At 44.1% G+C, this 57,671-nt stretch carries 54 protein-coding genes, 2 pseudogenes and 1 riboswitch (2 of these 57 only partly in view); of the genes and pseudogenes, 47 read left to right on the top strand and 9 right to left on the bottom strand.

What is annotated here, in order from left to right; genetic code table 11:
- Positions 1-141, bottom strand: partial view of a DEAD/DEAH box helicase gene (locus tag RH061_RS16025; RefSeq protein WP_311071637.1) — the 5' portion only. It extends 1,548 nt beyond the left edge of the window; only the first 141 of its 1,689 coding nucleotides appear in the window; it begins with the start codon at positions 139-141; the stop codon falls past the left edge of the window.
- 174 nt (positions 142-315) lie between these two features.
- Positions 316-404: riboswitch (glycine riboswitch) on the top strand.
- Between the two features lie 201 nt (positions 405-605).
- Here RH061_RS16025 and gcvT point away from each other — a divergent pair.
- Genes gcvT through gcvPB form a run of 3 tightly spaced genes read left to right on the top strand, consistent with a single transcriptional unit; the run spans position 606 to position 4,537 of the window.
- Positions 606-1,712, top strand: coding sequence for a glycine cleavage system aminomethyltransferase GcvT (gcvT, locus tag RH061_RS16020; RefSeq protein ID WP_311071635.1), 1,107 nt, complete (start codon positions 606-608; stop codon positions 1,710-1,712).
- Between the two features lie 22 nt (positions 1,713-1,734).
- Positions 1,735-3,081, top strand: a complete 1,347-nt coding sequence (gcvPA, locus tag RH061_RS16015) for an aminomethyl-transferring glycine dehydrogenase subunit GcvPA (protein WP_311071633.1) — start codon at positions 1,735-1,737, stop codon at positions 3,079-3,081.
- A complete protein-coding gene (gene gcvPB / locus RH061_RS16010; protein ID WP_311071632.1) occupies positions 3,074-4,537 on the top strand; it encodes an aminomethyl-transferring glycine dehydrogenase subunit GcvPB in 1,464 nt (487 codons plus the stop codon). Before gcvPA ends, gcvPB begins: the two co-directional genes overlap by 8 nt.
- 1,044 nt (positions 4,538-5,581) lie before the next feature.
- Here gcvPB and RH061_RS16005 read toward each other — a convergent pair.
- Positions 5,582-5,902 (bottom strand): rhodanese-like domain-containing protein, encoded by a 321-nt coding sequence (locus RH061_RS16005; RefSeq protein ID WP_311076427.1) that lies wholly within the window; start codon positions 5,900-5,902, stop codon positions 5,582-5,584.
- A gap of 234 nt (positions 5,903-6,136) precedes the next feature.
- Between RH061_RS16005 and RH061_RS16000 the strand changes: the two genes are divergently transcribed.
- The 7 genes and pseudogenes from RH061_RS16000 to RH061_RS15970 all read left to right on the top strand — a co-directional run bounded on the left by RH061_RS16000 (position 6,137) and on the right by RH061_RS15970 (position 14,361).
- Complete coding sequence (locus RH061_RS16000) at positions 6,137-6,973, top strand: lipoate--protein ligase family protein (RefSeq protein ID WP_311071629.1); 837 nt, start codon at positions 6,137-6,139, stop codon at positions 6,971-6,973.
- A gap of 352 nt (positions 6,974-7,325) precedes the next feature.
- A pseudogene (locus RH061_RS15995) lies at positions 7,326-8,765 on the top strand (vitamin B12-dependent ribonucleotide reductase); the annotation flags it as partial.
- 191 nt (positions 8,766-8,956) lie between these two features.
- A complete protein-coding gene (locus RH061_RS15990; RefSeq protein ID WP_311071628.1) occupies positions 8,957-9,892 on the top strand; it encodes a PDDEXK family nuclease in 936 nt (311 codons plus the stop codon).
- 59 nt (positions 9,893-9,951) lie between these two features.
- A pseudogene (locus RH061_RS15985) lies at positions 9,952-11,070 on the top strand (vitamin B12-dependent ribonucleotide reductase); the annotation flags it as partial.
- 162 nt (positions 11,071-11,232) lie between these two features.
- Complete coding sequence (locus RH061_RS15980; protein ID WP_311071627.1) at positions 11,233-12,243, top strand: DUF1646 family protein; 1,011 nt, start codon at positions 11,233-11,235, stop codon at positions 12,241-12,243.
- 116 nt (positions 12,244-12,359) lie between these two features.
- Positions 12,360-13,385, top strand: a complete 1,026-nt coding sequence (splB, locus tag RH061_RS15975; protein WP_311071626.1) for a spore photoproduct lyase — start codon at positions 12,360-12,362, stop codon at positions 13,383-13,385.
- Positions 13,386-13,476: 91 nt separating this feature from the next.
- Positions 13,477-14,361, top strand: a complete 885-nt coding sequence (locus tag RH061_RS15970) for a patatin-like phospholipase family protein (protein ID WP_311071624.1) — start codon at positions 13,477-13,479, stop codon at positions 14,359-14,361.
- A gap of 132 nt (positions 14,362-14,493) precedes the next feature.
- Here the strand turns inward: RH061_RS15970 and RH061_RS15965 are convergent, their stop codons facing one another.
- Complete coding sequence (locus RH061_RS15965) at positions 14,494-14,865, bottom strand: SA1362 family protein (protein ID WP_311071622.1); 372 nt, start codon at positions 14,863-14,865, stop codon at positions 14,494-14,496.
- Positions 14,866-15,161: 296 nt separating this feature from the next.
- Here RH061_RS15965 and RH061_RS15960 point away from each other — a divergent pair, with 296 nt between their 5' ends.
- The 4 genes from RH061_RS15960 (at position 15,162) to efp (ending at position 17,847) form a co-directional block, all read left to right on the top strand.
- The gene (locus RH061_RS15960) at positions 15,162-15,677 is read left to right on the top strand and encodes a YqhR family membrane protein (RefSeq protein WP_311071621.1); all 516 of its coding nucleotides are present in this window, start codon (positions 15,162-15,164) and stop codon (positions 15,675-15,677) included.
- Between the two features lie 78 nt (positions 15,678-15,755).
- Entirely contained in the window at positions 15,756-16,202 is a 447-nt protein-coding gene (aroQ, locus tag RH061_RS15955) for a type II 3-dehydroquinate dehydratase (RefSeq protein WP_311071619.1), read from the top strand.
- Positions 16,203-16,206: 4 nt separating this feature from the next.
- Positions 16,207-17,268, top strand: a complete 1,062-nt coding sequence (locus RH061_RS15950; protein ID WP_311071618.1) for a M24 family metallopeptidase — start codon at positions 16,207-16,209, stop codon at positions 17,266-17,268.
- Between the two features lie 21 nt (positions 17,269-17,289).
- Positions 17,290-17,847, top strand: coding sequence for an elongation factor P (gene efp, locus RH061_RS15945; RefSeq protein WP_311071616.1), 558 nt, complete (start codon positions 17,290-17,292; stop codon positions 17,845-17,847).
- 172 nt (positions 17,848-18,019) lie between these two features.
- On the opposite strand, the gene RH061_RS15940 is transcribed toward efp, so the two are convergent.
- The 3 genes from RH061_RS15940 to RH061_RS15930 form a co-directional block, all read right to left on the bottom strand.
- Positions 18,020-18,382, bottom strand: coding sequence for a rhodanese-like domain-containing protein (locus RH061_RS15940; RefSeq protein WP_311071614.1), 363 nt, complete (start codon positions 18,380-18,382; stop codon positions 18,020-18,022).
- 147 nt (positions 18,383-18,529) lie between these two features.
- Positions 18,530-19,198, bottom strand: coding sequence for an SIMPL domain-containing protein (locus RH061_RS15935; protein ID WP_311071613.1), 669 nt, complete (start codon positions 19,196-19,198; stop codon positions 18,530-18,532).
- Positions 19,199-19,307: 109 nt separating this feature from the next.
- Positions 19,308-19,460: a hypothetical protein gene (locus RH061_RS15930; protein WP_167831517.1), complete on the bottom strand. Its 153-nt coding sequence runs from the start codon at positions 19,458-19,460 to the stop codon at positions 19,308-19,310.
- Positions 19,461-19,658: 198 nt separating this feature from the next.
- Here RH061_RS15930 and spoIIIAA point away from each other — a divergent pair, with 198 nt between their 5' ends.
- The 8 genes from spoIIIAA to RH061_RS15890 are packed head-to-tail and all read left to right on the top strand — an operon-like array spanning position 19,659 to position 24,800.
- Positions 19,659-20,582 (top strand): stage III sporulation protein AA, encoded by a 924-nt coding sequence (spoIIIAA, locus tag RH061_RS15925; RefSeq protein ID WP_311076426.1) that lies wholly within the window; start codon positions 19,659-19,661, stop codon positions 20,580-20,582.
- A complete protein-coding gene (gene spoIIIAB, locus RH061_RS15920; RefSeq protein WP_167831516.1) occupies positions 20,583-21,098 on the top strand; it encodes a stage III sporulation protein SpoIIIAB in 516 nt (171 codons plus the stop codon).
- Between the two features lie 19 nt (positions 21,099-21,117).
- Positions 21,118-21,324, top strand: a complete 207-nt coding sequence (spoIIIAC, locus tag RH061_RS15915) for a stage III sporulation protein AC (RefSeq protein ID WP_009794945.1) — start codon at positions 21,118-21,120, stop codon at positions 21,322-21,324.
- A gap of 14 nt (positions 21,325-21,338) precedes the next feature.
- Complete coding sequence (gene spoIIIAD, locus RH061_RS15910; RefSeq protein ID WP_173401223.1) at positions 21,339-21,728, top strand: stage III sporulation protein AD; 390 nt, start codon at positions 21,339-21,341, stop codon at positions 21,726-21,728.
- Positions 21,729-21,759: 31 nt separating this feature from the next.
- The gene (gene spoIIIAE / locus RH061_RS15905) at positions 21,760-22,959 is read left to right on the top strand and encodes a stage III sporulation protein AE (protein ID WP_311071593.1); all 1,200 of its coding nucleotides are present in this window, start codon (positions 21,760-21,762) and stop codon (positions 22,957-22,959) included.
- A gap of 13 nt (positions 22,960-22,972) precedes the next feature.
- Entirely contained in the window at positions 22,973-23,602 is a 630-nt protein-coding gene (spoIIIAF, locus tag RH061_RS15900; RefSeq protein WP_311071591.1) for a stage III sporulation protein AF, read from the top strand.
- Positions 23,592-24,251 (top strand): stage III sporulation protein AG, encoded by a 660-nt coding sequence (spoIIIAG, locus tag RH061_RS15895; protein ID WP_311071589.1) that lies wholly within the window; start codon positions 23,592-23,594, stop codon positions 24,249-24,251. Before spoIIIAF ends, spoIIIAG begins: the two co-directional genes overlap by 11 nt.
- Positions 24,252-24,254: 3 nt before the next feature.
- Positions 24,255-24,800 carry a SpoIIIAH-like family protein gene (locus RH061_RS15890; RefSeq protein WP_167831512.1) on the top strand — a complete coding sequence of 182 codons (546 nt, stop codon included), beginning with the start codon at positions 24,255-24,257 and terminating at the stop codon, positions 24,798-24,800.
- Between the two features lie 36 nt (positions 24,801-24,836).
- Here the strand turns inward: RH061_RS15890 and RH061_RS15885 are convergent, their stop codons facing one another.
- Entirely contained in the window at positions 24,837-26,318 is a 1,482-nt protein-coding gene (locus tag RH061_RS15885) for a methyl-accepting chemotaxis protein (protein WP_311071586.1), read from the bottom strand.
- 207 nt (positions 26,319-26,525) lie between these two features.
- Here RH061_RS15885 and accB point away from each other — a divergent pair, with 207 nt between their 5' ends.
- The 14 genes from accB to spo0A all read left to right on the top strand — a co-directional run bounded on the left by accB (position 26,526) and on the right by spo0A (position 42,029).
- Entirely contained in the window at positions 26,526-27,038 is a 513-nt protein-coding gene (gene accB, locus RH061_RS15880) for an acetyl-CoA carboxylase biotin carboxyl carrier protein (RefSeq protein WP_311071584.1), read from the top strand.
- Between the two features lie 12 nt (positions 27,039-27,050).
- Positions 27,051-28,406 (top strand): acetyl-CoA carboxylase biotin carboxylase subunit, encoded by a 1,356-nt coding sequence (gene accC / locus RH061_RS15875; protein WP_311071582.1) that lies wholly within the window; start codon positions 27,051-27,053, stop codon positions 28,404-28,406.
- Between the two features lie 15 nt (positions 28,407-28,421).
- Positions 28,422-28,832: an Asp23/Gls24 family envelope stress response protein gene (locus RH061_RS15870; RefSeq protein ID WP_311071580.1), complete on the top strand. Its 411-nt coding sequence runs from the start codon at positions 28,422-28,424 to the stop codon at positions 28,830-28,832.
- A gap of 985 nt (positions 28,833-29,817) precedes the next feature.
- Complete coding sequence (gene nusB / locus RH061_RS15865) at positions 29,818-30,210, top strand: transcription antitermination factor NusB (RefSeq protein WP_311071578.1); 393 nt, start codon at positions 29,818-29,820, stop codon at positions 30,208-30,210.
- A 52-nt stretch (positions 30,211-30,262) separates the two neighbouring features.
- A complete protein-coding gene (gene folD, locus RH061_RS15860) occupies positions 30,263-31,135 on the top strand; it encodes a bifunctional methylenetetrahydrofolate dehydrogenase/methenyltetrahydrofolate cyclohydrolase FolD (RefSeq protein ID WP_311071576.1) in 873 nt (290 codons plus the stop codon).
- Positions 31,136-31,608: 473 nt separating this feature from the next.
- Complete coding sequence (xseA, locus tag RH061_RS15855; RefSeq protein ID WP_311071574.1) at positions 31,609-32,967, top strand: exodeoxyribonuclease VII large subunit; 1,359 nt, start codon at positions 31,609-31,611, stop codon at positions 32,965-32,967.
- On the top strand, positions 32,957-33,190 hold the full coding sequence (locus tag RH061_RS15850; protein WP_167831504.1) for an exodeoxyribonuclease VII small subunit: 234 nt from the start codon (positions 32,957-32,959) through the stop codon (positions 33,188-33,190). The genes xseA and RH061_RS15850 overlap by 11 nt, the downstream gene beginning before the upstream one ends.
- Positions 33,191-33,192: 2 nt before the next feature.
- Positions 33,193-34,086 carry a polyprenyl synthetase family protein gene (locus tag RH061_RS15845; protein WP_311071573.1) on the top strand — a complete coding sequence of 298 codons (894 nt, stop codon included), beginning with the start codon at positions 33,193-33,195 and terminating at the stop codon, positions 34,084-34,086.
- Between the two features lie 312 nt (positions 34,087-34,398).
- Entirely contained in the window at positions 34,399-36,291 is a 1,893-nt protein-coding gene (gene dxs, locus RH061_RS15840; protein WP_311071571.1) for a 1-deoxy-D-xylulose-5-phosphate synthase, read from the top strand.
- A 3-nt stretch (positions 36,292-36,294) separates the two neighbouring features.
- Positions 36,295-37,143 carry a TlyA family RNA methyltransferase gene (locus RH061_RS15835; protein WP_311071569.1) on the top strand — a complete coding sequence of 283 codons (849 nt, stop codon included), beginning with the start codon at positions 36,295-36,297 and terminating at the stop codon, positions 37,141-37,143.
- Positions 37,144-37,336: 193 nt separating this feature from the next.
- Positions 37,337-37,786, top strand: coding sequence for a transcriptional regulator AhrC/ArgR (ahrC, locus tag RH061_RS15830; protein WP_041967930.1), 450 nt, complete (start codon positions 37,337-37,339; stop codon positions 37,784-37,786).
- 16 nt (positions 37,787-37,802) lie between these two features.
- Positions 37,803-39,494: a DNA repair protein RecN gene (gene recN, locus RH061_RS15825; protein WP_311071565.1), complete on the top strand. Its 1,692-nt coding sequence runs from the start codon at positions 37,803-37,805 to the stop codon at positions 39,492-39,494.
- A 124-nt stretch (positions 39,495-39,618) separates the two neighbouring features.
- Positions 39,619-40,905, top strand: a complete 1,287-nt coding sequence (spoIVB, locus tag RH061_RS15820) for a SpoIVB peptidase (protein ID WP_311071564.1) — start codon at positions 39,619-39,621, stop codon at positions 40,903-40,905.
- Positions 40,906-41,231: 326 nt separating this feature from the next.
- Positions 41,232-42,029, top strand: coding sequence for a sporulation transcription factor Spo0A (gene spo0A / locus RH061_RS15815; protein WP_311071563.1), 798 nt, complete (start codon positions 41,232-41,234; stop codon positions 42,027-42,029).
- A 189-nt stretch (positions 42,030-42,218) separates the two neighbouring features.
- On the opposite strand, the gene RH061_RS15810 is transcribed toward spo0A, so the two are convergent.
- Positions 42,219-42,359: a YycC family protein gene (locus RH061_RS15810; RefSeq protein ID WP_311071561.1), complete on the bottom strand. Its 141-nt coding sequence runs from the start codon at positions 42,357-42,359 to the stop codon at positions 42,219-42,221.
- Between the two features lie 42 nt (positions 42,360-42,401).
- On the opposite strand from RH061_RS15810, the gene RH061_RS15805 reads away from it, so the two are divergent.
- Positions 42,402-43,136, top strand: coding sequence for a glycerophosphodiester phosphodiesterase (locus tag RH061_RS15805; RefSeq protein WP_311071560.1), 735 nt, complete (start codon positions 42,402-42,404; stop codon positions 43,134-43,136).
- Between the two features lie 67 nt (positions 43,137-43,203).
- Here RH061_RS15805 and RH061_RS15800 read toward each other — a convergent pair whose 3' ends face one another.
- Positions 43,204-43,467, bottom strand: coding sequence for a DUF2627 domain-containing protein (locus tag RH061_RS15800; protein ID WP_167831495.1), 264 nt, complete (start codon positions 43,465-43,467; stop codon positions 43,204-43,206).
- A gap of 214 nt (positions 43,468-43,681) precedes the next feature.
- On the opposite strand from RH061_RS15800, the gene RH061_RS15795 reads away from it, so the two are divergent.
- From RH061_RS15795 to scpA, 10 genes are all read left to right on the top strand, one after another.
- Complete coding sequence (locus tag RH061_RS15795; protein ID WP_311071559.1) at positions 43,682-45,742, top strand: sigma 54-interacting transcriptional regulator; 2,061 nt, start codon at positions 43,682-43,684, stop codon at positions 45,740-45,742.
- Positions 45,743-45,877: 135 nt separating this feature from the next.
- Positions 45,878-46,783: a phosphate butyryltransferase gene (gene yqiS, locus RH061_RS15790; protein WP_311071557.1), complete on the top strand. Its 906-nt coding sequence runs from the start codon at positions 45,878-45,880 to the stop codon at positions 46,781-46,783.
- 28 nt (positions 46,784-46,811) lie between these two features.
- Entirely contained in the window at positions 46,812-47,906 is a 1,095-nt protein-coding gene (gene bcd / locus RH061_RS15785; protein WP_311071554.1) for a branched-chain amino acid dehydrogenase, read from the top strand.
- 208 nt (positions 47,907-48,114) lie between these two features.
- Positions 48,115-49,200 (top strand): butyrate kinase, encoded by a 1,086-nt coding sequence (gene buk / locus RH061_RS15780; protein ID WP_311071553.1) that lies wholly within the window; start codon positions 48,115-48,117, stop codon positions 49,198-49,200.
- A 58-nt stretch (positions 49,201-49,258) separates the two neighbouring features.
- Positions 49,259-50,680 (top strand): dihydrolipoyl dehydrogenase, encoded by a 1,422-nt coding sequence (gene lpdA, locus RH061_RS15775; RefSeq protein ID WP_311071552.1) that lies wholly within the window; start codon positions 49,259-49,261, stop codon positions 50,678-50,680.
- Positions 50,681-50,750: 70 nt separating this feature from the next.
- Positions 50,751-51,746 carry a thiamine pyrophosphate-dependent dehydrogenase E1 component subunit alpha gene (locus tag RH061_RS15770; RefSeq protein ID WP_311071550.1) on the top strand — a complete coding sequence of 332 codons (996 nt, stop codon included), beginning with the start codon at positions 50,751-50,753 and terminating at the stop codon, positions 51,744-51,746.
- A gap of 12 nt (positions 51,747-51,758) precedes the next feature.
- Positions 51,759-52,742, top strand: a complete 984-nt coding sequence (locus tag RH061_RS15765; RefSeq protein WP_144476445.1) for an alpha-ketoacid dehydrogenase subunit beta — start codon at positions 51,759-51,761, stop codon at positions 52,740-52,742.
- Positions 52,743-52,788: 46 nt separating this feature from the next.
- Positions 52,789-54,108, top strand: a complete 1,320-nt coding sequence (locus RH061_RS15760; protein ID WP_311071548.1) for a dihydrolipoamide acetyltransferase family protein — start codon at positions 52,789-52,791, stop codon at positions 54,106-54,108.
- Between the two features lie 177 nt (positions 54,109-54,285).
- Positions 54,286-56,226, top strand: coding sequence for a methylmalonyl-CoA mutase family protein (locus RH061_RS15755; RefSeq protein WP_311071546.1), 1,941 nt, complete (start codon positions 54,286-54,288; stop codon positions 56,224-56,226).
- A protein-coding gene (gene scpA / locus RH061_RS15750) for a methylmalonyl-CoA mutase (protein ID WP_311071545.1) crosses the window boundary here: on the top strand, positions 56,177-57,671 show its 5' portion. It continues 737 nt past the right edge of the window; 1,495 of the gene's 2,232 nt are visible here — the first part of the coding sequence; its start codon is at positions 56,177-56,179; its stop codon lies off the right edge, out of view. Before RH061_RS15755 ends, scpA begins: the two co-directional genes overlap by 50 nt.

Below are 57,671 nucleotides of genomic sequence, written 5' to 3'. Positions count from 1 at the left end.
TTCAAATTCTGGTATGATGGTATGTTTTTCTATCTCCACGGCAAGCTTGTATAGCTCCCAATTTCCCCAGGGCCCGTCATTATCAATTCTTTCAGCCATTTCGTCCTGCCAGGAAGAATCAAAGTTGATTTGCACGGTCATTTTATCCACCTCTTTTAATGTATAAATATATTGCCGAAATTAGCTTTCTAATGGTAGGATGAAGTTAGCTTTTGAATGTTTTGAAATTTGTCATTTTATAGTCTTAAATAGTCAGTTTGCAGACATGTGTAATAACGTCTAGCATGCCCAATTGTGAAAATAATATAAATGCGGATGACAACAAGGGGAGAGACTACTTTAGTAGCGCCGAAGGAGCAAGCAGACTTTGTGAATCTCTCAGGCAAAAGAACTCTTGTTTGACGCATCTCTGGAGAGCGCTTTTTTAGTGGGAGCCACCAAAGGGGAAAGCCTTTACAGGTAAACTTTCAGGTGAAAGGACAGAGACCTTCTCAGATTCAGAGGGGGTGCTCTGTCCTTTTTTATGGTCCATTGACAGAGTATTTTGACTCACTAAAACGTTGTCGCAAACTGATTTTTAGCTATAGGACGAAGGGGGATACATAATGACTGAATTAAAACGGACACCGTTATTCGAAGTGTATAAGGAAAATGGTGGAAAAACGGTTGATTTCGGAGGCTGGGAACTTCCTGTCCAGTTTTCGAGCATCAAGGAAGAGCATGAAGCAGTTAGGACAAAAGCTGGTCTGTTCGATGTTTCTCACATGGGAGAAATTGAGGTGAAAGGCCCCGATAGTCTGGACTATTTACAAAAGATGATGACGAATGATGTTTCAAAGCTTAAAAATGGCGGTGCCCAATACACAGCGATGTGTTATGAGACAGGCGGCACTGTGGATGATTTATTGATTTATAAACTCGAGGATGAGCATTACCTCCTTGTTGTGAATGCCTCCAATATCGAAAAAGATTTCGATTGGATGAATGATCACCTTGATGGGGATGTGCAGATCGAGAATTTATCCGAAGGCATGGCGCAGCTTGCGTTACAGGGCCCGCTTGCTGAGGGAGTCCTGCAAAAGCTTGCAAAGGACCATGACCTAAGCACAATCGGTTTCTTCAAGTTCAGTGAAGAAGTGGACCTGAATGGCAAGAAAGCGCTCGTATCGCGAACAGGATATACAGGCGAAGATGGATTTGAGGTCTATTGCGATGCCGGGGATGCTGTAAGCCTCTGGAAGGAAATCCTTGAAGCAGGCAAAGAAGAGGGAGTCATCCCATGCGGACTTGGTGCAAGGGATACATTACGCTTTGAAGCCAATCTGGCATTATACGGCCAGGAGCTTTCATCAGAAATCAGCCCGCTTGAAGCTGGAATTGGCTTCGCAGTAAAGCTGAATAAAGAAGCAGATTTTATCGGAAAAGAAGCGCTTAAGCAGCAAAAAGAAAATGGCCTTCCTAGAAAGCTTGTCGGCATTGAAATGATCGACCGTGGGATTCCTCGCCATGGATACCCAGTTTACAAAGGGGACACTCAGATTGGCGAAGTCACTACAGGCACGCAATCACCGACGCTCAAGAAGAACATCGGGCTTGCACTGATTGATACAAAAGAAACTGAGTTAGGCAATGAAGTGGAAGTTGAAATCCGCGGCAAGCGTTTAAAAGCTGCTGTTTCTGCTACACCTTTTTATAAAAGAGATAAAAAGTAAAAGCCGGAGAGGGGAAAAAGTTATGAAGCATCGCTATTTACCGCTGACTGAAAGTGATAAAAACGCAATGTTGGAAAGCATTGGCGTCGCATCAATCGATGAATTGTTCAGCGATATTCCTGAAAAAGTCCGTTTTGCCGGAGAATACAACATCAAACCAGCCAAGTCTGAAACAGCACTGATGAAAGAGCTTGCACAGATGGCTGCAAAAAATGCCGATTTGAAAATGAATTCTTCATTTATCGGCGCAGGTGTCTACGACCATTACATCCCGGTGATCGTTGACCATGTCCTTTCACGCTCAGAGTTTTACACTGCCTATACACCATATCAGCCGGAAATCTCTCAGGGAGAGCTTCAGGCAATCTTTGAATTCCAGACGATGATCTGTGAATTGACTGGCATGGAAGTAGCGAACTCCTCTATGTATGACGGCGGCACAGCACTGGCTGAAGCTGCGATGCTTAGTGCGGGACATACGAGAAGAAAGAAAGTATTGATTTCAAGTGCTGTCCATCCTGAATACAAGGATGTAGTCAGGAGTTATGCAAAGGGCCAGTACATCGATGTTGTCGAAGTACCGCATAATGATGGCGTTACTGACCTTGAAGCACTGAAGAATATGGCAAGTGAAGAAGTTGCTGCTGTTATTGTCCAGTATCCAAACTTCTTTGGCGGCATCGAGTCGATGAAAGAAATCGAAGAAATCGCACATGAAAATAAATCATTGTTCGTCGTATCCAGCAACCCGCTTGCATTAGGTGCATTGACGCCTCCTGGTAAGTTCGGTGCAGATATCGTTACGGGAGACGCACAGCCATTCGGAATTCCGACAGCATTTGGCGGACCGCACTGCGGATACTTCGCTGTTTCAGGAAAGCTAATGAGAAAGGTACCGGGCAGACTTGTCGGACAGACGAAGGATGACCAGGGCCGCCGCGGATTCGTATTGACTCTTCAGGCGAGGGAACAGCATATCCGCCGCGATAAAGCGACATCCAATATTTGTTCCAACCAGGCCTTGAATGCGCTTGCTGCCTCTGTGGCAATGACAGCCCTCGGTAAAAAAGGCGTTCGTGAAATGGCTGTTGCCAATATCCAAAAAGCAAATTATGCGAAAAAGGCATTTAAAGAGAATGGCTTTGAAATCGCATTCGAAGGGCCAATCTTTAACGAATTCGTCGTGAAACTGAATAAGCCTGTAAAAGAAGTGAACCAACAGCTGCTTAAGAAGGGCATCATCGGTGGTTATGATCTAGGCCGGGATGATTCCAATCTTGAACACCATATGCTTATTGCGGTAACAGAGTTAAGAACAAAAGAAGAAATCGATACGTTTGTAAAGGAAATGGGGGATATCAATGCATAAGGAAGATCAGCCACTCATTTTTGAATTAAGTACACCAGGCCGTGTCGGCTACAGCCTTCCGGAAATGGATGTTCCAGAAGCTGATTTATCAGAGCTTTTACCAAAAGGATTCCTCCGTGAAGAGGAGCCGGAACTTCCTGAGGCTTCCGAGCTTGATATCATGCGCCATTACACGGCATTATCGAAGCGCAACCACGGTGTAGACTCAGGGTTCTATCCGCTTGGCTCTTGCACAATGAAATACAATCCTAAGATGAATGAAAATGTGGCGCGCTTCAACGGCTTTGCCCATTTACACCCATTGCAGGATGAAAGCTCTGTACAGGGAGCTCTTGAATTGATGTACGACCTGCAGGAACACCTGATTGAAATCACTGGTATGGATGAAGTGACCCTCCAGCCTGCAGCCGGTGCACATGGTGAGTGGACGGGCTTGATGATGATCCGTGCATATCATGAAGCAAACGGCGATCACAACCGTACGAAAGTAATCGTTCCTGACTCTGCTCACGGAACGAACCCAGCTTCAGCAACAGTAGCTGGATTTGAAACAATCACTGTAAAATCAGATGAAAACGGTCTGGTTGACTTAGAAGACCTTAAGAAGGTGGTCGGCGAAGATACAGCAGCATTGATGCTGACTAACCCGAACACACTTGGCTTATTTGAAGAAAACATTCTTGAGATGGCTGAGATTGTCCACGGTGCAGGCGGAAAGCTTTACTATGATGGAGCGAACCTGAATGCTGTTATGTCCAAGGCACGCCCTGGCGACATGGGCTTTGATGTGGTTCACTTGAACCTGCACAAGACATTCACAGGCCCTCACGGCGGCGGCGGACCAGGTTCAGGCCCTGTCGGTGTAAAAGCAGATTTGATTCCATTTTTGCCTAAGCCAATCGTGACGAAGCAGGATGGCGTTTATAAGTTCGATTACGACCGTCCACAGTCAATCGGAAGGGTTAAGCCTTTCTACGGCAACTTCGGCATCAATGTCCGCGCATACACGTATATCCGCACAATGGGTCCAGATGGCTTGAAAGCCGTTACTGAGTATGCAGTGCTGAACGCGAACTATATGATGAGAAGACTTGCAGAGTACTATGATCTGCCATTCAACAGACACTGCAAGCACGAATTCGTCCTCAGCGGCAAACGCCAGAAGAAGCTTGGCGTCCGTACATTGGACATTGCAAAACGCTTGCTAGATTTCGGCTACCATCCGCCAACCATCTACTTCCCATTGAATGTAGAAGAAGCGATCATGATCGAGCCAACAGAAACAGAATCCAAGGAAACTCTCGATGCGTTCATCGACGCGATGATCCAGATCGCAAAAGAAGCAGAAGAGAATCCAGAAATCGTCCAGGAAGCGCCACACTCTACAGTAATAGGCCGTCTGGATGAAACAACAGCTGCAAGGAAACCGGTTTTACGCTACCAGAAAGCTGAATAGTATGATAAGAGTCCTGCCAGTTTAGTTATTGGCAGGACTTTTTTTGTATTTGAAAACAAGGTATGGCCTCTGAAGAGGAGAAGCTGTGTGTTGGTCTGAACCTGGTGTGACTTCGGACAAAATTAGGAGGAGAAGCTGGGGTTTTGTCTGAACTTGGTGTGACTTCGTACAGAATTAGGAGGAGAAGCTGGGATATTGTCCGAACCTAGTGTTACTTCGGACAAAATTAGGAGGAGAAGCCTGGGTTTTGTCCGAACCTGTTGTGACTTCGGACAAAATGAAGAGGAGAAGCCGAGATATTGTCCGAACCTGGTGTGACTTCAGACAAAATGAAGAGGGGAAGCTGAGGTTTTGTTCCAACTTGGTATGACTTCGGACAAAATGAAGAGGGGAATCCGAGATATTGTCCGAACCTAGTGTTACTTCGGACAAAATTAGGAGGAGAAGCCTGGGTTTTGTCCGAACCTGTTGTGACTTCGGACAAAATGAAGAGGAGAAGCCGAGATATTGTCCGAACTTGGTGTGACTTCAGACAAAATGAAGAGGGGAAGCTGAGGTTTTGTTCCAACTTGGTGTGACTTCGGACAAAATGAAGAGGGGAATTCGGGATTTTGTCCGAACCTGGTGTGACTTCGGACAAAATGAAGAGGAGCAGTCGAGATATTGTCCGAACCTAGTGTTACTTCGTACAAAATTAGGTGGAAAAGCCTGGGTTTTGTCTGAACCTGGTGTGACTTCGTCCAGAATTAGGAGGTGAAATATTGGGTTTTGTCCGATCCTATTGTGACTTCGGACAAAATGAAGAGGGGAATTCGGGATAATGTCAGAACCTGGTGTGACTTCGGACAAAATGAAAAGGGGAAGCTGAGTTTTTGTCTGAACTTGGTGTGACTTCAGACAAAATTAAAATGGGAATCCGATATTTTATTCGAATCCAGGAGGAATTTGCGTGATCCGGCAAGAATTTAGTTTGATTATCTCCTAAAGTAAAAAAGCTAACCCCCCAGCATTCCTGCTGAGGGGTAATTTTTATGGGAAGATTGCTTATTTAGCTTTGACTTTGCCGCCCCATTTTTTGAAGCCGCCTTGTAGATGATTCAGGTCCTTATAGCCTTTTTTGTAAAGCAGCTGTGCAGCACGTCCGCTGCGGGAACCGCTCTGGCAGTAAAGGTAGACCGGCTTGTCCGGCCTGATTTCCTTCAGGCGAGCTTTAAGTTGGGTAAGCGGGATATTTCTTGCACCAAGGATGTGTCCACCTGCAAATTCATTCGGTTCACGGACATCAATCAATTGCGCCTTACGATAACCGGCTTTGAATTCTTCCTCTGTCAGGGTATTGAGAATTTTTTTCTGGCGGAAATACATAAACACAGAGTATAGAATTACCGCAACTGTCAGGACGATTAAAAAGATAAGTGTATCCAAAACATATTTCTCCTTTCAAGCTTAGCTGAGCCAATTATAATTATATAAGCCTTCATGGCAGAGAGCAAAGGAAATTCGTAAATTTCTTTAAATCATCTTGCTTTGCTTTTGAAATTTATTTTGTTAGACTAAAAAAATCTTAGCATAAACTATTTTTAAATGGGGTTACTTTGTATGGATAAAGAGGTATGGGGATTCATTGATTCAGGTGACTGTTCACCTTCTTTTAACATGGCGCTTGATGAGGCCTTGCTTGAATGGCATGGTGCCGGAAAAATTCCTCCAGTGGTCCGTTTTTACGGATGGAACCCGGCGACACTTTCAGTTGGCTATTTCCAGAGGATTGAAAGAGAAATTGATATGGAAGCTGTGAAGCAGCACGGTCTTGGTTTTGTAAGGCGACCTACTGGCGGACGGGGCGTGCTTCATGAACATGAACTTACATACAGCGTAATCGTAACCGAAGAACATCCAGAAATGCCAAAGACAGTTACAGAAGCATACAGGGTGATTTCAGAAGGGATTTTACAAGGGTTCCAGAAGTTAGGTTTGGAAGCTTATTTCGCTGTGCCAAAAACACCTGCTGATAAAGAAGCGTTGAAAAACCCGCGGTCCGCAGTTTGTTTTGATGCTCCAAGCTGGTATGAACTTGTTGTAGAGGGGCGTAAAGTGGCAGGCAGCGCCCAGACCCGGCAAAAAGGGGTTATCCTTCAGCATGGATCCATTTTGCTTGATTTGGATGAGGATAAGCTTTTCAGCCTGTTCAAGTATCCGAATGACAGGGTGAAGGAAAGAATGCAGCGAGCCTTCAAGACTAAAGCCGTTGCAATCAATGAAATCAGCAGCCGCAAAATCGGCCTTGAAGAAGCGAAAAAAGCATTCAAAGAAGGTTTTGAGGATGGCTTGGGCATTATTTTAGAGCCATATACTTTAAGTGACGAAGAATTGGATTATGTAAATGCGCTGGCCAAAAATAAGTACGAATCCGATGAGTGGAATTTTAAAAGATAAAAATATTTAAAAGCGGATATCCCGCTTTTTTTGTTTTTATCCAGTATTTTCTAGGCCCTTAGGATTTATAAAAAGTGCAACCCTCGAAATTTGTTGTTTTTTATCATTAACTGGAGATATTCTATCTTTCTCTCTTAATATCTCGATTTTTTAATAGTTTTCATGTTTGACAAAATCATTATCTTTTGACCTGAACACCATATATAGTGTTGTCGAAAATAAAAAATACACTATATATTGATTTTTGATGTTTCGATATGATAACGTAAGGGTAATTCAACAATGCAGCTAGAATTACATACTTCTAGTAAGACATTAGAGAAAAGATATAACCTTAGAAGGAGTTGTAGAAATGTCTGTAACTATTGGACAAAAAATGAGCCTGGATGTAGAAAGCCTGAACAAGGATATTAAGCTGTTCCCGCAGGTTCACCCGATTACCTCTGACATGAAACTTACCCACAAAGGCGTTTCCAGATTAGTTATGCTGGACCGCTATACTTTTAAAGACACTGAAAAAATTACTCTATCAAATGGTGATTTCGTCGTTCTCACGATCAAAGAGGATCCTAAATTCCCGGCCCGTGGACTTGGATTCATACAAGATATTGATTGGGAGAATAAAACTGCTAAAGTGCTTGTGGACGAAGAATTCCGCGGGGTGCTAGATGATCCTGAAGAAGCTTCGACCGGGGTTATCAAACGTTCACTGGACGTTATTGAAAAGCCGCTGGAAGTATTCTATGAGCAAATTGCGAAACGAAATGCGACAGGGCTTGCGGCTGTTGAAAAAACAGAGGAAAAGCGCCAGGAGTGGTTCGAGAAGTTCTACCAGGAACTAGTATCCATGAACTTCATCCCGGCAGGCCGTGTTCTTTACGGAGCAGGCGCTGAAACAGATGTTACTTACTTCAACTGTTATGTCATGCCATTCGTAAAAGATTCACGCGAAGGGATTTCCGAACACCGGAAACAGGTCATGGAAATCATGAGCCGCGGCGGCGGAGTAGGAACGAACGGTTCGACGCTAAGACCGCGCAACACACTTGCCAAGGGCGTAAACGGGAAATCATCCGGTTCGGTCTCATGGCTTGATGACATTGCTAAGCTGACTCATTTAGTTGAGCAGGGCGGGTCAAGACGTGGTGCACAGATGATCATGCTTAGTGACTGGCATCCTGACATTGTAGAATTCATCATTTCAAAAATGCAAAACCCAAGGATCCTTCGCTTCCTGATTGAAAACACAAATGATGACTCAATCAAAAAAATGGCGAAGGAAAAGTTGAAATTCACTCCTCTAACATTGCAGGAAGAAGCAATGTACCAGGGAATCGTTAACTATAAGAGCATCCCGGGTTACGGTGGATTCAGCGCAGATATTATCAAAGCGGCTGAAGAAAAGCTTGCAACAGGCGGAACATATACCGTCCACAACTCAGAATTCCTTACAGGTGCGAATATTTCAGTCACCCTGACAAAGGATTTCATGGACGCAGTTGAAAATGATGCTGATTATGACCTTCGCTTCCCTGATGTGGAAAGCTATGATGCAGAGACAATGAAGGTTTATAACGAAGAATGGCATAAGATCGGTGACGTCCGCGAGTGGGAAAAGCTCGGATATAAAGTGCGCACCTATAGAAAAATTAAAGCAAAAGAACTATGGAACCTGATCAATATCTGTGCGACATACTCAGCTGAACCAGGCATCTTCTTCATCGACAATGCCAATGACATGACAAACGCACAAGCGTATGGACAGAAGGTTGTAGCGACAAACCCGTGTGGTAGAGCAGCTTAGTTTGCCTCACGTTAAAAATTGCGGAATGAAGCGGGAACCCTGAGATGGGAATCCGAACCGAAGGCTCTGTGTAAAAGCAAGGTCAGGGGCAACGCATAGATGGTGAACCTGCGATAGCAGAATATAATCCATCCACGAGGCCGCAACATTACAACACTAAAAATAATGGAGAGGTTTTTATGAATAGAGGCTATGCAGGCTACTATAAAGGTTTCTATTTAAGAAGTTCCTATGAGTATGCATATGCCATATATCTGGACTATCAAAAGGTGAATTGGAATTATGAAGCTAAAACCTTTGATATTGGATATAAGATTTATAAACCTGATTTTTTCATTTTCGATCAAAACGGCTCTTTGTTAAAGATTGTTGAAATAAAATCTCGGAATAAAGAAGCTAAGAAAAGCGCTAAGATGGCTTTAGAAAGAATAAAAACTCTACATGGAATAGATAATGAATTGATTTCCTATGAAGAACTTTTAAACTTATATGAGTACTTACCTTTCACTTTAAACTCTGTTATAACGAAATGGATTAGGTCAAAAGATACTACTATTAACAAATCGTTATCAGGGTCATTGAATGGGCACTTTAATATAAAACATTCTCCAGCTACTAAGAGAAAGATCGGGGAGCATACAAAGCAATTATGGAATTCTAATAGCCAAGCAAAACAAAGAATGTTAGATGGACTAAAAAGGTCAGGTCTTTCACAAAAAGGCAAGATTAAAACTCCGAGGGAAAAAAGAAAATGCTTGATTTGCAACTCCGAGTTTATAACCCTTGTAAGTTCCCCTAAGAAGTTTTGTAATAAAGTATGTGCTGGAAGAAGTGCGATTCAAAATGCAACTAAAGTGTATGTTAACAAGAGAAAGGTTCTTCATGAGGATATAAAGCAATTCATTGTTGATTGGTCAATTGCTAATTCAAGTTTAGTTTTAAGTACTCCTTTAAATAAGGTTAGTACTACAATTAGTAGCATGATTGACCAAATTGAAAGTTCATTTGGAGTTAAAGATTTAAGAGTCATTTCTAAAGCTGTTTTTGGAGAAGATCGAGGAAGAAAAGAGCTCCTATTATTTATGAAAAATGTTTGTAATGAAAAGATATGCTGAACTAACGGGAAACGAACCGTTAGAACTAAGGGATAAAAAGCCTTTAGGATAACAAAATGGAACAGCCTCTCGCACCAAATTCTGTCTGCAACCTCGCTGCTGTAAACCTTGCAGAAATGGCGGACAAGGATACAAAGACAGTAAACTTTGAAAAATTGAAGCGTACTGTAGAAGTTGGCGTGCGCATGCAGGACAATGTCATCGATGCGACTCCATACTTCCTTGAAGATAACAAGAGACAAGCATTGGGTGAACGCCGTGTCGGTCTTGGAGTGATGGGACTGCACGATCTTCTGATCTACTGTGAAACAGAATACGGTTCTGAAGAAGGAAACCAGCTTGTTGATAAAGTATTTGAAACAATTGCGACGTCTGCTTACCGTGCATCTGTTGAACTTGGTAAGGAAAAAGGGAGCTTCCCATTCCTTCAAGGTGGTACAGAAGAAGAAACAAACAGACTTCGCCAGGCATTCACGAACACCGGTTTCATGAAGAAAATGCCTGAAGATATCCGCGAATCGATCCTTGAAAACGGGATTCGCAACTCACACTTGCTGACTGTTGCTCCCACGGGATCGACTGGTACAATGGTTGGCGTTTCAACAGGCCTTGAGCCATACTTCAGCTTCTCTTACTTCCGCAGTGGCCGTCTTGGCAAGTTCATCGAAGTGAAAGCTGATATCGTTCAGGAATATCTTGACCGCAATCCGGATGCTGATCCTGAGAACCTGCCGAATTGGTTTGTATCAGCTATGGAATTGGCGCCTGAAGCACATGCTGATGTTCAATGTGTCATCCAGCGCTGGATTGACAGCTCGATCAGCAAGACTGTCAATGCGCCGAAGGGCTATAGTGTGGAGCAGGTTGAAAAGGTATATGAGCGTTTGTATAAAGGCGGCGCGAAGGGCGGTACTGTTTATGTTGACGGCTCCCGCGATTCTCAAGTACTGACGCTAAAAGCGGAAGAAAACACGATGGAGGAGGAAATCGACAAGAAAGAAAAGCAAAAGCAGCATGTTGTCCTTGTCGATACCATCAATGAATTGCGTTCCACCAACGTAACGATCGGCTCTGAAGTCGGCAATACATGCCCGGTCTGCCGCAAAGGTGAAGTAAAAGAAATCGGCGGCTGCAATACATGCACAAACTGTAATGCACAATTAAAGTGTGGTTTATAAAATAAGACTAATAGTTTAGCCACGGCTTAGGCCGTGGCTATTGTTATGGCTAAATAATACCTGCTTCATGCCGATCCTCACGAAATAAAAAAATTCGTTGTTCTAAATTTTTGGATTGTCCCTATTATATAGTAAACCAATTAGAAATGGCTGGGGGTAGAGATGTTAGGGCTGATTGTGATATTACTGTTAGTTTTATTTTTGCCTTTTACTATAAAAACGATAGAACACAATCTTGAGATGTTTTTATTTACGATGGGACTCGCGGCAGCAACAATAAGCGGCGTGATGGATCGTCAGCTGATTGAGCAAGCGTTAACCGATCCTATCAATATTACGCTTGCGGTATTTTTAGCCGGACTACTCGCTAAGTGGTTTAAGGTGAAATTGGAGAAATCGATTCTTTGGGGCAGCAGAGTATTGACTCCTAGAATTTTCTTCGGTTTGACGGTTGTTTTGCTTGGCTTGGCCTCAAGTATCATAACTGCCATCATTGCTGCAATTATACTGGTTATGATTATCAAGGTCCTGCCACTTGATCGGAAATCTGAAGTGCGTTTTACCGTATTGGCATGTTTCTCGATCGGGCTTGGGGCTGCCTTAACACCGATTGGTGAGCCATTAGCAACAATTACAATAAGCAAACTGGACAAGGACTTCATTTATTTGCTCGAATTGATAGGGAAAGAAGTCCTTCCTGCAATAATTATTTTTGGCGCAATGTCCATTCTCCTGGTACGACCTATGGGAGGGGAAAAAGGTTTGCATACTGTCAGTCAACCCGAGTCTTATGGGGAAATTGCTGAAAGATCCTTGAAAATCTATCTTTTTGTAATGGGTCTTACATTTCTTGGACATGGATTTGAGCCTCTTATCAAAACATATGTTATTGGCCTTTCACCCGCTTTTTTATATTGGATTAACATGATTTCAGCAATACTGGATAATGCAACACTTGCTGCAGCTGAAATCAGTCCAGCGATGGATACTGGAACAACCAAGGCGGTTTTGCTTGGACTGATCATAAGCGGTGGAATGTTGATTCCAGGGAATATTCCAAATATCATCGCGGCGGGTAAACTAGATATTACCAGCAGGGAATGGGCAGCATTTGGGGTTCCAGTCGGTCTGGCCACCATGCTCATTTATAATATTATCCTGTTTTTTCTCTAACTGGTTCTCTGATTGTTTTTTGAATAAGAAGGATGGAAAAATTTTTTCCATCCTCTTTTTTCATTTCTGCCCATACTAACAATACTGACTTTTGGAATGAAATGAGGAAATGACTTATGAAAGCTTTTGTACCACAGCTTGTTTACATTGAGCCGAGGGCTTTGGAATATCCGCTGGGACGTGAACTGAAGGAAAAGTTCGAGAAAATGGGTTTGGAAATCAGGGAGACGACTTCGCATAACCAGGTCCGCGGCATCCCAGGTGACAATGAACTCCAGCAGTACCGGAATGCGAAATCGACACTTGTTGTAGGTATCAGGAAGACGTTAAAATTCGATACTTCCAAGCCGTCTGCCGAATATGCCATCCCGCTTGCAACAGGGTGCATGGGGCATTGCCATTATTGTTATCTGCAAACGACACTTGGCAGCAAGCCTTATATCCGCACGTATGTGAATCTTGATGAAATCTTCGACCAGGCCCAAAAATACATGGATGAAAGAAAACCGGAAATCACCAGGTTCGAAGCCGCCTGTACATCTGATATTGTCGGGATTGACCATTTAACCCACGCCTTAAAGAAAACAATAGAATTTTTTGGGGAGTCGGAATATGGTCAATTAAGGTTTGTGACAAAGTATCATCATGTCGATCACCTGCTTGATGCAAAGCATAACGGCAAAACCAGATTCCGATTCAGCGTCAATGCCCGTTACGTGATCAAGAACTTTGAACCAGGCACGTCATCCTTTGATGAGAGGCTGGAGGCGGCCAGGAAGGTGGCAAAGGCCGGGTACCAGCTTGGCTTCATCGTTGCGCCAATTTATATCCATGAAGGATGGAGGGAAGGCTATCACGAACTATTTGAGAGACTGAGCCATTCCCTTGAAGGAATCGACCTGACTGGCTTAAGCTTCGAGCTCATTCAGCACCGTTTTACGAAGCCGGCTAAAAATGTGATCCAAAAAAGATATCCTAAGTCCAAGCTTGAAATGGATGAAGAGAAGCGAAAATATAAATGGGGACGTTATGGCATCGGTAAGTACGTCTACCAGAAGGACGAAGCAAAGGACCTAGAAGAAACGATCCGCGGATATATCCATTCGTTTTTTCCGGAAGCAGAGATTCAATATTTCACATAACCACACATTTTTTTACTTGTACGCCGTACTATTTTACAAATGAAGCGCTTAAAGATGTAAAGATGGGATTACATCGACGGGAGTGGCTCATATGTATATTGACGGCGTTTTTTCCGGCGGAGGAATCAAAGGATTGGCATTGGTTGGTGCCTGTGCCGCGATTGAAGAGCGGGGGTTCCGTTTTAAAAGGGTCGCAGGGACCAGTGCGGGTTCATTAATCGCTGGCCTGCTTGCAGCTGGATATACGAGTGCGGAGATGGCAGGCATCTTGGATGATCTTGACTTGAAAAAATTTCTCGACTCAAGGAAAACAATCTTCCCATCAGCCTTGACGAAGTGGCTTTTTGTATACTGGCGGCTGGGTCTCTATAAAGGGGACGAATTGGAGTGCTGGATAGCGGAAAAGCTTGCTGCCAGAGGTCTGCGTACTTTTGGTGACCTCGCTCCGGATGCATTGAGGATCATCGCGTCAGATCTCACCAATGGCAGGCTGTTGATTTTGCCAGATGACCTTCCGAAATATGGTGTCGATCCACGGACTTTTCCTGTGGCAAGGGCCATCAGGATGAGCTGCAGTCTCCCATTCTTTTTCGAACCGGTGAAGCTGCGTGACCGTGTGGGAGTTAATATTGTCGTCGATGGAGGAGTGCTAAGCAATTTTCCGATGTGGTTATTTGATAAAGATAATGTGAAAAAAGTCCGTCCGGTACTTGGTGTCAAACTCAGCCAGAATCTGATCCAGCAGCCTACCAACAAAATTAAAAACGCCCTAAATATGTTTGAAGCCTTGTTTGAAACGATGAAGGATGCTCATGACTCCCGTTATATCTCAAGGAAACATGAAAAAAATATCATTTTCATTCCGACGGAAGGCAACCTGACTACTGAGTTCGAGCTTTCAGATGAGAAGAAACAGGAATTGATCGATTTGGGGAAGTCGAGTGCGGGGAAGTTTTTCAAATCCTGGTGTTATTAACTAAAGTTAGGCTTTTTGAAATGAAAGAAAAATTCTGTGCCCTTCTCAATGATGCTCGAATCGAAATGGAAACACTACAGGTGTGAAATTAACAGCATACGAAAAAAGCTTCAAAAAACACAAAAATCGAGCTTAGAACGAAGCCCGATTTTTTTTTCTGCCCTTTTTACCGTCTATGACTGTTAAATGTGAGGCATCCTTCTTTTTGTTGCGTGCGGATGCGAGCGACCTTATTTTTGAACGTTTAGAGGAGACATTAGTGTCTTTAGTCTGGAACCGTTTTTTAGACCGTTTTGCAGCTTTTTGAAATGCACGTTGCTGCTGCCGTCCCGAGCTTGAACTTGTCAAGCGGGTGACAAGAAAATAAATTAAGGCACCAACCAGGGCGATTGTCGCAATCATGGTAAGGATGCTTAATGGATCCGTAAATAAAGTAATGGCAAAACCAAAGATAGCAAGAACGATCAGTCCAGAAACAATATACTTAGAAGCACGATTCTTCATTGAAAGCCACCTCCCTACTAGCATCATGAGCAATTTTTCCAGCTTTTAAACTTGCCAACGATTACTTTATACAAATTCTCCGATTTTATACTCTTCTCCTGCTACTTTTTCCTTTTTAAAAGCGCTTTAAACGGTGATTTACATTTTCTTCATTATTCGCGTCCAATTGATCTGTTACTTTCATTTTACTAAAAATGAACAAAAACCTCTATATCAAGGTCGCTTCCTGAACAATTTTTCCTAATGTGCAATTCATTGGGCAGTCCGGGACATACTAAGGTTGGAGGTGCAACTATATGGCAGAAAATCATGAAAACCTTGAACAAAATCAAAGGGAAAAACCAATGTCTTTCATCACGATGAGCATAGTCACCGGGTTATTTGGAGGGATTTTTTGGAGTGCGCTTGCCTATTTAGCTTATATCTTCAACTTTACAGAAATCCGTCCAAATGTCATTCTTGAGCCATGGGCATTGGGAGCCTGGAAGGAGCAATGGCTGGGTACAGTCATATCCATTGTAGTGATTGGACTTTTTTCAATTGGCGCGGCCCTGATATACTATGCAGTGATGAGGAAGCTTAAATCCATTTGGGCTGGTGCAGCATATGGATTGGCCTTGTTTTTCCTTGTATTCTATGTGCTGAATCCGCTGTTTCCTGGTATCAAACCATTTTGGGACCTGTCAAAAAATACATTAGTCACATCGATTTGCTTTTATGTCTTATATGGTGTGTTTGTTGGTTATTCCATATCATATGAGGAAAATGAAAATCGTAACCTGGAGAAAAATCAGCACGAAGTGAACTCTTAAGGCTCTCGCGGTAGTGTTAACGAAATCAATTATGATAGAATGTTCTTATTGAACATTCTTTTTTTACGGGAGCCTGCCATGAAAAAAATACTTTTACTGAACGGCCCAAACTTGAACCGCTTGGGAAAAAGAGAGCCAGGGATATACGGTGTCAGCACATTGAAGGATTTAGAAGAACGGATGATCCGTCTTGGGTCGGAAAGCAAGATTGAGGTTATTTGTTTCCAATCGAACCATGAAGGAGACCTGATTGACAAACTCTATGAGGCAGAAGACACTGGTATAGACGGCATTATTTTCAACCCTGGGGCTTTCACGCATTATAGTTATGGCATCAGGGATGCGATTGCAGGAATTGATTGTCCCGTTATCGAAGTACATATTTCCAATGTTTATCAAAGAGAGGAATTCAGGCACAAGTCAGTGATTGCTCCAGTATGTGTTGGTCAAATAGCAGGTCTGGGCGTTCTAGGCTACGAATTGGCGCTTGAAGCATTTGCAAGGGAAACAGAAGGGGAGGAATAGGTGTATGGAAAAAATTCGAAAATTACGCGAGAGCTTTCAAAGGCTCGGAATCGATGGAATGCTGGTCACTAGTGATTTCAACCGCAGATATATGACAGGCTTCACTGGTTCTGCAGGCATGGTGCTGATCAGTGCTGAAAAAGCACTATTCATCACGGATTTCAGATATACTGAGCAGGCTGCAAAACAATGTGTAGGCTATGAAGTCGTCCTGCACAAAGGGCTGATCCAGGACGAGGTTGCAGAGCAGGCCAAAAAGCTGGGGATCAAAAAGCTTGGTTTTGAAGAAAATCATGTTACATATTCAGCATACAAAACATTCGATAAGGCTGTCGAAGCTGAATTAGTGCCTGTATCAGGCGAAATTGAAAAGTTACGCTTGATTAAGACTGATTCAGAGATTAAGATATTAAAGGAAGCAGCAGCCATCGCAGATGCTGCGTTTACACATATTCTTGAGTTTATCCGTCCGGGCAGGACAGAGCTGGAAGTATCAAATGAACTGGAATTCTTCATGAGGAAACAGGGAGCAACCTCCTCTTCATTCGATATCATTGTAGCTTCAGGCTACCGTTCCGCACTTCCGCACGGAGTAGCAAGTGACAAGGTGATTGAAACAGGGGACTTTGTAACCCTGGATTATGGAGCATATTATAATGGGTATGTATCGGATATCACACGTACATTAGCCGTAGGAAGCCCTTCAGAAAAGCTGAAGGAAATCTATGATATTGTACTTGAAGCCCAGCTTCGTGGAATGGCAGGCATCAAGCCGGGCATGACAGGCAAGGAAGCTGACGCGCTAACACGCAACTTTATCACCGAAAAAGGCTACGGAGAGTATTTTGGCCACTCTACAGGCCACGGAATCGGACTCGAAGTACATGAAGGACCTGGTCTGTCATTCAGATCTGATACAGTGCTTAAGACTGGTATGGTTGTGACTGTCGAGCCAGGAATCTATATTGCTGGTCTTGGCGGGGTAAGGATAGAGGATGATACTGTTATAACAAAAGACCATAATGAGTCACTGACACATTCAACTAAGGAACTCATCATACTATAGGACACATTAGGAGGACAAACAATGATTTCAGTTAACGATTTCCGTACAGGTTTAACAATCGAAGTGGACAATGGTATCTGGCGTGTACTTGATTTCCAACACGTTAAACCAGGCAAAGGAGCTGCGTTTGTGCGCTCAAAACTTCGCAACCTTCGTACTGGAGCGATCCAGGAAAAAACTTTCCGCGCTGGTGAGAAAGTAGCGAAAGCACAAATCGAGAACCGTAAAATGCAATACTTATATGCAAGCGGCGACCAGCACGTATTCATGGACAATGAATCTTACGAGCAAATCGAATTGCCAGGCGCTTCTATTGAATATGAATTGAAATTCCTTAAGGAAAACATGGAAGTATACATCATGCAATTCGGCCACGAAACACTTGGTGTCGAGCTTCCGAACACTGTTGAACTTGAAGTGACAGAAACAGAACCAGGTATCAAAGGTGACACTGCTTCTGGCGGTACAAAGCCTGCGACACTGGAAACAGGCCTTACTGTACAGGTTCCTTTCTTCGTCAACCAAGGCGACAGATTGATCATCAATACAACAGATTCATCTTATGTATCTCGTGCATAATTAGAAAAGCAGAAGCGACTCAACGGGTTAGGCGCTGGGGCTAGACAATTCTCGAATTGAATAAAGTTTCATTCCATAACCTTGAAAACCTGCTGCAAAGCAGGTTTTTTTATATGGAAAAAGCATCCCGAATACCGAGATGCTCCATGCAGGCACTGCTGAAATATTTAGTTTATTGCTCTATCTCATATTTCCATTCATTCATTCCGCCGGTCATATTGTAAATATTCGTGAAGCCATTTTCGACGAGAATTCCGCTTGCCTGGGTTGAGCGGTTGCCGCTGCGGCAGACTACTAAATATTTTTGGTCCTTATCCAGCTCGGAAAGCATGCTCTCAATGACCTGCAAGGGAACTAATTTAGCGCTGGGAATATGACCTGCAGCGAATTCATCAGGAGTGCGCACATCCAAAACCTGAACGTCACCGCTATCAATCAATTCTTTTGCTTCGTCGGCTGTAACATCTGTATAGGAACCGCCTGAACAGCCGGTAATCAACAAAATAAACATAAATGCCGTGATAATTTTTTTCATGGTGATCTCTCCTTAATATACATATAGAGGTATTCTAACTTAAAAATTCAAAAGTGGATATAGACAATTTGTGTCAGGAGGAAGTTTGCATATTCGTTTTCTTTATATCATAAAAAAAGCCTGGCAGAATGCCTGGCTTTTAGAAAATTATGAACTTATATACGTTCCTGTGACGGTTGCCTTGATTTCCAATCTTCCCGGCTCTATCGGCGTCCCGCTTTCCCCGCTTGTACTGAGTGAGGCTACCAGGAATGGGCCGGGTGAACCTTTCTGAGTTTCCTCGGTAATCGAAAGAGGGGAAATTGCGGTTTGGATTCCCAAAGTCCGTGCTACTGTTTGGGCTTTGTTAGAGGAGTCCACCACTGCCATTGAAAGAGCCCTATTGTATAACTCCTGTGGCTCAGCAACTGAGAATTGAATGTTCATGATCTCGTTAGCGCCATTTTCAACGGCTGTGTCGATAATCAGGCCAGCCTTTGCGAGATCCCTGATCGTGATACTGTATAGATGTGTAACTCGATATCCCTGGAATAATTGCTTACCGTCTTCATAGGTATAGATGGGGTCAATGCGAAAATCTGCGGTTTTCATATCATCCTTTGCAATCCCAAGATTGCGTAAGGCTGCTAACAAGGCATTAGACTTTTCGGCATTTTCGGCCTGTGCACTCTGCAGATTTTGATTTTCGGTGCGCACGCCAACGGTTGCAGTTGCCCGGTTTGGCGCTGCGAATACCGAGCCTTCCCCACTAACGGTAATTTTTCTCCCATTCGCGGCACCATTGCCACGGTAGCCTGTATACAATCCATTAACCATCCATGATCCCTCCACGGTCCTTTTTCTATTACCTATTTCTATGTTGACTTGGAGGAACAAATAACATCCATAGAAAAAAGCATGGAGTGGATAAGAGGGATGAAAGAATTTACTCTCCGGCTCCAGGTGCTTTGTCAGTGTCATTCTTATTATTGTATTTTGTATCATTAGTCGGCGATTCCTTAGGACTTCTTCCGCCCCCAAGATAGGAAGCCCGGTCAGCTCTCTGTGCTTTCTGGAACTTCTGGTGATCATTATTCATCTTTATCAACTCCTTTCATTACTATTCTTTTCGTTTAAAAGCGATATTATTTCCTCTCGGTCGATACAGTTCCTACAAATCTCAATCTGGCATCATCTACAAAACAAATCCCAGTGGCAGCCATTCACGAATCTGCTCGTCATAAAGTGTCCAAGCAGGCATACATATTAAGTAAGCGTATTGTCAGGAGGATTAATGATGGAGGATATCTTATCTTTTTTGCCGAAACGAATTGCTGAATTGCTGGATGCAGTTCCTCCTAATGATCAAGATGGGATGGAAGAAGTGCGGATACGGATTAACAGGCCGCTTGAAATAACGGTAAGGGGAAAACCTCAATTCCTGCCGTATATCATTCCGCCTGAGGATGCTGTCCAGCTGTTGAACAAGCTTGGGCATTTTTCAATGTATACACTGGAGGAAGAATTAAAGCGTGGCTATATCACGATTGCCGGAGGTCATCGTGTCGGACTGGCAGGCAAGGTGATCCTGGAAAATGGCTTTGTAAAAGTAATCCGGGATATATCATCCTTTAATTTTCGGATTGCGAGGGAAAAAATCGGGATTGCAGAGCCGTTGCTTCCCTATATTTACGAGAACGGCTGGAAACATACGATGATCATCGGCCCGCCGCAGACAGGAAAAACGACCCTGCTCAGGGATATAGCTAGGATGATATCAAGCGGGGTTCCCAGTAAAAAATTGCCTCCTCTTAAGGCTGGAATTGTGGATGAAAGATCTGAAATAGCAGGCTGCGTGAAAGGTGTCCCGCAGCTTACATTCGGCCCTAGAGTAGATATCCTGGATTCTTGCCCGAAGGCGGAGGGGATGATGATGATGATCCGCTCGATGAGCCCGGATGTCCTGGTTGTTGATGAAATAGGCCGAAAGGAAGACGGAGAAGCGATTCTTGAAGCAGTTAACGCAGGCATTAAATTAATCATGACTACCCATGGAGATTCGCTCGAGGATATCAAAAAAAGGCCAACTTTGAAACCAATCCTGGAGATGGGGATTTTTGATAGATTTGTGGAGCTTGGAAGAATTTCTGGCCCGGGAACCATCACCTCAATCAGGGAAGCCAACGGCAAAGAAGTTCGCCATAAAGTGAGAGTGACATAAATGATCAAAATAATTGGTGCGATATTGATTATCCTGGCCACGACTTGGACAGGTTTCGAGGCATCCAGACACCTTAGCGAGCGTCCAAGGCAGCTTCGGCTCCTGAAGTCAGCCCTGCAATCATTGGAGGCTGAAATCATGTACGGCCATACACCGCTCCATGATGCCTCGAGAAAGCTTGCTGCCCAGATGTCTAAGCCTTTATCCTGGTTCTTTGAATCTTTTTCCAAAAAGCTGACAGAATCTGATACTACGGTAAAAGCAGCGTGGGAAGACAGCCTGAAAGAGGTCTGGAAGATGACCGCTTTCAAACAGGGAGAGTTTGAAATCATGAAACAATTTGGTGAGACGCTCGGCAGGCATGACCGTCATTCCCAGCAAAAACAAATCCTGCTGACGATCTCCCATCTGGAAAGAGAAGAAGCAGATGCCTGCGAAAAACAAATGAAATACGAAAAAATGGTGAAAAGTATCGGCTTTTTATCAGGCTTATTATTAATCATCTTACTGATGTAGCGTTTAGGAGGAGGACAAGATGGGTCTTGAAGTGGATATTATTTTTAAAATCGCAGGGGTAGGCATCGTCGTGGCATTTTTACACACCATACTCGATCAGGTGGGAAAGAAGGAATATGCACAGTGGGTAACCTTATTTGGATTCATATACATTCTTTTCATGGTGGCCTCCATTGTCGACGACCTCTTTCAAAAAATTAAATCAGTATTCCTATTTCAAGGGTAGGGGAGGGCTTTGCCATTGAGATCCTTCAAATAACAGGTGTAGCACTGATCGCGACTTTCCTGGCCCTCATTGTCAAGGAACAAAAGCCAAACTTTGCTTTCTTGCTCATCGTGTTCACAGGTTCAGCAATCTTCTTATTTTTGGTAGACCAAATATATCAGATCATTTCAATGATCCAGAAGCTGGCGGCAAATGCCAAGGTAAATCTCGTCTATGTAGAAACGATCCTGAAGATCATCGGAATCGCCTATATTGCCGAATTCGCTGCCCAGATCACAAAGGATGCTGGGCAAGGGGCCATAGCTTCCAAAATCGAATTAGGCGGTAAAATTCTTATTCTCGCCATGGCCATTCCGATTCTCACTGTCATGATCGAAACAATCATTCGCTTGATTCCAGGCTGATCGCGGGCCTTTTTTAAAGAGGTGAATATAGTTGAAGCAGCGTTTGCAGTTCATACTTGGCATTGTATTGATCCAGTTATTTTTTTTCCTTCCGGGTGTACAAGCTACTGGTGACGAAGAAACAACCAACACATTGATCAATCCGGATAAAATCGCCGGTGCCCAGCTTGAGGACTTGAATATCGATGAACTTAAAGGTTTCTGGGAGGATATTATCAATAAATACGATGGATATTTACCAGAAAGCCAGAAAGGCAGTCTTTATGATTTTATCAGCGGTGAAAAAAAGTTTTCGCTCAAAGAATGGTTCAAAGGGATTCTGAATTTCGCTTTTCATGAGTTTATCGTCAATGGAAAATTATTAGGTTCCCTGATCTTGCTTACAGTTTTCAGTATGTTCCTTCAGGCCCTGCAGAATTCTTTCGAAAAAAGCACCATCAGCAAGGTCGCCTATTCGATTGTGTTCATGGTCTTGATCATCATAGCGCTCAATAGCTTTCATGTCGTGGTTGATTACACAAATGACGCAATCGGGACGATGATCCAATTCATCCTGGCGTTGATCCCGCTGCTCCTGGCACTGATGGCAACATCCGGCGGCCTGATATCCGCAGCTTTCTTTCATCCAGTCATCCTTTTCATGATGAACACCAGTGGCATGTTCATTCAATATGTAGTACTGCCGCTCTTATTCCTATCAACATTGTTGAGTATCGTCAGCATATTGTCAGAACAATACAAGGTGACACAGCTGGCCAGCATGCTCCGGAACTGGAGTGTCGGACTACTGGGGATTTTACTGACTGTATTCCTTGGCGTCATTTCCGTTCAGGGGGCGTCCTCAGCGGTGACAGATGGAGTCACGGTCAAGACGGCCAAATTCATCACTGGCAATTTTGTCCCGGTAATCGGCCGTGTGTTCACGGATGCAACGGATACGGTCATCAGTGCGTCGATGCTGCTTAAGAACACAGTCGGGATTGCGGGTGTAGCGATTCTGCTGATCATCGCCGCTTTTCCGGCCGTGAAAATTCTTATGGTTGCATTTATCTATAAATTTGCTGCCGCCATCCTGCAGCCTTTAGGTGGCGGACCGGTCATTACCTGTCTGGATATCATCAGCAAAAGCATCATCTATGTTTTTGCAGCCCTGGGGATTGTTTCCCTGATGTTTTTCCTGACAATCACGGTGATTATTGCCGCTGGAAATCTTACGATGATGGTGAGGTAAGGAGGGAGAAGAAATGGATTTTATAAAAGAATGGATTACCAATATTATCATCTTCATACTCCTGGCTACTGTCCTTGACATGCTCCTGCCGAACTCCAGCTTCCAAAAATATACGAAAATCGTCACAGGCTTGATATTGATTGCCATCATCCTGTCTCCAGTAATGAAACTATTTACTTCAGACTTTGAAACAGCAATCGCTTCAATGAGCCAATTCAATAGTTTTGAGGATGAAAAGATAAAAAATTCAATAGAATTTCAGAAAAAAGAAATACAAGCATCCCAGCATGCATATATTTTAGAAACAATGGCTGTCCAATTGAAAACAGCCGCAGAGGAGGAGTTGATGGAGCAGCAAGGAATGGAGATTGCTAATATCGAGCTTGAAGTAAATGATCAGGATCAGCGGCCTTTCCCTGAAAACCTGGAATATGTCATCGTGCATCTGAAAAAAGCCGAAGATGAGGGAGAGACTGTGGCAGTAGTAAGAGAAGTAGAAATTGATACGAACGCACCCCTTCCATCAAAACAAACCTCTCAGAATACAGATCAAATATCTTCTCTTCTGTCAGAGAAATGGAATGTTCCTGAAAAATCAATTCAAATCATGATAGAAGGGGGGAGTGACGAGCATGGACAATGAGAAAGGTCCCTTAAGCTGGCTTAAGAAGCAATTGGGCAGCAAAGACGGACCGCCAGAGAAGAAATCTGGCAAATACCAATACTTAATGATTGTCGTCCTGTTTGGGGCAGCTATCATGCTCGTAGGCAATATCCTTGGAGACCAGAAGCCTGATATCGCGGTTACCGCTACTAAGGAGGCAGGAGCTGAAGAGGATGCGGCCGTATTCGGGCAAAAGAAATCTGCCGGGAATGACGTCATTTCCGAGTATGAAGAAGCATATGAAGCCCAATTGACCGAGATGCTGGAAGGAATCAATGGCGTCGGGGAGGTCACGGTTTTTGTAAACGTGGACGCAACTGACAAGAAGGTTCTTGAGAAGAATACGGTCATCCAGTCACAGACGACGGATGAAACCGACCGTGAAGGCGGCAAACGCAAGGTCCAGGATGCCTCACAGGATGAGCAGCTGGTCATCATCCGCAACGGTGAAAAAGAGGTTCCAATCGTTCTCGAGACCAAGAAGCCAGAAATAAGAGGTGTCCTTGTGGTTGCGAAGGGCGCCGAGAATATACAAGTGAAAAAATGGATTATCGAGGCCGTCACAAGGGCATTGGATGTTCCGAATCACCGGGTAGCAGTCATGCCTAAAAAATCTAAGGGGGAATAATAGATGTTATTGAAAAAGCAAACAGTTTGGTTATTGACAATGTTAAGTCTTGTAGTGGTGTTATCGGTGTATTATATCACTGCTCCTGAACAGCAAAAAGCAGATTTGGCCGGTGTTGAAGAACAGAAGGCTGAAGGAACAGAAACAGCAGCAACTGAATCCAAGGATGGCAAAACTGTGATCTCTGGGATTGCAAGCGATGAAAAGTTCGAAGCACTTCGCATGAAGCTTGAAGAACAGCGCACGAAAATGAAGGAAGACCTTCAGTCAATCGTCGCTTCCACTGACCTGCCTGCTCAAGACCGCAGCGATGCAATCGAGAAGATGAACGAGCTTGATGAAGTAGCTCAAAAAGAATTCACCCTTGAGACATTGATCAAGTCAATGGGTTATGAAGATGCCCTAGTACGCGCCGACGGAGAGAATGTCCGGATCACAGTAAAAGCTCAGGAACATTCGAAGTCTGCTGCAAACGAAATCATCCAGATGGTTCGTACAGAGCTAGGCTCCCTGCAGAATGTTGCAGTTCAATTTGAGCCAGTAAAATAAAGGGGAAATGCAAAAGGGAAGGCTCATGCCTTCCCTTTATTTATTCTGCAGCTTAATCAGGTTCTCCAAAGATTGATGAGCCGCTTCCACAGATTTAAATAATTGCTCATGATGTTCACTTTGTGAAAGAGCAGCCGCTGAAATCTCTTCTAACGCGGCACTTGCCTGCTGGATGACGGAGCTGAAGCCCGTGATGGAACTTTCGATTGCCATTGAAGAATCCAGGATCGTCTTTGTCAGTTCCTCCTGTTCAGATATATCACCCTTTAACTCTTTGAAAGTTTGATGGATTAATTTGAATGCTTCCATTGTTTCCGCTGCTAATTCGAGGTTTTCTGTAAGTTTTTCAGCGGTCAGATTGACTCCATCTTTTGTTTTGGAAGTGTCACTCATGACGCTGGTTAAATTCTCGGTTATCTGTGTTGCTGTATGACTGGTGATGTCCGCAAGCTTCCTTACTTCTTCCGCAACGACGGCGAATCCTTTGCCGCTGTCTCCGGCACGGGCTGCCTCGATGGATGCGTTCAATGCGAGCAAATTGGTCTGAGATGCGATTCCCTGGATAGCCGCAGCAAAGCTGGCTGTTTCCTTGATCAGCGAGGAAAGCGATGAAATGTGCGAATTGACATCCTGCATATTTTCATAGGAAGCTGTCAATTCTGAAATAAGGCTGGACATCAGCTCATCGCCTTTATCTGAAACCCTTTCAGCTGCCATTGCGTCCTGATGGAGTTTTTCGACAAGGGCTGATGTCCTGGTGATGACCTGATTTGTTTTTTCAAGGGATTGAGTAATATCCACGACTGAATCTGACTGGATATGGATTCCTGCGGAAATCTCCGTGACTGACTGAGTCATTTCCTTCGAAGATTGATAATTTTCCATACTTTTGAATTTTACGTCATAAATCAGCTTTGCAATGCTCCTTGTGTTGCTTTCGATTACTGCCCTTGTCTCCAAATCCTTGTTTAATAGATTTTCCGTTTCCAGTTTTGCAGACTCAATCGTTTGAGACAGCTTTTTGGAAATGGAAAACTGAAAGCCAAGCATTACTGTGACAAGCATATATAAAAGGTAAATCGTTACATAGTTTTTTGTTTCCAGTGGCAGCACTTCATGATGCAGCCAGGTGAACAAAGAAATAATCATAAATCCGAGACCGGATGCCAGGAATAGCAATCTCCTGTCCATGTAGATTGCTGCGGCAGCAAGGATAAAATAAAGAAGGGTATAGGCGGTCGGCGAAACGCTGGTTTCCATGATCAGGAACAAAACTGCCGAAACGATGACAACGGATAGATAGGGAATGAAAGTTGTTAATCTTTTGGTATAGTGGAGCAAAGCGACTGCTGAAACCCCAATACCGCCGCCAAGGATGATAGAGAGGATTACGGCAAGTTCTTTTTGCATGGCAATATCAACTACTGCCGCCAAAAGAACTGATACTAGAGTGGCTTTGACGATTAAAGAATTCTTCCTTTCTAAATCCTCTTTTTTAATTTCTTCAATATTTTTCATGAATTGCATTCTCCTCATATTCAAGCTAATGTAATATTCGCTAGAAATTTTGGGATTCCTGTCGTATGAATTCACTTTTTTTTCAGAAAATATTAAAATAGAGAAGGAAGACAAGAAACATTGTTACATATTGAAGTTTTACATGGTATTATCGTATAGTATTAGTATCTAGTCTTAATAATCGAAAAGGACAAGGGGTGCACAAAGATGTTAAAAGTACAAGAAATCAGAGAATTAATCAAACTAGTAGACCAATCAAGCATTGACGAATTTTCATATGAATTTGAAGGATCAAAAATCAAAATGAAGAAGCACGGGGAAACCAAAACTGTAGTTGAGCATGTACAGCCGGCAACTCCGACATCAGCTCCAGCTCCACAGCCAGCGCCGGTCGTGCAAGAAGCTCCAAGACCTGAACAAAAGGCAAAGGCAGCAGCGGTCCAGGAACTGAAGCAGGAGGAAGTACAGGATACATCCAACTTACATAAGATCGTCTCCCCGATGGTCGGGACTTTCTATCAATCTTCTTCACCTGAAGCGGATGCATATGTCAAAACGGGCTCGAAGGTGAGCAAGGACTCAATTGTTTGTATCGTTGAAGCAATGAAGCTTTTCAACGAAATTGAGGCAGAAGTAAATGGGGAAATCGTAGAAATTCTAGTTAAAGATGGACAGCTTGTAGAATACGGCCAGCCTTTATTCCTGGTTAAGCCCGAATAAGGAGCGATATTGATGATAAAAAAATTACTGATAGCCAACAGAGGAGAAATAGCAGTCAGGGTCATCCGTGCCTGCAGGGAATTGGGGGTTGAATCCGTAGCTGTCTATTCAGAAGCTGACAAAGAATCTCTCCATGTTCAGCTTGCTGATGAGGCATACTGCATCGGCCCAAAGGCTTCAAAGGACAGCTATTTGAATTTCACCAATATTATCAGCGTAGCCAAGTTGACAGGGTGTGACGCAATTCATCCGGGTTACGGCTTCCTAGCCGAGAATGCTGATTTTGCAGAGCTTTGCAGAGAGTGCAATATCACGTTTGTCGGGCCATCCCCTGAAGCGATCCAGAAGATGGGAACGAAGGATGTTGCAAGGGAAACGATGAAGCAGGCCAATGTACCGATAGTGCCGGGTTCACAGGGAATCATTGAAACCACGGAAGATGCGGTCAGTCTGGCAAATGAGATTGGTTACCCGGTGATCATCAAGGCAACGGCAGGCGGAGGCGGTAAAGGAATCCGTGTGGCCAGGACGGAACAAGAGATGATCAAAGGAATCAATATCACCCAGCAGGAAGCGATGACTGCGTTCGGAAATCCAGGTGTATATATCGAGAAATATATCGAGGATTTCCGCCATGTAGAGATTCAGGTACTTGCAGACAGTTATGGCCATACGATCCATCTTGGAGAGCGTGACTGTTCGATCCAGCGACGCCTGCAAAAACTGCTAGAGGAAACTCCATCACCTGCCCTTGACGGTGAAACCAGGGCCGAAATGGGTGAAGCAGCAGTCAAAGCTGCGAAAGCAGTTGATTATACAGGCGCTGGCACGGTAGAATTTATATATGATTACCGCAATCGCAAATTTTATTTCATGGAGATGAATACCCGCATCCAGGTTGAACATCCTGTAACAGAAATGGTTACAGGCGTGGATTTGATCAAGGAACAGATCAAGATTGCCTCCGGCGAAAGGCTGAGCCTTAAGCAGGAAGACGTCCAGTTCAACGGTTGGGCAATCGAATGCCGGATCAATGCAGAAAATCCTGCGAAAAATTTCATGCCATCGGCAGGCAAAATCAAAATGTATCTCCCTCCAGGCGGTTTTGGTGTTAGAATAGATTCAGCGGCATATCCTGGTTATACAATCCCGCCTTACTATGATTCAATGATTGCGAAGGTCATTACTTATGGAAGCAGCCGGGAAGAAGCGATTGACCGCATGAAGAGAGCGCTTGGTGAGTTTGTGGTTGAAGGCATCCACACAACCATACCGTTCCACCTTAAGCTGCTGAACCATGAAAAATTCGTGGAAGGGCAGTTCAATACGAAATTCCTGGAAATGTATGATGTTATGTCAGAAGAATAATAGGAGGATCTAGCCATGAGTGAACAGCAACATTTACTTGAAATGAGCCATGATGAAAACGGCTTGGGAAAAGTGGAAATTGCACCTGAAGTAATCGAAGTCATCGCAAGCATCGCTGCATCCGAAGTAGAAGGCGTCATGCAAATGCGCGGCAGCTTTGCAGCAGGAGTAGTTGAAAGACTCGGAAAGAAAAACCACGGTAAAGGTGTAAAAGTCGAGCTAGTTGAAGAAGGAATCAAGGTTGACGTGTATTGTGTCATGAAGTTTGGCGTATCGATTCCTGCGGTTGCACAGAAAATCCAGGACAATATCCGCCAGGCATTATTGAACATGACGGCACTTGATGCAACAGAAGTCAATATCCACGTAGTCGGCATCCAGTTCGAAAACCAAAAAGTAGAACCGGAAATCGAACAAGAAGTTTAACCATCAAACCAAAGGCATAAATATGCATGCCTTTGGTTTTTTTGTACTGTTTTCTCAAGTGCGTATGATGTAATTGTTCTAAGTAGCTACGGGTTCGGACAAAATCGCGTGCTGAAGAGAAAAAGTTGTCCAAAGGTGCCCCAGGTTCGGACAAAACCTCGCGCTGAAGAGGAAAAGTTGTCCGAAGATGACCCAGGTTCGGACAAAATCCCGTGCTGTAGAGAAAAAGTTGTCCGAAGCTGACCCAGGTTCGGACAAAATCCCGTGCTGAAGAGGAAAAGTTGTCCGAAGTAGAGCCAAGTTCGGACAAAATCTCGTGCTGAAGAGAAAAAGTTGTCCGAAGGTGACCCAGGTTCGGACAAAATCCCGTGCTGAAGAGCAAAAGTTGTCCGAAGATGACCCAGGTTCGGACAAAATCACGTGGTGAAGAGGGAAAGTTGTCTGAAGTAGGCCTGTGTTCGGACAAAATCACGTCCTGAAGAGCAAAAGTTGTCCGAAGATGACCCGTGTTCGGACAAAATCACGTCCTGAAGAGAAAAAGTTGTCCGAAGGTGCCCCAGGTTCGGACAAAACCTCCCGCTGAAGAGAAAAAGTTGTCCGAAGGTGCCCCGTGTTCGGACAAAATCCCGTGCTGAAGAGGAAAAGTTGTCCGAAGATGACCCAGGTTCGGACAAAATCCCGTGCTGAAGAGCAAATGTTGTCCGAAGATGACCCGTGTTCGGACAAAATCACGTCTTGTAGAGCAAAAGTTGTCCGAAGATGACCCGTGTTCGGACAAAATCACGTCCTGAAGAGCAAAAGTTGTCCGAAGTAGTCCCAAACCCATTCTTACACTGAAATCCCTTATCTTCTAGGAGATATTTTCTTTTGTTTTGATTAACTTTTTTCTAAAAAGTGAAAAATAATAGGAAATCATGCGTAAAGAGATATGATATGCTATTATTTTGTTAGAATCAGACAAGCCGTAAAGGAGCTAAGGAATTCAATGAAAAGAAGAACAGCACGAGAAAAGGCATTACAAGCCTTATTCCAGATTGATATAAGCAAGGTGGAAATTTCAGACGCGATTGAACATGTGCTTGAGGAAGCAGCTGGGGATGATTATCTGAACAAGCTTGTAAACGGCACAGTAGAGCACCAGCAGGAAATTGACGAGGAGATCAAGGTATACCTAGAAAAGTGGTCACTCGACCGACTCGCAGCCGTTGACCGGAACCTCCTGCGCCTCGCCGTATACGAATTGAAGTATTGCAACAAAGAGGTACCGATGAATGTCGTTCTTGATGAAGCGATTGAAATTGCTAAATTATATGGGGATGACCAATCAAGCCGATTTATTAATGGGGTTCTGTCCAAAGTGAAGCAGAGCATTTCCTAAAACCATTGCGCAGGCAGGTTGGACCTTCCCTGATCATATAGGGGGAGAAAGTATGGCTGCTATTATTATTGATGGAAAAGAGATTGCCAAGAAGAAGAAACTCGAAATCGCCGACCAGGTTCAGGAGCTGAAAAAACAGGGAGTAACTCCAGGCCTGGCCGTGATTCTTGTCGGTGACAACCAGGCGTCAAGAACCTATGTCAACAGCAAGCAGAAAACCGCAAGAGAACTTGGAATGCATAATGTCCTGATTGAGTATCCTGTCTCCATTACTGAGCAAGAGCTACTGGCTAAAATAGACGAACTCAACAAGGATGAAGATATCCATGGGATTTTAGTTCAGCTTCCGCTTCCGGATCATATCAGTGAGAAAAAACTGATTGAAGCTATTTCACCTGAAAAAGATGTTGATGGCTTCCATCCAATCAATATTGGCCGAATGATGACCGGCCAGGATGCCTTTTTACCATGCACGCCATTTGGTGTAGTGGTCATGATGAAGGAGATAGAGGTGGATCTTGCCGGGAAGCATGTCGTTGTCGTTGGCAGGAGCAATATTGTCGGAAAACCGGCAGGCCAACTTTTCCTGAACGAAAACGCAACCGTTACATATTGCCATTCGAGGACAAAAGACTTAAAGGAACATACAAAACAGGCAGATGTTATCGTAGCAGCAGTTGGAAAAGCGGACTTGATTACAGCTGACCATGTAAAGCCGGGCGCTGTGGTCATCGATGTTGGCATGAACCGCAACGATCTGGGCAAGCTTTGCGGGGATGTAGCTTATGACGAGGTCAAGGAAAAAGCCGGGTATATCACTCCTGTGCCTGGCGGTGTCGGTCCAATGACGATCGCCATGTTGATGTATAACACTTTGAAGTCTGCAAAGAACCATATGAATAGACTTCAAAACTCAAATCTATAAGGCGTGATTCTGTCCATATCTGTTATAAGTTAGAAACTGAAAATCCACTTATGTTAAGTGACGAATCGGGATTCTAAATTTATAATGGATATGGGCAGTTTTTTTGATTTTTAAGAAATCATGTACTTTTTAAACTTAGTTTAGTGTCTAGCTTCTGCGCCTAGTCAGTTTTCATCCCAGAGAGGGCTTCTTCGAGTATCTTGCGAGAAGCGTTAGCTTTGAGCAGCTCGAGTCACTTGTCTAGTTTCGCCTCCTAGAAACTCCGAAACTTCAACTCCGCCGGCAGAAGCAAAAAGCGCTTCTTTGTCGGAGTCTCCAGTTTCTGCGTTTCTGGACAGTCGGCTATACATTTCGACTTCGGTCCTCCAATGAAGTCAAAGAACGACTGCACTGTCAGGGCCTCCAGTGCTTGTCGCGTCTGCCCAAGGAGCTTACGCTTTTCTAATTAAAAGCAACACAAAAGGAGTTCACGAATGGATAATCAGCGTTATCTAACCGTCAACGCGTTAACCAAATACATAAAGCGAAAATTTGATGCAGATCCGCATCTTCAAGGCGTTTATATTAAAGGGGAAATCTCCAACTTCAAAAGGCATTCAAGCGGGCATATGTATTTTACGCTCAAGGATGAGAAAGCAAGGATCCTTGCTGTTATGTTTGCGGGTACTGCACGATCCATGAAGTTCAAGCCTGAAAATGGCATGAAGGTCCTGGTCAGAGGAGATATTTCAGTGTACGAAGGCAGTGGCCAGTACCAAGTTTACATAAAAGAAATGAAAACCGATGGAGTGGGCGACTTATTTGTCGCTTATGAGCAGCTGAAGAAGAAGCTTGAACAGGAAGGCCTTTTCTCACCGCAATACAAGCAGCCGATTCCGAAGTATCCAAAAGCTGTTGGTATTGTTACTTCGCCAACGGGGGCAGCAATCCGCGATATCCTAACGACAATCAAGAGAAGATATCCCATTACCAAGGTACTCATTTTCCCGGCGCTGGTACAAGGAGAGCAGGGCGGCCCTTCCATAGTCAAAGCAATCCAGAAGGCGAATGATAGGGCAGACATTGATGTTCTGATCATCGGCCGAGGAGGCGGATCGATTGAGGAGCTCTGGAACTTCAATGAGGAGTCCGTAGCAAGAGCGATTTTTGCTTCTAAGATCCCAATTATATCTGCTGTGGGCCATGAAACAGACTTCACTATCGCCGATTTCGTTGCAGACATGAGAGCACCGACGCCAACTGGTGCCGCTGAATTGGCAGTTCCCCATATCCAGGAACTGATTGAAAGGGTAATGAACCGGGAAACCAGACTGATGAGGGCGATGAGGGAGAAAGTGTTCTTCCAGCAAGAGCGATACCAGAGGCTGATCAGGTCTTACGCTTTCCGCTATCCAAGGAAGCTGTATGAGCAAAAGCTTGAACAAGTCGACAAGCTGACAGAATCGCTGACCCGCGGAGCCGGGAAACTGTATTCTTCAAAAAATGACGCGCTTCTTCAGCTGAAGCGGAGATTAGATCGAAGCCACCCAGAAGAACTGAGGAAGCTTTCTGCTGAAAGACATATAAGGACAACAAGAGCTTTGAACCGGGCAATGACGTCCGTCTTGTCTGAAAAGCGGAAAGAGTTCAACGGTATCGTTTCAACACTTGAAGCTTTAAGCCCGCTGAAGATCATGGACCGAGGCTATAGCCTGGCATATACGGAAGCAGGGGAACTGATCAAAACAGTCACCCAGGTAAAGCCCGAACGGAAAATAAATGTAAAGCTTTCTGATGGAAGTATTCAATGTATCGTGACAGATATCGAGGAGAGTGATAACGATGGCAGATGAAAAAAAACTGAGTTTTGAACAGGCAATGGACCAACTGGAAAGCATTGTTGAGAAGCTGGAAGAGGGCGATGTGCCTTTGGAAGAAGCGATCTCTTTTTATAAAGAAGGAATGGAATTATCCAAGCTTTGCCATGATAAGCTAAAGAATGTGGAAGAACAGCTAGCCCAGATCATTACTGAAGATGGACGGACTGAAGGTTTCTCCATAAACGAGGAGGAATAATATTGCATCCTGTTTCACTTGACTCTTTTACAAATAAATATAAAGCCCTTGTTGAAAAACGCTTAAGTGAGGCGGTCGGTTCCCTTGAGACTCCGGAAAATCTCGCGAAGGCGATGCTTTACTCACTGGAAGCAGGCGGGAAAAGAATCCGCCCGCTGCTGGTCTTCGCAGTAATCGATGCATTCGGAAAAAATCCGCAAAATGGGGTTGATGCTGCAGCGGCGATCGAAATGGTCCATACGTATTCTTTGATTCACGATGACCTGCCGAGCATGGACGATGACGATCTAAGAAGGGGAAAACCGACGAATCATAAAGTATTCGGCGAAGCCACAGCCATCCTGGCAGGGGATGCTCTCTTGACATTAAGTTTCAACCTATTGGCGGAAATTCCTGAAGAATCAGCATCAGCCCATGTTAAACTGGCATTGATCAAAGGGCTGTCCGCTGCTGCGGGTGCTCATGGTATGGTGGGCGGACAGGCAGCTGATATGGAAGGGGAAAAAAAGAAGCTCACACTTGAGCAGCTTGAATATATCCATATTAATAAAACGGGTAAATTACTGGAATACAGTATTTTAGCTGGGGCTGAAATTGCCGGGGCGACTGCCGAGCAAAAGGAAATACTCTCAAAGTTCGCATACCATATAGGCCTAGCATTCCAAATCCGTGATGATATCCTCGACCTTGAGGGCAGTGAGGAAGAGATCGGCAAGCCGGTTGGGAGCGATACAGCAAACGAAAAAAGCACATATCCTGCCTTGCTTGGATTAGCCGGAGCAAAAGAAGCGCTTGATTACCACTTGCGGAGCGCGAAAGAGTCCCTGGACAAAAGCGGTCTAGAGGTTGGGCTCCTTGGACAGATCACGGATTTGATCGGACTGCGCAATCATTAGGGCAGTCGTTGAGAATAGTAGGATAGTGTGCTATAATTGGCTGTTAGCACGGTAGTGTTGGCAGCTTTTTTTTACATAAGTATGTTTTCGCTTTGACTGCATTTGCAGCATACACATTAGCCCAAGTTAATAAATGAACTGAAATCAGACTTTACTGTTCTGAAAGCGAAAAGTTCAATACATAAATCTGCCATTTTTCCATGTATAGCTTGAAAAGCCTTCATTACTTAATATATGTTATTACTAACAACTTTTTAAGATATGGAAAAAAATGCGGAATAATAAGTCAGAAATGAAAGTGAGTGGTCCGAAATGGATCTTTTATCAATACAAGACCCTTCCTTCCTGAAAAATCTTTCGAAGAAGGAATTGGAGGAGCTAAGCAGGGAGATTCGGCAGTTCTTGATTGAAAAGCTATCAGTTACCGGCGGACACATTGGCCCTAACCTGGGTGTTGTCGAGTTAACGATAGCCCTCCATAAGTGTTTTGACAGCCCGAAGGATAAGTTTCTTTGGGATGTAGGGCACCAATCATACGTGCATAAAATCTTGACGGGAAGAGCGTGCCAGTTTGACACGTTAAGGCAGCATAAGGGATTGTGCGGTTTTCCGAAGATGGTCGAAAGTGAACATGATGTCTGGGAAACTGGACATAGTTCCACTTCTCTTTCAGCTGCTATGGGAATGGCGATCGCCAGGGACCTTAAGGGTGAAAACACGCACATCGTTCCAATCATCGGTGATGGTGCCCTTACAGGCGGAATGGCTTTAGAGGCATTGAATCACATCGGGCATGAAAAAAAGAAGCTTATTGTGATTTTGAATGATAATGAAATGTCGATTGCCCCTAACGTAGGAGCTTTGCATAATGTCCTCGGACGCTTGCGCACTGCAGGCAAGTACCACTGGGTAAAAGATGAACTGGAATATTTGTTGAAAAAGGTGCCTGCTATTGGCGGTCAGCTCGCGTCGACTGCTGAAAGAATAAAGGACAGCTTGAAATATCTCTTTGTATCAGGAATCTTTTTCGAGGAATTAGGGTTCACCTATCTAGGCCCTGTAGACGGGCATGATTATGACGACCTCTTTGAGAACCTTGCATATGCAAAGAAGCAGGAAGGTCCTGTTTTATTGCATGTCATTACGAAAAAGGGCAAGGGATATAATCCGGCTGAAAACGATAAAATTGGCACATGGCATGGAACGGGACCTTATAAAATGGAAACCGGTGATTTTGTAAAGCCTGAATCTGCACCGCCAGCATGGAGCAAGCTGGTCAGTGAAACAGTAAGGAAAATCGCGAGGACGGATGAACGGATCGTGGCTGTGACACCAGCGATGCCTGTTGGTTCAAAGCTTGAGGGCTTTGCCAGTGAATTCCCTGACCGGATGATTGACGTTGGAATTGCTGAGCAGCATGCAACGACTTTTGCAGCCGGACTGGCGACGCAAAATATGAAGCCATTCCTGGCGATTTATTCTACCTTCCTGCAGCGCGCATATGACCAGGTCGTTCACGATATTTGCCGTCAAAACCTGAACGTATTCATTGGTATCGACCGTGCAGGCCTTGTAGGCGCAGACGGAGAAACACATCAAGGTGTTTTTGACATCGCCTTTTTAAGGCACTTGCCTAATATGGTACTGATGATGCCGAAAGATGAAAACGAAGGACAGCATATGGTGTACACAGCAATTAAGTACGACGATGGCCCGATTGCAATGCGTTATCCACGAGGCAATGGACTGGGAGTGCCAATGGATGAAGAGTTAAAAGAAATCCCGATAGGTACATGGGAAGTACTTCGTGAAGGGGAAGACGCAGCGATCCTGACATTCGGAACAACCATTCCGATGGCAATGGAGGCAGCAGAAGTCCTTTCAAGGCAGGGTGTATCTGTAAAAGTAGTCAATACCCGCTTTATCAAGCCTCTCGATGAAGGGATGCTCGTTGGCATCCTGAAAGAAAATATGCCAATTTTGACAATCGAGGAAGCGGTCCTTCAAGGTGGATTCGGAAGCTTCGTGCTTGAAACGTCGCATGACCTTGGCTACCAGCATGTAGAGATTGACAGGATGGGAATCCCCGATCAATTCATCGAACATGGCAGTGTCGATAAGCTTCTTGAGGAAATTGGAATGACAACAGAAGATGTCGTCTTGCGCATGCAAAAGCTTGCGAGACAGAAACAAAAAAGGGCGTAGCAAATGAAAATCAAAAAGGAAAGATTAGATGTACTGCTTGTTGAACGCGGTCTTGCGGAGACAAGGGAGAAAGCCAAACGGACAATCATGGCAGGACTCGTCTACACGAACGAAAATCGGCTGGACAAACCTGGTGAAAAGGTTAGCAGTGACATTCCTTTGACGGTAAAGGGAAATGTACTTCCTTATGTGAGCCGCGGAGGATTGAAGCTCGAAAAGGCATTAAAGGTTTTTGACCTTGATGTTCAAGGTAAAACGCTGCTGGATATCGGGGCTTCGACAGGCGGCTTTACCGATTGTGCCCTTCAAAACGGAGCTGAGATGTCCTATGCTTTGGATGTCGGCTACAATCAGCTTGCATGGAAGCTGCGTCAGGATGAACGTGTCGTCGTGATGGAGCGGACAAACTTTCGTTATGTGAAACCGGAAGACCTTATAAAGGGGATGCCGAATTTTGCAAGCATTGATGTTTCATTCATATCCCTTCGTCTCATTTTGCCAGTGCTCAAAACCTTGCTGGTAACAGGAAGCGATATCGTCGCTCTCGTCAAGCCGCAATTTGAGGCAGGAAGAGAACAGGTTGGCAAAAAAGGAATTGTCCGTGACAGGAAAGTCCACGAACAAGTCCTGGACAGGATCATTTCTTTTTCAATAGAAGAGGGCTATGATGTAATGGATTTGAGTTTCTCGCCGATCACAGGCGGAGATGGCAATATAGAATTCCTGCTGCATCTTCAGTGGAGTGGCACAGCAGAAGAAAAAGGGAAGCTGTTGCTGAAGACCCAGCCAGAAGCAGTCGTCACAGAAGCGCATAATGAATTAAAATCAAAGCAAACTACCGAAGAAGAATAGGCTGATCAAGCCTGTTCTTTTTTGTGTGGTTTGGAGAGTATTGATATTTATTATTTATTTTAAAAAACAGTTCACCACTTCGTCATTTCCGCCGATAACTTTTGCCGAAAGTCCACGAATGATTGTACAATCTGTTGAAATCGGCTAACATATGAGTATAGGAATGTTTCGGATATATCCAGGGGTGATATTAATGAATAAAGGACAGCGACATATTAAAATACGCGAATTAATCGCGAGCAAGGATATCGAGACGCAGGATGAACTGGTGGACCGGCTGAAAGCTGCAGGCTTTAATGTTACACAGGCGACAGTTTCCCGTGACATCAAGGAACTGCATCTTGTAAAGGTCCCTTTGATTGATGGCAGATATAAATACAGCCTGCCGGCAGACCAGCGTTTCAATCCATTGCAAAAACTAAAAAGGTCGTTAATGGATGCTTTTATCCGCATCGATCAGGCCGGCCATCTTCTAGTGATGAAAACTTTGCCTGGCAATGCCAATGCGATCGGGGCATTGATTGATAATCTCGATTGGGAAGATATTCTTGGCACGATTTGTGGAGACGATACAATCTTGATTATTTGCCGTACTCCAGAGGATACAGAGCAAGTCACAAATCGTTTTCTCGAAATGCTGTAAATGAGGTGACGTTTGCTTGTTAAATGAATTATCGATTCGAAACTTCGCAATTATTGAATCATTATCCGTTTCTTTTAATAAAGGCCTTACCGTCCTCACCGGTGAAACAGGGGCCGGGAAATCCATTATAATCGATGCCATACATCTCCTTGTGGGCGGAAGAGGCTCGGCGGAATTCGTACGCCATGGAGAAGATAAAGCTGAAATTGAAGGGTTATTCCATCTTGAAGGGGAAAATCATCCAAGTTATGCAAAGGCAGCAGAATTTGGCATTGAAATTGAGGATGCGATGATTGTCTTGAGAAGGGATATTTCCGCGACTGGAAAAAGTGTATGCCGCATTAATGGCAAGCTCGTCACCATTGCGGTGCTGCGGGAAGTAGGCTCGACCTTGATTGATATTCATGGTCAGCATGAGCACCAGGAATTAATGGATGAGACAAAACATATCAATCTTCTTGACCAATTCGGAGCAGAGGAAATCCTGCCTGCCCTGCAAGAATACCAGCACGTTTACCGTTCTTTTGAGCAGACACAGAAAAAGCTGAAGAACTTAAGTGAAAATGAGCAGCAAATGGCTCACAGGCTAGATTTGATTCAATTTCAGCATGATGAGATCCTCTCGGCGGACCTAAGGCTAAACGAGGACGAGGAGCTTTTTGAAGAGAAGCGTAAGCTTAGCAACTTCGAAAAGATCTATGAAAGTATCCAGACCAGTTATACGGCATTGCAGGGTGAGCAAAAGGGCCTTGATTGGATAGGTCTGGTCATGGATAATCTTCAGAATGCAGCAGATCTTGATCCTGACTATAAGAATGTTGCCGACACAGTAGCGAACAGCTTTTATATGCTTGAAGATGCTGCAAGGACCATCCGGAATGAACTGGATTCACTTGAATATGATCCGAAGCGCTTGAATGAAATTGAAGACAGGCTGAATGAGATCAATCAACTGAAACGGAAGTATGGAAATACGATTGAAGAAATCCTGGAGTACGCCTCTAAAATCGAGGAAGAAATCGAGACACTCCAGAATAAGGAAGTCCATATTGGCCAGATGGAAAAAGAGCTCGCCTCACTTAAAAAGGATCTGCGGATCGAGGCCAATAACTTGACTCAAACTCGCAGGAAATATGCAAAAAAACTGACGAAATTAATTCATAATGAATTAAAGGAACTGTATATGGAGAAGACGGTATTCGACCTCAGAATTGATGCGGATCCTGACCACTTCCATAAAAACGGCGCCGATAAGGTCGAGTTCTATATCTCCACAAATCCGGGAGAACCTTTGAAGCCTTTATCAAAAATTGCATCCGGCGGGGAACTTTCGCGGATCATGCTTGCCCTGAAAAGTATTTTCTCAAAACATCAGGGTGTCACCTCCATCATTTTCGATGAAGTAGACACAGGAGTCAGTGGTCGTGTGGCTCAATCGATCGCGGAAAAAATCTATAATGTCTCGACTGGATCACAGGTCCTTTGCATATCACATTTGCCACAAGTTGCCGCAATGGCTGATACTCATCTGTATATCGCAAAGATCATAAAGAATGGAAGGACCAAAACATCCGTCACTCCGCTGTCTCCTTCTGAAAAAGTGAAGGAGATCGTCAGGATGATTTCCGGTGTAGAAGTTACTGACCTGACGAAACAGCATGCAGAAGAATTGCTGAAGCTTGCACAGAATATGAAGGCAGTCACATGAAAAGCTATCCATAAAGGGTAGCTTTTTTATTTTTATACAGGTTATAAATGCGGGGAGTCGAGGCAAAATTAAAGATGTAGCCATTTCGATGTGTGTGGACTAGAAGCGAGGAGAGTGAAATGATTTGAAGAAGGATTTTCTCAGAAAAATTATTGGTGGAATTCTCCTTGTTTCATTAATTGCTTTAGGATTTGCAAAACCAGTACAAGAATATTTATCTATTCCAGGAGATATAACGTTATTCGAGGGGCAAAAGCTTGACTTCCAGGCAAATGCAGTCCAGGTTACTGCTCCAGTTAAAGACTCAAGCATCGCTGTGGACCAGCAAGATGAGACCTTTACCCTTGAGGCAAAAAGGCATGGTAAGGACGAAATGGTCCTTGAATTAGCAGGCTTCCCAGTTAAAAAAGTCGATGTCAATGTCCTGAAGGATTTCAAGGTCAGGCCAGGCGGTCAATCTATAGGAGTAAAATTGAATACGGTAGGTGTCCTTGTGGTCGGACATCACCAGGTGCAGGCTGATGAAGGAAGAGTGTCGCCAGGTGAAAAGGCTGGCATTAAAAAAGGCGATATCATCACTGAAATCAATGGACAGCAAATTGAAAAAATGGCAGATGTCGGTCCGTTCGTAAAGCAGGCAGGAGAAGATGGCAAGCCATTGGATATTGTAATCAAAAGGGAAAATGAGAAAGTCAGAACTCAGCTTCAGCCAAAAAAGGATGTAAATGAAAACACCTATAAGCTTGGGTTGTATATTCGCGATTCGGCTGCTGGTATTGGAACGATGACATTTTATCACCCGCAGTCCAAAAAATATGGTGCGCTCGGACATGTCATTTCTGACATGGACACGAAGAAACCTATTGTCGTTGGAGATGGCCAAATTGTCAGATCGACGGTTACTTCGATTGAAAAAGGCGGAAAAGGAAACCCGGGTGAAAAGCTGGCACGTTTCTCATCTGATCGTGAAGTGATCGGGAATATCAAAAGAAACAGCCCTTTTGGTATCTTTGGCGAATTGAACAAGGATATTTCAAATGGGGTTTTTGATAAACCTCTTCCAATAGCTCTTTCTCATCAAGTAAAAGAAGGTCCGGCGAAAATCCTGACAGTCGTGAATAATGACGAAGTAAATCTTTTTGATATAGAGATTGTCAGCACCATCCCGCAAAAGTTTCCAGCAACGAAGGGAATGGTGATCAAAGTGACTGATCCAGAGTTGTTGGAAAAGACAGGTGGTATTGTCCAGGGGATGAGCGGAAGTCCAATTATCCAGGGCGACAAGCTTGTAGGCGCTGTAACGCATGTCTTCGTAAATGACCCAACAAGCGGATATGGAGTTCATATAGAGTGGATGCTGAATGAAGCAGGCATCGACATATACGAAAAGCCAAGAGAGCAGGCAAGTTAATACAGGAATTCGGCGGCGGCAAACAGCCGCCTTTTCTTTGTGTTAAACTGGAGGTGAAAGCGAAGTGGCTGAAATGAATATCAACAAAAATCTATTCTCAACCCCAATTATCAAGATTATTCGACAAAATCACCAACCTTTTTTTGTCAACTATCGAAATAAGTCGAAAAACAAAGGAAAATGAAGCATTTATAAGAAAATATTCCTTTTTTAAGAAAAAATTAAAAATAAGAGGAATTTCTGTTGCATTGTCGAATTAGTCATTTAGAATAGAATTTAGAGAAGAAATATTTGTGATCATAATTGGATTGAGGAGGAACCAAGTAGTGAACAAAATAAAAGTATGCGTCGTTGATGACAACAGAGAATTAGTAGGTCTTCTTGAAGAATATATTTCTTCACAGGATGATATGGAGATTGTAGGAGTTGCCCATAATGGCCAGGAATGTTTGGAGATGCTTGAAGATACAGATCCTGATGTCTTGCTATTAGATATTATCATGCCGCACCTTGACGGATTGGCGGTCCTTGAAAGACTTCGTAATATGAAGAAGGGAATCATTCCGAATGTTATCATGCTGACAGCATTTGGCCAGGAAGATGTTACGAAGAAAGCAGTAGAGCTCGGAGCTTCCTATTTCATCCTAAAGCCGTTCGATATGGAGCATCTTGCAGGGCATATCCGCCAAGTAAGCGGCAAGGCGAAATCAGTAGCCCGAAAGCCATCTTCATCCATCAATTATGGCAGATCGAATTCTGAACAGAAGCCTAAAAACCTGGATGCAAGCATTACAAGCATCATCCATGAAATTGGCGTCCCTGCCCATATTAAAGGGTATATGTACCTGCGCGAAGCCATTTCGATGGTATATAACGATATTGAACTCCTTGGCTCGATCACAAAAGTCCTCTATCCAGACATCGCCAAGAAATTCAATACGACTGCAAGCCGTGTGGAACGTGCCATCCGTCATGCCATTGAGGTTGCGTGGAGCAGAGGGAATATTGATTCCATTTCCTCCTTGTTCGGATATACTGTTTCGATGTCAAAAGCGAAGCCGACAAATTCCGAATTCATCGCGATGGTCGCTGACAAGCTGCGTCTTGAGCACAAAGCTTCTTGAAAGAGTTAGGCAATAATTAGCTATTTATTCATATTATTACATTGAACATCTTACTTTAGCACGGACTTACCGAGCTAAAGTAAGATGTTTTTTAATGGCTGTAAATTGGCATTCTGCAAGTCTGAATATTATCATGTAGTTATATCTAAGCCTCGCCATCAAAAAAACGCCTTAAAAGGCGCTTGAATTTTATTGATCCTTTTCTTTTTCTAGCTCCGATAATTTTTGAATAAGGATATGCTGGGGCATATGCATGATTTGTTCGATAGGTACTCCCAGTTTTTCTGAAAGCTTTACAGCAGTTTCAGCAGAAATATGCAATGGTCTCATTGTGTATTTACCTCCAAATTGAAAAGATAGGTGTGATGGTTCATGACTCTTATTTTAGCACATCGTGGCTATGCGGCAGAATATCCGGAAAACACAATGCTTGCTTTTAAAGAAGCAGAAAAAGCAGGTGCAGATGGCTTAGAGCTCGATGTCCAAATGACAAGAGACGGAGAGCTGGTGGTAATTCATGATGAAAAGGTGGATCGAACTACAGACGGCACTGGACTGGTGAAGGACTACACTTTAGGAGATTTAAGAAAACTGGATGCCCGTTTCAAATTCAAGGAATTATCAAGGAGAGAACAGATTCCTTCTTTGGAAGAAGTCCTTGAATGGTTAGCAGGGACTCGTTTGGTCTGCAATATTGAATTAAAAAACAGCATTATCCCTTATGAAGGAATGGAAGAGAAGGTCATAGATATGGTTAGGGCCTATGAATTATCTGACAGGATTATCATTTCCTCTTTCAATCATTACAGCATTGTCCAAAGCTATTTACTGGCTCCGGAGATTGAAATCGCCCCTTTGCTTTCTGAGGGATTATATATGCCATGGATTTATGCGCAGTCGATCAAGGCTAAGGGCTTTCATCCTCATTGGAGGGCAGCCCCGGACCAAATCGTCACGGCGTCCCTGGAGAGCGGGATTGAAGTAAGGCCATACACAGTGAATAAAGAATCTGAACTGGAAAGATTATTCAAGGTGAATTGCAGTGCAGTCATAACAGACGACCCTGCTAAGGCAAAAATAATTAGAGAAAAGCTTTTTACACCTTAAATCAAAACCTTAAGTGTTTTTTTCCTAAGGGTGGGTTTTGAGTAAATAAAACAGGCCAGATATATAATCATGGCCTGTTTTGCTTTTTATTGCTATCAGGAATTCGGAAAATTGCCTGGACTTTATTTCTCTTTCGATCACGATGCAGGATAAAACCAGCGATGAAACCCAGTCCCGCCAGGAAAAAGAGAAGTCCTGCAAGGAATTGAAGCCATAAAAATGGGAAGGGTGCCTGCAAGATTCCAAACACCATATCGCGCATCAGTTTTACACCCAGAGCAGCAATGACACCTGGTATCAACATAATGATTAATGCTATGATCCTGATCATTTTGGTTTCCCCTCGTTATTTGTCCTTATTTAAAAAGTATACTCAACCCCGTGTTTTTCCGCAATACAAGTTCCTTGGAGTGGATTATGTACAGAAGAGTTAGAAAACAAAGAAATTTGTCAGCGCATACAAAAAGAATTACAATGGTAGTGAAAGATCTTGCAGACTTTAAAGATGTACCATGAAATATTTTTCCAGATATGTGGTGAATATTATGCAAAGAGTAATGATTGTAGGAGCAGGTAAGGGTGGAATGGCCATTCTTGATATTTTCAAGCAGACTGCAGATGTAGTTGCTGTGGTTGATATAAACCCCGATGCTCCAGGGATTATCGCAGCACAAAAAGCAGGGATCCAGACCGGTTCAGACTGGCATAAATACATTTCCGATCAGTTGGATATCATCATTGAAGTGACCGGTGAAGACGATGTCTTCAAGGAATTAAGGGATGCTCGCGGTAAAAACACAGTGCTGATACCAGGAAGTGTCGCATTTCTCCTGGCTACGCTTTTGGAAGAAAAGGAAGAACTGATAAAAACTCTCAGGAAAATTACATATGAACATGACTTGATTTTCAACTCTTCTGGTGATGGCATGGTGGTCATCAATACAGAAGGAATTGTAACCTTGTTCAATAAGAGTGCGGAAAAAATAATCGGAACAACAAGGGAACAGGCAGAAGGAAAACATGTTTCCGAAATCATACCTGCAAGCAAGCTTCCAAGAGTTCTTAACACCAGGAAGGTAGAGTCCAATCGGGAATTGGTGCTTCCAAACGGGTCGAAAATCATCACGACAAGGATTCCGATCATAGATGAAAATGACCAATTGATTGGAGCATTCTCAGTATTCAAGGATATTACTGAAGTTGTGAATCTTGCGGAAGAGATAACAAACTTAAAAGAAATTCAAACAATGCTTCAGGCAATCATCAACTCCAGCGATGAAGCCATCTCTGTAGTAGATGAGGATGGCCGGGGAATCCTGATCAACCCTGCTTATACGAGGATAACCGGACTGAAGGAAGAGGAAGTAATCGGACAGCCGGCAACCGCTGATATATCTGAAGGCGAGAGCATGCATATGAAGGTGCTTAAAACGAGGAGGCCGGTCCGTGGTACGGCAATGCGCGTTGGACCTAATAAAAAAGAGGTTGTTGTCAATGTAGCGCCTATCATAGTAGATGGGAAACTTAAGGGAAGTGTCGGGGTCATCCATGATATGTCGGAGATCCAGAACTTAAACCGTGAGCTGACACGAGCAAGGCAGATTATCAGGACCCTTGAAGCGAAATACTCGTTTGAGGATATAATAGGCCAATCTGAAGAAATGACGATTCCGATTGAACAAGCAAAGCTCGGGGCGAAAACTCCTGCAACTGTCCTGCTGCGAGGGGAATCGGGAACAGGCAAGGAATTGTTTGCCCATGCAATACACAATGCGAGCGACCGGAAGTTCAACAAATTCATCCGGGTTAATTGTGCGGCAATTTCAGAATCGCTGCTCGAGAGCGAACTCTTCGGATACGAAGAAGGTGCTTTTTCAGGTGCAAAACGTGGAGGGAAACGGGGATTTTTTGAGGAAGCCAATAACGGCAGTATCTTTCTTGATGAAATTGGAGAATTGCCTGCCAATACCCAGGCGAAACTGCTCCGGGTCCTGCAGGAGAGAGAAATAGTCCGGGTTGGTGGAACAAAGCCCGTACAGATCAATGTAAGGGTCATTGCCGCGACAAATATGAACCTTGAAAAGGCGATTGCGAATGGCAGTTTTAGAGAAGACTTATACTATCGTCTCAACAGGATGCCGATTCATATACCTCCACTGAGAAGAAGGAAGGAAGACATTCCGCTCCTCTGTGAAAGATTGATTCAAAAAATCAATCAAGACTATGGCCGTAACGTTGAAGGTGTTTCTGACGAAGCTATTAAAAGGCTAATGGCGTATGATTGGCCCGGGAATGTCAGGGAGCTCGAAAATGTCCTTGGACGTGCAATCATATTTTTGAGTTACAGTGAAACAATCATCCGCATAGAGCATTTACCTGATTTGCCGAATAGTCAAGTGAAGGACAAGGATGATCACATAGGCGAATCAGGACCGGCTGATACTCTTGCAGTCCAGTTGGAAAAGTATGAGGCGAAGGTAATCAAGTCAACCCTCAATGCTGTGAATGGAAATAAAACCGCTGCAGCCAGAGCTTTAGGGGTATCGGTCAGAAATTTATATTATAAGCTCGAAAAATACCACATTGAAGCAAGTAGCATGCAATAATTTTCATACCGTGCAATTTATTGCATAATATTTTTCGGCAAAAGTAAAGCGTTTTCAACAATTTTAAGTTGGCACAGTTCTTGCATATTTAATATAGTGGCGATGCGAGAAGAACAGAAAGGGTTGAAACAGGTTATGAAACTAGACTCACTCATCAGCATGGCATCCCAAGATGGCAGGAAAACAGTAGCTGTTGCAGCTGCTGAAGATTCAGAGGTATTAGAAGCAGTTGCCAAAGCTGTTAATCTGAAGCTTGCCGATTTTCTTCTTTATGGTAATGAGGGAGAAATTGAGAGGATGATTGCAGCCGAGCATCCAGTCCTTGCAGACAGCTCTAGCGTTAAAATAATTTCCGCACCAAATAATACTCTCGCTGCAGAAATGGCTGTGAAAGCAGTCAAAAACAAAGAGGCCGATGTCGTAATGAAGGGGAATATCCCTACTGCTGTGATTTTAAAGGCTGTCCTGAATAAAGAATATGGACTCAGGACAGGAGCCGTTCTATCTCACGTGGCGGTATTTGAAGTGCCGGGCTATGATCGATTTACAATTGTTACCGATGCAGCGATGAATATTTCACCGGACGTTGAGCAAAAAGCCCAAATCATCAAGAATGCAGTGAAGGTAGCTCATTCTATAGGTATTGATTTGCCGAAAGTGGCACCACTCGCAGCCGTGGAAGTGATCAATCCTGCGATGCAGGCAACAGTAGATGCTGCATCATTAACGATGATGAACAAAAGAGGACAAATTCCTGGCTGCATTGTGGATGGTCCGCTTGCCCTTGATAATGCGGTATCGCAGATTGCTGCGGAACATAAGGGAATCAAAAGTGAAGTCGCAGGAAAGGCGGATATACTCTTGGTGCCTGCAATCGAGGTTGGGAACGTTCTTTATAAATCATTAATTTACTTTGCCAATGCAAAAGTTGGCGCAGTCATTGCCGGGGCAAAAGCTCCAATCGTGTTAACATCCAGAGCCGACTCTGCTGAAAGCAAACTATATTCACTTGCATTAGCGTTATGCTCTGCTTCTAAATAATTTACATAAACCAGGGGAGGAATTAGAAATGGAAATTTTCAAGTATCTAGAACAGTACGATTATGAGCAGGTTGTATTTTGCCAGGATAAACAATCAGGATTAAAAGCAATCATCGCAATACATGATACAACTCTTGGACCAGCATTGGGCGGAACTCGTATGTGGACTTATGCATCGGAAGAAGCCGCTATCGAGGATGCACTTCGCCTTGCTAAAGGCATGACGTACAAGAATGCTGCTGCCGGCCTTAACCTGGGCGGCGGAAAGACAGTTATTATCGGAGATCCTCGCAAAGATAAGAATGAAGAAATGTTCCGTGCATTCGGCCGTTATATCCAGGGCCTGAACGGAAGATATATTACGGCTGAAGATGTTGGTACGACTGTTGCGGATATGGATTTAATCCATGAAGAAACAGACTATGTAACCGGTATCTCACCAGCATTCGGTTCTTCAGGTAATCCTTCCCCGGTTACAGCATATGGCGTATACAGAGGGATGAAGGCTGCTGCTAAAGAAGCATTCGGAACGGATTCCCTTGAAGGAAAAACAATAGCTGTTCAGGGTGTGGGCAATGTGGCATTCAATCTTTGCCGTCATCTGTATGAGGAAGGCGCACAGCTGATTGTTACGGATATTAATAAGGAAGCAGTACAAAGAGCTGTTGAAGAATTCGGGGCTAAAGCAGTTGAACCGGATGAAATCTACAGTGTGGACTGTGACATTTACGCACCATGCGCATTAGGAGCGGTAATCAACGACGAAACGATTCCTCAGCTAAAAGCGAAGGTCATTGCCGGAGCTGCCAACAATCAGCTGAAGGATCCAAAACATGGCGATATTATCCACGAAATGGGCATTGTTTACGCACCTGATTATGTCATCAATGCTGGCGGCGTAATCAACGTTGCGGATGAGCTTTACGGTTATAATGCAGAAAGAGCAATGAAAAAGGTTGAAACCATTTACAACAATATTGAAAAAGTGATCGAGATTGCTAAAAGGGATGGTATCCCTACCTATAAAGCGGCTGACCGAATGGCAGAAGAGAGAATTGAAAGAATGCGCAATTCTCGTAGCCAATTCCTGCAAAACGGCCATCATATCCTAAGCCGCCGCTAATACAGGTTCTGTTCATTAACTTAGTTGCTGATTAGACAATGGTTTTCGGGTACGAAGAAGACTTTATGGCAACGATTTATTGTAAACAGCCTTAACAAGGCTTCCGCAGAGAGCGCTGAATATTTGTTTCGGCGCCTCTGCTGTTTCCTATATGCTACTGACGTATTGTGGATCTTTGTCGTTCCGCAAGCTAATTGGAGGTTTAACTGTGCAACAAACAGAACATCGGATTCTAGTCATCAATCCAGGATCTACATCAACGAAAATTGGAGTCTTTGACAATGAGGTTTCGGTTTTTGAAAAAACGATCCGTCATGATTCAACTGTCATCAACTCCTACGAAACCATCATCGACCAATACGAATTCAGGAAGAATACGATACTTGAAACGCTTGATACAGAAGGGATCAACATTTCAAAATTAAGTGCTGTTTGTGGGCGCGGCGGGCTTTTGCGGCCTATCGAGGGCGGAACATATGCAGTGAACAATAATATGCTCGCAGACTTGCGTGCAGGTTATTCTGGCCAGCATGCTTCAAACCTGGGAGGTATTCTTGCATATGAAATCGCCTCAGGTTTAAACATTCCTTCCTTTATTGTCGACCCAGTCGTGGTGGATGAGCTTGATCCCGTTGCCCGGGTATCAGGATTCTCACTTATTGAACGAAAAAGCATTTTCCATGCATTGAACCAAAAAGCTGTTGCGCGCAGGGTTTCAAAAGAGCTCGGCAAGAAATATGAAGAGCTGAACCTGATCATTACTCATCTTGGAGGCGGGATCACTGTAGGCGCCCACAAAATGGGAAGGGTTGTCGATGTGAATAACGGCTTGCATGGTGATGGTCCTTTCAGCCCGGAACGTGCAGGGACAGTACCGGCAGGCGACCTTGTGGAACTATGTTTTTCTGGTGATTACTTCCGGGAAGAAATCATGAAGAAACTCGTCGGACAGGGTGGCCTTGTTGGATACCTTGGAACGAATGATGCAGTGAAGGTCGAAAAAATGATCAAACAGGGAAATAAGAATGCAAAGCTTGTTTATGATGCGATGGCTTACCAGGTAGCAAAGGAAATCGGTTCTGCAAGTGCCGTCCTTGCTGGGAAAGTTGATGCGATTGTCCTTACAGGCGGTCTTGCGTATGGAAAAGAGTTCGTCCAGGCAATCTCTGAAAGAATCAACTGGATTGCGGATGTCATTGTCCACCCTGGTGAGAACGAACTGCAGGCACTCGCCGAAGGAGCTCTTCGCATTCTTCGCGGCGAAGAAGAAGTAAAAGAATATCCAGGCAGGTAGGCTGGCAAAATGGTAAGTCAAGTAAATATGAAAAACCATAGATAGAGGAGGGATTGAGATGGCTCAAGAATATGATTTGGTCATTCTCGGAGGCGGTACAGGCGGTTACGTTGCAGCAATCAGGGCTTCACAGCTTGGCTTGAAGACTGCCATCGTTGAAAAAGGAAAGCTAGGTGGGACATGCCTGCATAAGGGCTGTATCCCGAGCAAGGCATTGCTCCGCAGTGCTGAAGTATACGCGACCGCCAAGAAAAGTGAAGAATTTGGCGTGACGACAGGTGAAGTAGGCGTCAATTTCGTAAAGGTACAGGAAAGAAAGGAAAAAATCGTCGAACAGCTGCACCGTGGTGTACAGCACCTGATGAAACAGGGCAAGATCGATGTATACGAGGGACTGGGAAGGATCTTAGGTCCGTCCATTTTCTCTCCAATGCCAGGAACCATTTCTGTTGAGATGAACAATGGTGAGGAAAATGAAATGCTGATCCCTAAGAATGTCATCGTTGCGACAGGTTCAAGACCAAGAACTTTGCCAGGGCTAGAAGCTGACGGGCAATATGTGATGACATCCGATGAAGCACTTGTCATGGAGGAACTGCCAAAGTCAATCATCATCGTCGGCGGTGGCGTAATCGGGATTGAATGGGCGTCCATGCTTGCTGATTTTGGAACTCAGGTTACGGTCATTGAATATGCGGACCGTATCGTTCCGACTGAAGACAAGGAAGTTTCAAGAGAGATGCAGCGTGCGATGAAGAAAAAAGGCGTGAAGATCATCACAAGTGCAAAAGTCTTATCTGAGACACTTCAAAAAGGTGATGGAGTCACGATCAGCGCAGAGGTCAAAGGTGAAACAAAAGAATTCACTGCTGAAAAATTGCTAGTCTCTGTTGGACGCCAGGCTAATGTTGAAGGAATTGGACTTGAGAATACAGAAATTCAGCTGGAAAGAGGCTTCATCCAGACGAACGAGTATTTCCAGACAAAAGAATCCCATATCTATGCTATTGGTGATGTAATCGGCGGCTTGCAGCTTGCTCATGTTGCGTCCCATGAAGGAATCGTCGCTGTGGAACATATCGCTGGTGAAAATCCGCATCCAATTGATTATACGCTTGTCTCCAAATGCATCTATAGCTCTCCTGAGGCTGCAAGCGTCGGTTTGACCGAAGATGAAGCAAAAGAGAAGGGCCATGATGTAAAGACAGGGAAGTTCTCTTTCAAAGCAATCGGCAAGGCGCTTGTCTATGGTGAGTCAGACGGATTTGTAAAAATCGTTGCTGACAAGGAAACCAATGATATTCTAGGTGTCCATATGATTGGGCCGCATGTAACCGATATGATTTCCGAAGCAGGACTTGCAAAAGTTTTAGATGCAACACCATGGGAAGTTGCCCATACCATCCATCCGCACCCGACATTATCAGAGGCCATCGGCGAAGCTGCCCTGGCTGTGGATGGTAAAGCAATACATTCTTAATATAAATTTTGAACAAGAGCTCTTTTTCCCTGGAAAAAGGGCCTTGTACGAACAATTGGGAGGTATAAAGATGGCAGAAAACCGTCACGCTGCACTTGGCTTAAGTGATGAAAAAGTTATGGAAATGTATGAAACAATGCTGTTGGCCCGCCGGCTTGATGAGCGGATGTGGCTGTTGAACCGTGCCGGGAAAATTCCGTTCGTTATTTCCTGTCAGGGACAGGAAGCGGCACAGGTAGGAGCTGCTTTTGCTCTGGATCGTGAAAAAGATTATGTGCTTCCTTACTATCGTGATATGGGAGTGGTCTTAACTTTTGGCATGACTGCAAAAGACCTGATGCTTTCTGGTTTTGCCAAAGCGGAAGACCCTAACTCTGGCGGACGCCAGATGCCTGGACACTTTGGGCAAAAGAAGAATAGGATCGTGACAGGATCTTCACCTGTTACCACTCAGGTTCCTCACGCGGTCGGTATCGCTCTTGCTGGTAAAATGGAGAAAAAGGACCTGGTAACATTCGTTACATTTGGAGAAGGATCTTCCAACCAGGGTGATTTCCACGAGGGTGCCAATTTTGCGGGAGTCCATAAACTTCCTGTCATTTTCATGGTTGAGAACAATAAATATGCGATTTCAATACCTTACGAAAGACAGGTTGCAGCTGAAAAGGTTTCAGACCGTGCGATCGGATATGGTATGCCAGGTGTCACAGTCGATGGAAATGATCCTTTAGAAGTTTATAAAGTGGTCAAGGAAGCAGCTGACCGAGGACGCCTTGGTGAAGGGCCGACCCTTGTCGAAGCTGTATCCTACCGCCTGACTCCACACTCATCAGATGATGACGACAGAAGCTACCGTGCGCCAGATGAGGTTGCGCAGGCTAAGACGAAGGACCCGATCATTACCTTCGGCGCTTATTTAAAGGAAAACGGCATCATGAATGATGAAACTGAAAAGGAAATCAACGATCGAATCATGAAGCTGGTTAATGAAGCAACTGATTATGCTGAAAATGCACCGTATGCGGAGCCTGAACATGCTCTGAAATACGTATATGCTGAAGAGTAAGGGGGAACGAAAATGGCGGTAATTTCTTATATAGATGCAGTGACATTGGCAATCAAAGAAGAGATGGAAAGAGATCCGAGAGTTTTTGTCCTCGGTGAAGACGTAGGTAAAAAAGGTGGAGTATTCAAAGCGACACAGGGCTTGTACGAAAAGTTCGGTGAAGATCGGGTAATCGATGCGCCGTTGGCAGAATCGGCTATTGCAGGTGTCGGGATCGGTGCTGCAATGTACGGAATGCGCCCTATCGCTGAAATGCAATTCGCAGATTTCATCATGCCTGCAGTCAACCAGATCATTTCTGAAGCGGCAAGGATCCGTTACCGTTCGAATAATGACTGGAGCTGTCCGATGGTTATCCGCGCTCCTTATGGCGGCGGTGTACACGGTGCGCTTTACCACTCACAGTCGGTTGAGGCGGTTTTCGCGAACCAGCCTGGCTTGAAAATCGTCATGCCTTCGACTCCTTATGATGTAAAAGGATTATTGAAAGCGGCGATCCGTGATGAAGATCCTGTATTATTCTTCGAGCATAAGCGTGCTTACCGATTGATCAAGGGAGAAGTCCCTGAGGATGATTATGTACTTCCAATTGGCAAAGCAGATGTGAAGCGTGAAGGTGAAGATATCACGGTCATCACTTACGGCCTTGCAGTCCACTTTGCGCTGCAGGCAGCTGAAAGGCTTGCAAAGGATGGCATTTCTGCTCACATTCTTGATTTACGTACGGTATACCCACTGGATAAGGAAGCAATCATCGAGGCTGCTTCGAAGACAGGAAAGGTTCTTCTCGTAACGGAAGACAATAAAGAAGGAAGCATCATGAGTGAAGTGTCTGCAATTATTGCTGAGCATTGCTTATTTGAATTGGATGCACCAATCAAGAGACTGGCAGGACCGGATGTACCAGCTATGCCTTATGCTCCAACAATGGAGAAATACTTTATGATCAATCCTGATAAAGTTGAAAAAGCAATGAGAGAACTTGCTGAATTTTAATATATTCATGTTGGAAATAGAATGATTGGAGAAGGAGGGTCAATCTGTGGCAATCGAACAAATTAAAATGCCTCAATTAGGTGAGAGTGTAACTGAGGGAACAATCAGCAAGTGGCTGGTTTCCGTTGGTGACAAAGTAAATAAATACGATCCACTTGCAGAAGTCATGACCGACAAAGTAAATGCTGAAGTACCATCTTCATTTTCAGGTACAATCAAAGAACTGATTGCTGGTGAAGGGGACACACTGGCAGTTGGTGAAATCATCTGCACCATTGAAATTGAAGGCGGATCGTCTGATGAAGCACCTGCCGCTGATGCTGCTGCTTCAAATTCTGCTTCTTCAGCAAGTGCAAGTGCAGCACCTGCACCAGCAGCTGAAGAAGGAAACAAGGCTAGATATTCACCTGCAGTATTGAAGCTGGCACAGGAAAATAATATCGACCTGACCCTGGTAAAGGGAACTGGAGCGGGTGGAAGGATTACACGCAAAGATCTTAAGCAAATCATTGAATCCGGCAATATCCCACAACCTTCAAGCCAAAAAGAAGAAGTGAAAGAAACGGCACAAAATCAGCCGGCCGCTTCACAGCCTGAAACACAAGCTCAAACAGCAGCGCCTTCCCAGCCTGCAGCTCCAGCACCTTCAATACCGGTTGCTGCCGGAGACATTGAGATTCCTGTAACGGGTGTCCGCAAGGCGATTGCCGCTAACATGCTTCGCAGCAAACATGAAGCGCCGCATGCATGGACGATGGTTGAAGTGGATGTTACGAATCTTGTAGAGTACAGAAATGGGCTTAAGGATGACTTCAAGAAAAAAGAAGGCTTCAACCTTACTTTCTTTGCTTTCTTTGTGAAGGCAGTTTCTCAGGCATTGAAGGAATTCCCGCAAATCAATTCCATGTGGGCTGGCGATAAGATCATCCAGAAAAAGGATATCAATATCTCCATTGCAGTGGCTACTGATGATGCACTTTTCGTGCCTGTCATCAAGAATGCAGATGAAAAAACAATCAAAGGCATTGGCCGTGAAATCAATGAGCTTGCTCAAAAGGTACGCACAGGCAAGCTTCGTTCCGAGGATATGCAAGGCGGAACCTTCACTGTCAACAACACTGGTTCTTTCGGATCCGTTCAATCCATGGGAATCATCAATTATCCGCAAGCAGCGATTCTTCAGGTGGAATCAATCGTTAAGCGTCCTGTCGTCATGAACAACGGCATGATTGCTGTCCGTGATATGGTGAACCTCTGTCTGTCACTTGATCACCGTGTACTGGATGGCCTTGTTTGCGGCCGTTTCCTTGCAAGGGTTAAGGAAATCCTTGAGAATACATCAAAAGAGACAACATCCATCTATTAATTTGCAGAACGCCCAGGTGAACCTGGGCGTTTTAATTTTTGGATTGGCCACATAAAAATGTCCTTCGTTGCTAGAAAAGGAATCGTATACTAAAATATAGAAGAGTATAAAAATTAGAATTTTACTACAATTAAGGTGAAGGGGGGAAAGCTGTCTGAATCATGGACAGTAAGGTTTATGACGATTGAAAATATGAAAGCGACCTCGTTCAAAGATGCAACATTTGAAGATTGGCAGGAAAAAGCCGCAGCTTCATTGAAGGGCAAACCGATTGATTCACTTTATACGAATACATATGAAAATATTACTCTTAAACCGCTTTATACAAAAGGAGATCTCCCGGATGAACTGACAGGGGATCTGCCTGGTCAGGAGGATTATAGAAGAGGGATCCATTCTCTTGGATATCAGTCCGAGTCCTGGCATATAGCAAACCGCCTATTTTACAACAATGTCGGTGAGTTGAAAGAGAAACTCGAGTACGCTCTATCAAAAGGACAAACAGCCATTTCTTTTGACGTGAAACCAGAGTTGTTTTCCGATAATACTGCATTGGTTTCACTTCTCTCTTCCTTTAAAAATAAGTACCCTTTCAGCTTGGATGCTGGATTGCTTCAGACGCCATTGCTGGCAGCTCTGTCAATTGCCAGCAAGGAAGCGGGTACTGCCGATGAGGCTTCTGGTTTCGTAGCGGCGGATCCAATTGCACAGGCAAGCTTATTTGGCGGAATGCCAAATGAGGAAAATGAATTTTTTAGGGATTGGGCAAAGATGCTTGAAGAAGCAGCTCAGCAATTGCCTGGAGTAAAGACTGTACTCGTCAATAGTGTTCCATACCATAATAGCGGTGCCAATGCTATGCAGGAGCTGGCGATCGCTGTTGCCACAGGAGTGTACCTTCTCCAAAAGCTGCTGGACAATGGGTGGGAATTAAAGAAAGCGTTATCAAAGGTTGTGTTCCACTTTGCGATAGGCTCAAACTTCTTCATGGAAACCGCCAAGCTTCGGGCGGCCAGGCTTCTGTGGAGCAAAACGGCAGAGGCGTTCGGAGCAGAACCGGAAGAGCGCAAAATGGTCATATCCGCTGAAACCTCAAACTTTACTAAAACTATTTTCGATCCATACGTGAATATGCTTAGGACTGGAAATGAAGCCTTTGCGGCCGTCTTAGGAGGAATTCAGTTCCTTCATACTGGAAGCTTTGATGAACCAGCAGGCACTGTGAAGCATTTTTCTGAAAGAGTTGCCCGAAATACGCAGCTGGTGCTTAAATCTGAAGCGCATCTTGAAAAAGTAGCCGATCCCGCAGGCGGTTCATGGTATGTCGAATCACTGACAAAGGAACTGGCTGAAAAGGCGTGGGAACTATTCCTTGAAATGGACAGCAGGGGCGGAATATATGAAACGCTGAAATCAGGCTGGCTTCAGGAGCAGATTTCGCTTACTGCGGAAGCTCGTGAACAGGACATTGCTACACGTAAAAAAAGCATCATTGGAACGAATGTTTATGCCAATCTTTCTGATGATGTCGCTGAGCCTTCAGTAGAGGAGAAAAAAAGTAATTATATGATAGACTCCCTTGACTCTGCTATCACCAAAATCAAGTCTGGCAGTTCTCTATTAGAGAGTTTTAAAGAAGTGGAATCAAGCTTCGCATCCTTGCAATTAAAAAGATTAGCAGAGCCTTATGAGGAATTGAGGTTCAGGGCAAAGAAGCTGGAAAACCAAGGTGTTCAACCCAGGGTCGGCTTGATTTGCCTGGGTGAGTTGAAGAAGCATAAGGCAAGAGCAGATTTCATTTCCGGATTATTATCAGCTGGAGGGATTCATGCTGTTAGGAGCGGAGAAGTGGACTCCATTTCAGCAGCTATTGAGTTCATAAACTCATCAGAAGCAAAACAGTTTGTTATTTGCGGCGATCAGTCTTCCTATCATTCTTTTGGGCCTGAGCTTGCAAAGGACATTAAGAGAGAGCATGATGTCAAACTTTACCTGGCAGGCATCCCTGACGAACATCAAAGTGAATGGAGAACTGCAGGAATCCAGGAGTTTTTACATGTAAGAAGCAATGCATTACAAACTCTATCATCAATGCTTAAGGATATGGAGGTGGAATAAAGTGCAAAAGCCTGATTTTAAGAAAGTCCGTTTGTTTGCTGAGGAAAAGGAAGCCAGCAAGGAGCAAGTAGATCGGCAGGTACAGCAGAAAATCGATGATCTTTTATTTGAAACAAATGAGCAAATCAAGGTTAAGCCAGTGTATACAAAAGAAGATGTAACATCTTCGGAACATATGGATGGAATGCCGGGCCTGCCTCCTTTTTCAAGGGGACCATATCCAGCGATGTATGTTAACCGTCCATGGACGGTAAGGCAGTATGCAGGCTTTTCCACTGCGGAAGAAAGCAATGCGTTTTACAGGCGCAACCTCGCAATGGGACAAAAAGGTTTGTCTGTTGCCTTTGATTTGGCTACACACCGAGGTTATGATTCCGATCATCCCCGGGTTGAGGGTGATGTAGGAAAAGCTGGTGTAGCAATTGATTCGATATTGGATATGAAGGTCCTGTTCGACGGTATCCCGCTTGACCAGATGTCCGTGTCCATGACAATGAATGGTGCTGTGCTGCCCATCATGGCGTTTTTCATCGTGACTGCCGAGGAACAAGGTGTGACACAGGACCAATTATCCGGGACGATTCAAAATGATATCCTGAAAGAGTATATGGTCAGGAACACATACATTTACCCGCCTGAAATGTCGATGAAAATCATAGCCGATATTTTTGAATACACTTCAAAATATATGCCAAAATTCAATTCAATCAGTATTTCAGGCTATCATATGCAGGAAGCCGGTGCTCCTGCGGATATCGAATTGGCGTATACGCTCGCCGACGGGCTTGAATATGTGAGGACAGGCCTTAAGGCTGGAATAGATATTGATTCATTCGCACCAAGGCTAAGCTTTTTCTGGGCGATCGGAATGAATTATTTCATGGAGATTGCCAAGATGAGGGCTGCCCGCTTTATCTGGGCAAAAATGATCAAGACATTCCATCCGAAGAATGAAAAGTCGATGGCCTTGAGGACTCACTCCCAAACATCGGGTTGGAGTCTTACAGAACAGGACCCTTATAATAATGTTATACGGACATTGGTAGAAGCACATGCAGCGGCAATGGGCCACACTCAATCGCTGCATACCAATGCTCTTGATGAAGCAATTGCGCTGCCGACGGATTTCTCAGCACGCATTGCACGTAATACTCAACTATTCCTTCAGGAAGAAACCGGGATTACGAAGGTCATTGATCCATGGGCAGGCAGTTACTATGTTGAGAGTTTGACAAATGCACTGATTGAGCGTGCCTGGGAGCATATTGAAGAAATCGAAAGTCTTGGAGGGATGGCGAAAGCAATTGAAACCGGACTGCCAAAAATGCGGATTGAAGAAGCAGCAGCAAGACGCCAGGCCCAAATTGACTCTGGAAAAGAAACAATCATCGGCGTGAATAAATTCAAGCTGGACCAGGAGGATCCACTGGAAATCCTGGATATCG

This window comes from Mesobacillus jeotgali, from assembly GCF_031759225.1.
Taxonomy (GTDB): Bacteria; Bacillota; Bacilli; order Bacillales; family Cytobacillaceae; genus Mesobacillus; species Mesobacillus jeotgali_B.
This window is presented reverse-complemented; position numbering and strand designations above follow the sequence as displayed.

Bases quoted from the DNA above. Each gene is read 5' to 3' on its own strand.
- gcvT (WP_311071635.1), top strand. From the start codon at position 606: ATGACTGAATTAAAACGGACACCGTTATTCGAAGTGTATAAGGAAAAT.
- gcvPA (WP_311071633.1), top strand. From the start codon at position 1,735: ATGAAGCATCGCTATTTACCGCTGACTGAAAGTGATAAAAACGCAATG.
- gcvPB (WP_311071632.1), top strand. From the start codon at position 3,074: ATGCATAAGGAAGATCAGCCACTCATTTTTGAATTAAGTACACCAGGC.
- RH061_RS16005 (WP_311076427.1), bottom strand. From the start codon at position 5,902: ATGTATTTCCGCCAGAAAAAAATTCTCAATACCCTGACAGAGGAAGAA.
- RH061_RS16000 (WP_311071629.1), top strand. From the start codon at position 6,137: ATGGATAAAGAGGTATGGGGATTCATTGATTCAGGTGACTGTTCACCT.
- RH061_RS15990 (WP_311071628.1), top strand. From the start codon at position 8,957: ATGAATAGAGGCTATGCAGGCTACTATAAAGGTTTCTATTTAAGAAGT.
- RH061_RS15980 (WP_311071627.1), top strand. From the start codon at position 11,233: ATGTTAGGGCTGATTGTGATATTACTGTTAGTTTTATTTTTGCCTTTT.
- splB (WP_311071626.1), top strand. From the start codon at position 12,360: ATGAAAGCTTTTGTACCACAGCTTGTTTACATTGAGCCGAGGGCTTTG.
- RH061_RS15970 (WP_311071624.1), top strand. From the start codon at position 13,477: ATGTATATTGACGGCGTTTTTTCCGGCGGAGGAATCAAAGGATTGGCA.
- RH061_RS15965 (WP_311071622.1), bottom strand. From the start codon at position 14,865: ATGAAGAATCGTGCTTCTAAGTATATTGTTTCTGGACTGATCGTTCTT.
- RH061_RS15960 (WP_311071621.1), top strand. From the start codon at position 15,162: ATGGCAGAAAATCATGAAAACCTTGAACAAAATCAAAGGGAAAAACCA.
- aroQ (WP_311071619.1), top strand. From the start codon at position 15,756: ATGAAAAAAATACTTTTACTGAACGGCCCAAACTTGAACCGCTTGGGA.
- RH061_RS15950 (WP_311071618.1), top strand. From the start codon at position 16,207: ATGGAAAAAATTCGAAAATTACGCGAGAGCTTTCAAAGGCTCGGAATC.
- efp (WP_311071616.1), top strand. From the start codon at position 17,290: ATGATTTCAGTTAACGATTTCCGTACAGGTTTAACAATCGAAGTGGAC.
- RH061_RS15940 (WP_311071614.1), bottom strand. From the start codon at position 18,382: ATGAAAAAAATTATCACGGCATTTATGTTTATTTTGTTGATTACCGGC.
- RH061_RS15935 (WP_311071613.1), bottom strand. From the start codon at position 19,198: ATGGTTAATGGATTGTATACAGGCTACCGTGGCAATGGTGCCGCGAAT.
- RH061_RS15930 (WP_167831517.1), bottom strand. From the start codon at position 19,460: ATGAATAATGATCACCAGAAGTTCCAGAAAGCACAGAGAGCTGACCGG.
- spoIIIAA (WP_311076426.1), top strand. From the start codon at position 19,659: ATGGAGGATATCTTATCTTTTTTGCCGAAACGAATTGCTGAATTGCTG.
- spoIIIAB (WP_167831516.1), top strand. From the start codon at position 20,583: ATGATCAAAATAATTGGTGCGATATTGATTATCCTGGCCACGACTTGG.
- spoIIIAC (WP_009794945.1), top strand. From the start codon at position 21,118: ATGGGTCTTGAAGTGGATATTATTTTTAAAATCGCAGGGGTAGGCATC.
- spoIIIAF (WP_311071591.1), top strand. From the start codon at position 22,973: ATGGATTTTATAAAAGAATGGATTACCAATATTATCATCTTCATACTC.
- spoIIIAG (WP_311071589.1), top strand. From the start codon at position 23,592: ATGGACAATGAGAAAGGTCCCTTAAGCTGGCTTAAGAAGCAATTGGGC.
- RH061_RS15890 (WP_167831512.1), top strand. From the start codon at position 24,255: ATGTTATTGAAAAAGCAAACAGTTTGGTTATTGACAATGTTAAGTCTT.
- RH061_RS15885 (WP_311071586.1), bottom strand. From the start codon at position 26,318: ATGAAAAATATTGAAGAAATTAAAAAAGAGGATTTAGAAAGGAAGAAT.
- accB (WP_311071584.1), top strand. From the start codon at position 26,526: ATGTTAAAAGTACAAGAAATCAGAGAATTAATCAAACTAGTAGACCAA.
- accC (WP_311071582.1), top strand. From the start codon at position 27,051: ATGATAAAAAAATTACTGATAGCCAACAGAGGAGAAATAGCAGTCAGG.
- RH061_RS15870 (WP_311071580.1), top strand. From the start codon at position 28,422: ATGAGTGAACAGCAACATTTACTTGAAATGAGCCATGATGAAAACGGC.
- nusB (WP_311071578.1), top strand. From the start codon at position 29,818: ATGAAAAGAAGAACAGCACGAGAAAAGGCATTACAAGCCTTATTCCAG.
- folD (WP_311071576.1), top strand. From the start codon at position 30,263: ATGGCTGCTATTATTATTGATGGAAAAGAGATTGCCAAGAAGAAGAAA.
- xseA (WP_311071574.1), top strand. From the start codon at position 31,609: ATGGATAATCAGCGTTATCTAACCGTCAACGCGTTAACCAAATACATA.
- RH061_RS15850 (WP_167831504.1), top strand. From the start codon at position 32,957: ATGGCAGATGAAAAAAAACTGAGTTTTGAACAGGCAATGGACCAACTG.
- dxs (WP_311071571.1), top strand. From the start codon at position 34,399: ATGGATCTTTTATCAATACAAGACCCTTCCTTCCTGAAAAATCTTTCG.
- RH061_RS15835 (WP_311071569.1), top strand. From the start codon at position 36,295: ATGAAAATCAAAAAGGAAAGATTAGATGTACTGCTTGTTGAACGCGGT.
- ahrC (WP_041967930.1), top strand. From the start codon at position 37,337: ATGAATAAAGGACAGCGACATATTAAAATACGCGAATTAATCGCGAGC.
- RH061_RS15810 (WP_311071561.1), bottom strand. From the start codon at position 42,359: ATGAGACCATTGCATATTTCTGCTGAAACTGCTGTAAAGCTTTCAGAA.
- RH061_RS15805 (WP_311071560.1), top strand. From the start codon at position 42,402: ATGACTCTTATTTTAGCACATCGTGGCTATGCGGCAGAATATCCGGAA.
- RH061_RS15800 (WP_167831495.1), bottom strand. From the start codon at position 43,467: ATGATCAGGATCATAGCATTAATCATTATGTTGATACCAGGTGTCATT.
- RH061_RS15795 (WP_311071559.1), top strand. From the start codon at position 43,682: ATGCAAAGAGTAATGATTGTAGGAGCAGGTAAGGGTGGAATGGCCATT.
- yqiS (WP_311071557.1), top strand. From the start codon at position 45,878: ATGAAACTAGACTCACTCATCAGCATGGCATCCCAAGATGGCAGGAAA.
- bcd (WP_311071554.1), top strand. From the start codon at position 46,812: ATGGAAATTTTCAAGTATCTAGAACAGTACGATTATGAGCAGGTTGTA.
- lpdA (WP_311071552.1), top strand. From the start codon at position 49,259: ATGGCTCAAGAATATGATTTGGTCATTCTCGGAGGCGGTACAGGCGGT.
- RH061_RS15770 (WP_311071550.1), top strand. From the start codon at position 50,751: ATGGCAGAAAACCGTCACGCTGCACTTGGCTTAAGTGATGAAAAAGTT.
- RH061_RS15765 (WP_144476445.1), top strand. From the start codon at position 51,759: ATGGCGGTAATTTCTTATATAGATGCAGTGACATTGGCAATCAAAGAA.
- RH061_RS15755 (WP_311071546.1), top strand. From the start codon at position 54,286: ATGACGATTGAAAATATGAAAGCGACCTCGTTCAAAGATGCAACATTT.